Raw genomic sequence first — 57,671 nt, forward strand, 5'->3', positions numbered from 1 at the left:
CCCGCCCCCCAGCCCGCGGCAGATGCCGCCCGTCCGCCCTTGATCGAGCTGAACCGCGCCAGCGTGATCCGCGGCCAGGTCCGGGTGCTGCACGAACTGGACCTGCGGATCGAGCAGGGCGGCCACACCGCCATCCTCGGCCCCAACGGCTGCGGCAAGTCGACCCTGATCAAGCTGATCACCCGCGAGCTGTACCCGCTGGCCCGCGGCGGCGACCCGACCCCGCCGGTGCGCGTGCTCGGCCAGGCCCGCTGGCAGGTGGACCGGCTGCGCTCGCAGCTGGGGATCGTCACCGGCGACTTCGGCGCCAACCTGGCCGGCATGCACGAGCTGACGGTGGAGGACGCCGTGCTCTCCGGCCTGTTCGCCAGCTTCGTGGTGCCGCCGTTCCTGGAGATCACCGCCGACATGCGCCAGCGCGCGCTCGATGCGCTGGAACTGGCCCACGCCCTGCCGCTGCGCCACCGCCTCTACGCCGAGCTCTCCACCGGCGAGGCGCGCCGGGTGCTGATCGCCCGCGCCCTGGTCAACCGCCCGCAGGCGCTGTTGCTGGACGAACCCAGCACCGGCCTGGACCTGGTCGCCCGCGGCCACCTGCTGGAGATGATGCGCGGCCTGGCCCGGCAGGACATCACCCTGGTGCTGGTGACCCACCACATCGAGGAGATCGTCCCGGAGATCGGCCGCGTGGTCCTGCTCCAGGGCGGCCGGGTACTGATCGACGGTCCCCGCGAAGCGGTGCTGGACGGCGCCCACCTGTCGCAGGCCTTCGGCGGCCCGGTCCGGGTCTGGCAGGAGCGCGACGGCGAAGGCCACGCCCACTACCTGGCCGCGGCCGGCTGACGCCATGCCCGAACTGCCCGAGGTCGAGACCACCCGCCGCGGCCTGGCCCCGCACGTCGAGGGCCGCCGCGTCGCCGGCGTGGTCCTGCGCCGGCCCGACCTGCGCTGGCCGATCCCGGTCGAGGTCGCCCGCGACCTTCCCGGTCGCCGCATCGCCGCGGTCCGCCGCCGCGCCAAGTACCTGCTGCTGGACACCGACGAGGGCGACAGCGCCCTGCTGCACCTGGGCATGTCCGGGATGCTGCGGGTGCTGCCGGCCGACACCGCGCTGGCTGCCCACGACCACGTCGACATCGCCCTGGATTCGGGCCGGGTGCTGCGCTTCACCGACCCGCGCCGCTTCGGCAGCCTGCTGTGGCAGCCGGCCGGGACCGAGCACGAACTGCTGCGCGGCCTCGGCCCCGAACCGCTGTCGGACGCCTTCGACGGCGACTGGCTGTTCGCCCGCAGCCGCGGCCGCCAGGCGCCGGTGAAGGCCTTCCTGATGGACCAGAAGATCGTGGTCGGGGTAGGCAACATCTATGCCGCCGAGAGCCTGTTCCGCGCCGGCATCTCGCCCCTGCGCCCGGCCGGCAAGGTCTCGCGCCAGCGCTACGCCGCCCTCGCCGAGGCCGCGCGCGACATCCTCGCCTACGCCATCACCCGCGGCGGCACCACCCTGCGCGACTTCCTCAGCCCCGACGGCGCGCCCGGCTACTTCGAGCAGGAACTGTCGGTATACGGCCGCGGCGGCCAGCCCTGCCCCGCCTGCGGCGCAACCCTGCGCGAAGCCAGCATCGGCCAGCGCACCAGCGTGTGGTGCCCGCGCTGCCAGCGGTGAGAGCGCCGCGGCGCGCCCTGTAGGAGCCGGTCTTGCCGGCGACCGCCATGGCGGAAGCGTCTGCGCGAAACCGGGTGCCAGTGATCCGTCCGCCTCCACGGTCGCCGGCAAGACCGGCTCCTACAAAGGGGGCACGGTGCCGTTGCACGCCTGGCCGTCCCTGCCTCCGGATTGCGTAGTCCTTCCGACAGGCGGCGCTCTGCTAGCCGCCTCCATTCGCATGCATGGATCGGCCAGGGGCTATATTCCGACCCTTGGCGCAGTCGCGGAGACGACGATGGCCAGTACCCCGGACAGTTCCCCCGAGATCACCGTGTGGCTGGATGCCGCGCGCGGCGGAGACCGCGACGCGCTCGACCGCGTCCTCGGCGCCCTCTACCACGAACTGCACAGCCTCGCCCGGCGCCAGCTGTCCGGGCAGCACAACCACACCCTCGACCCCACCTCGCTGGTCCACGAGTCCTACCTCAAACTGGTCGGCGCCAGCGGCGGCGCCCGCTTCGAGGACCGCGCCCACTTCTTCGCCTACGCCGCCTCGGCCATGCGCAGCGTGGTCGTCGACTACGCCCGCAACCGCATGGCCCGCAAGCGCGGCGGCGACCTCAAGCGGGTGGCCGAGATCCCCGAGGAAGCCGAGAGCAGCCTGCGCCTGGACGAAAACCTGCTGGCCCTGGACGCCGCGCTCGAGCGCCTGGTCGCGGTCGACTCGAAGCTGGCCAAGGTGGTGGAACTGCGCTACTTCGCCGGTCTGTCCGAACAGGAGATCGCCGAACTGCTGCAGCGATCCGAGCGCAGCGTACGCCGCGACTGGCAGAAGGCCCGCCTGTTCCTGCTGGCGGCCATGCGCGAGGACTAGGGCGGGTCATTCCATGGACGTCGAACGCTGGCAACGCCTGTCGCCGCTGCTCGACGGCCTGCTCGACCTGGCGGGCGACGCACGCGCCGTCCACCTGCACCGCCTGCGCAGCGACGACCCCGCGCTGGCCGCCGAGCTGGAAGCCCTGCTGGCGATGGAGGAGGAAGACGCCGGCTTCCTCGCCGAACCTTTGCCCGACCTGCGCCCCGCCACCCACGCCGGCAGCCGCCTCGGCCCGTACCGCCTGGAGCGCCTGCTCGGCGAGGGCGGCATGGGCCAGGTCTGGCTGGCCGAGCGCGCCGACGGCCTGTACCAGCGCCAGCTGGCGCTGAAGCTGCTGCGCCCCGGCTACGCCGATCCCAACCTGCGCCTGCGCTTCTCCCGCGAGCGCGAGATCCTCGCCCGCCTGCAGCACCCCAACATCGCCCGCCTGCTCGATGCCGGCATCGGCGACGGCGACCGCCCCTACCTGGTGCTGGAGTATGTCGAGGGCGTACCGATCACCGAGTACTGCCAGGTCCACGCCCTGCCGGTGGAGGCGCGGCTGCGGCTGTTCCTGCAGGTCTGCGCCGCGGTCAGCCACGCCCACGCCAACCTGATCGTGCATCGCGACCTCAAGCCCTCGAACATGCTCGTCGCCGAGGGCCACGACGTGCGCCTGCTCGACTTCGGCATCGCCAAGCTGCTCGACCACGATGGCGGCCAGACCGCGCACCCTCGCACCGAAGTGCGCGCCTTCACCCTGCACTACGCCGCGCCCGAGCAGATCCGCGGCGAACCGGTCAGTACCCTGACCGACGTCTACTCGCTGGGCGTGGTCCTGTACGAACTGCTCACCGGCGAGAAGCCCTACCGCCTGCGCCGGCAGAGCGACGGCGAATGGGAGCGCGCGATCCTGGAGGTGGTGCCGCCGCGGCCCTCGCTGGCGGTGCAGCGCCGGGCCGAGACCGGGCAGCTGGACCCGGCCCAGGCGCGGCGGCTGGGCCGGCGCCTGCGCGGCGACCTGGACAACATCCTGCTCAAGGCCCTGGCCAAGGATCCGGCCCGGCGCTATCCCTCGGTCGAGGCGCTGGCCCTGGACCTGGCGCGGCACCTGGACGGGCGCCCGGTGCAGGCGCGGCCGCCGCGGATCGGCTACCAGCTGCAGAAGTACGTCCAGCGCCACCGCTGGACCGTGGCCTTCGGCTCGCTCGCCGCCGTCCTGCTGCTGGGCACCCTGGGCACGGCCTTGTGGCAGGCGCGCGAGGCCCGGCACGAGGCGGCGCGCGCGCTGGCCCTGCAGCGCTTCGTGGTCGGCCTGTTCGACCACGCCGGCGGCGCCCGCCAGAGCGAGGGCCTGGCCCTGCGCGAACTGCTCACCGCCGGCGCCCGCCGCGGCGAGCGCGAGCTGGAACAGCAGCCGCGCGCGCGTGCCGAACTGCTCGGCGTGCTCGCCCGCCTGTACGTGGGCATCGGCGACTACCGCCAGGCGCTGGAACAGGCGCAACGCCAGCAGGCCCTGCTCGACGCCGATCCGGACGCACCGGCACAACTGCGGCTGGACGCGGCCGCCCAGCACGGGCGGATCCTGCGCCTGCTCAGCCGCTCGCAGGACTGCATGGCGCGGATGCAGCCGCTGGCCGCCGAGGCGGTGCGATTGCGCGATGCTTCGCCGCAGCCAGCGGCCGACTTCTACGTGCAGTACGGCCGCTGCCAGCGCATGCTCGGCCAGCCGCATGCGGCCCGGCAGTGGTACGAACGCGCCCTGGCCCTGCGCGGCGGCGTGCTGCACGACGATGCCGGCATGGTCGAGAACCTGATCGACCTGGCCGCGCTGGACAGCGACGCGGCCCGCACCGACGCAGCCATCGAGCACTTCCTCGACGCGCGCCGGCACCTGCACGCGCGCCTGGGCGACCGCCATCCGCTGGCGGTGCAGGTCCAGCGCAGCCTGGGCGTGCTGTACCTGGACCGCGGCCAGGCCGAAGAGGCCGCCGCGGTGCTCGGACCGGCGCTGGCGCTGTCCACCGAACTGCACGGCGCCGGCCATCCCTCGACCTTGGCAGTGCGCCGGCAGCTGGGACTGGCCTGGCTGCAGCTGGGGCGGCTGAACGAGGCGGCGCAGACTCTGGAGGCGCAGCACGTGCTGACCCGGGCCGTGCTCGGCGACCGCCACCGCGAGACCGGCATGAGCCTGGACGCGCTGGGCCGGCTGGCGCTGGAACGCGGCGACAGCGCCGCCGCGATCGCGGACTTCACCGCCGCGGTGGCGATCTGGCGCCAGCCCGACGGCCACCACCTGCTCGACTACGGCCTGCACGACCTGGGCCTGGCCCTGCAGGCCGCCGGCCAGGCCGCGCGCGCCGAACAAGCCCTGCAGGAAGCCCGCCGCCTGCGGGTGCAAAGGCTGGGCGCCAGCCACCCGGCGGTGGGCGACCTCGACCGCGCCATCGGCGAACTGCTGCTGGCCGGCGGCGACTCGGCCCAGGCGCGCGCCTGGCTGGACCGCGCGGTGCGCCTGACCGCCGTCGGCTACGGGCCGGACGATCCGCGCAGCGTCGCCGCGCGGCTGGCGCTGGCGCGGCTGCAGGCCGATCCGGCGTCCGCCCTCGACCGGCTGGTCCACGACCTGCCCGGGCAGGCGCGCCTGCAGCCCCTGCGCTGGCGGGCCCGGGCCTATGCCGCGCAGGCCCGCTGCACGGGCGGCGACCCGGCCGCGGCCGGACGCAGCCTGTCATCGCTCGAACGCGAACTGGCGCACGACCGTCCGGAAGGCGGCAGCCTGCCGCGCGAGGTCGCCGCCCTGGCCGGTGCCTGCGGCGCGCGCGGCTGAACCGCGCGGATGCCGGCCCATCGCCGCGCGGTCGGGCCGCGCCCGGGAATGCTTAAGATGGCGCGCCCCCAATCGCCGTCCTGACGCCCGCGCCATGCACCGACGCCAGTTCCTGACCCGCGCCGCCGCCGCCCTCGCCGCCGCCGGCCTGCCCCTGCCCCTGCTGACCGCCGGCGCCACCCCGCTGCCGCTGGGCCAGCGCCACGCCTTCGACTACGCCTGGCTCAAGGGCCATGCCCGGGCGCTCGCGGCCCGCGCCTTCAGCCCGCGCAGCGATGCCCTGCCGGCGCCGGTCGCGTCGCTGGACTGGGACCAGTACCAGTCGATCGGTTTCCGCCAGGACCACGCGCTGTGGGCCGACGTGGCCGGGGCGAAGTTCCAGGCCAAGTTCTTCCACCTGGGGCTGTACTTCAAGCGCCCGGTGCGGATGTTCGAGGTCGCCGCCGGCCAGGCCCAGGAACTGGCCTACGACCCGGGCATGTTCGACTATGGCCGCAGCGGACTGAAGGGTGCGCGCCTGCCCAGGGACCTGGGCTTCGCCGGCTTCCGCCTGAACTCGCCCGACGACCTGCAGCGCGACTGGGCCGCGTTCCTGGGCGCCAGCTATTTCCGCGCGGTCGGCGCGAGCATGCAGTACGGCCTGTCCGCGCGCGGCCTGGCGATCGACACCGGGATGCCGCGGCCGGAGGAGTTCCCCGACTTCACCGCGTTCTGGCTGGAACGTCCCGCGCCCGGCTCGGACACCTTGGTGGTGTACGCCCTGCTGGATTCGCCCAGCGTCGCCGGCGCCTACCGCTTCGCCATCACCCGGGGCGAGCCGCTGGTGATGGACGTGGACGCGGCGTTGTACCCGCGCAGGGAGATCGAACGCCTGGGTATCGCGCCTGCAACGAGCATGTACCAGGTCGGCGAGAACGACCGGCGCATGGACTGGGACTGGCGCGCGGAGATCCACGACAGCGACGGCCTGGCGATCCACACCGGCGCCGGCGAGTGGATCTGGCGGCCGCTGGGCAACCCGGCGCATCTGCGCTTCAACGCCTTCGCCGATGACAACCCGCGCGGCTTCGGCCTGCTGCAGAGGGACCGCGACTTCGACCATTACCAGGACGACGGCGTGTTCTACGAGAAGCGCCCGAGCCTGTGGGTCGAGCCCAAGCACGGCTGGGGCAGGGGCAGCGTGCAGCTGGTCGAGATCCCGACCGTGGACGAGACCTTCGACAACATCGTCGCGTTCTGGAACCCGGAAGCCAAGCCGCAGGCCGGGCAGGAGCTGCTGTTCGGCTACCGCCTGTTCTGGGGCGAACAGGCGCCCTCGCAGCCGCCGCTGGCGCAGACCGTGGCCACCCGCACCGGCCTGGGCGGGGTGGTCGGCAAGAAGCGCGAGCGCTTCTCCTGGCGCTTCGCGGTGGATTTCGCCGGCGGCGAACTGGCCGCGCTGGCCAAAGCCGGCGCCGCGGTCGAAGCGGTGGTCGAGACCGGCCGCGGCAAGGTCGAGACCGTCTCGGCGCGGCCCCTGCACGCTATCGACGGCTACCGGGCGATGTTCGACGTGGTCCCGCCTGACGACTCCACCGCCCAGATCGACCTGCGCCTGTTTCTGCGCCAGGACGGCCGCGCGCTCACCGAGACCTGGCTGTACCAGTGGAACCCGCCGCCGCCGGGCGAGCGGGTCCTGTACTGAGCTGGCGGGCCGGACTTCCGCGTCAGACCGGGGTCGCCGCCTGCTCGCGCACCAGTTCCATGAACTGGTTGAGCCGGAACGGCTTCTGCAGGAAGTGCGCGCCGGCCGGCAAGGGCGGCAGCTGGAACCGCGGATGCCCCGACGCCAGGATCACCCGCGCCGAGGGCCGCGTGGCCAGCACGTGCGCCGCCAGGTCGATGCCGCTGGTCGGCCCGGGCATGTGGATATCGCTGAAGAGCACGTCGCAGGGATGGTTCTCCAGGATCCGCAGCGCGGATCGGCCATCGTCCGCGGTACGCACGTCCATCCCCAGGTCCTGCAGCACGTCGGCCAGCAGGTCCCGCAATTCGAGCTGGTCCTCGACCAGCAGCACGCGCAGCGGTGCGCTCATGCCGGTTCCCCGTGCCAGGTGATCGGATACTGCATGTGACATCCCCCCTTGCTTGTCGAACCGGCAAAAGATTGTCGGCCCCGCGTGAAGAACCTGTAAACATCCGGGTCGTTACCATGCCCCGCTAGCTTGGATGATCAGGGGCTCACCGGGGGATGGAGAATCAGGGGATCGGGGCCGGACGTGATTCCGGCGTTCTCGTCGTCGCAGTCGTCCTGGCGGCGGCCACGATGGGCCTGGAACTGGTGGTGCCGCTGGGATACGCGGTCTGGCTGCTGTACTTCCTGGCCATCGGGGTGACCGTCTTCCAGAGCCGCGCCTGGCTGCCGCTGGCCGCCGCCGCGCTGGCCTGCACCCTGCTCGTGGTCGGCTTCAACGTCGCTCCGCCGAGCAACAATTCCGCCTTCTCGGTCGTCAACCGCACCGTCGGCGGCATCTGCTTCATCACCACCGCGCTGATCGTGATGCAGGCGATCCGGGCGCGGCGGCAGGCCGAACGCGCCTTGTGGCTGCAGGAGGCCGAGAACGCCGTGACCTTGGTCCTGCAGGGCGAGCAGACGCCGCAGGTGGTGGCCGAATCGGCCTTGCGCGCGCTCTGCCGGCGCACCGGTGCGCAGACCGGCGCCCTCTATCGCCTGGCTGGGCAGGAGCTGGTCCTGGTGGGCGGCGTGGCGCTGGCGCGCGACGTACCCCCTCGCCTCGGGGCGGGCGAAGGCCAGCTCTGGGAGGCGGTGGCCCAGCCCGAGCCGCGCAGGGTGCGGGGCCTGGCCGCCGCCCACGTGACGGTCGAATCCGCGCTGGGACGAAGCCCGGCCAGCGAACTCCTGCTGGCGCCGATCACCGTCGACGGCGCCGCCAGCGGCGCGCTGGAACTGGGCCGCACCGCATCCACCGTCGAGGGCGGCCTGGCCCTGGAACTTCTGCGGCGCTGCTCGGAGAAGATCGGCGTAGCCCTGCGCACTGCCCAGCTGCGCGCCCACCTGATCGAGCTGCTCGAGGAAACCCAGCGCCAGAGCGAGGAGCTGCAGGCGCAGCAGGAGGAACTGCGGGTCGCCAACGAGGAGCTGGAGGAGCAGAGCCGCACGCTGCAGCAGTCGCAGGTCAACCTCGAGCAGCAGCAGGCCGAGCTGGAGGCGACCAACGTCCAGCTGGAGGAGCGCACCCACGAGCTGGAGGCGCAGCGCCAGCACCTGCTCTCGGCGCAGGACGATCTTTTGCGCAGCCGCGCGGAGCTGACCGCCGCCTCGCGCTACAAGTCCGAGTTCCTGGCCAACATGTCGCACGAGCTGCGCACGCCGCTCAACAGCTCGCTGATCCTGGCCAAGCTGCTGGCGGACAACCGCGAAAGCACGCTCACCGCCGAGCAGGTCAAGTACGCCCAGGCCATCCACTCCTCCAACAACGACCTGCTGGCCCTGATCAACGACATCCTGGACCTGTCCAAGATCGAGGCCGGGCACGTGGAGCTGGTCGACGAGACCCTGTTCGCCGAGACGGTGGTGGCGCGCCTGCGCGAGACCTTCGACCCGCTGGTGCGCCAGAAGGGGCTGGAGCTGGGCATGGCGGTCGAGCCGGACGCCCCGGCGCAATTCCTGGCCGACGGCCAGCGCCTGCAGCAGATCCTGAAGAACCTGCTCGCCAACGCGGTCAAGTTCACCGAGCACGGCTCGGTCTCGCTGAAGATCCAGGCCGCCGGCCCGCGACGCGTGCGCTTCGTGGTGTGCGACACCGGCATCGGCATCCCCCGGGAACAGACCGAGGTGATCTTCGAGGCCTTCCGCCAGGCCGATGGCAGCACCAGCCGCCGCTTCGGCGGCACCGGCCTGGGCCTGGCCATCTCCCGCGACCTGGCCGTGCGCATGGGCGGCACCCTGAGCGTGGAGAGCGAGCCCGGCCGCGGCAGCTGCTTCACCCTGGAGCTGCCGACCGACGGTGCACCGCCCGCCGCCGGGCCGGCGTCCATGCCCGCACCCGCGGTGGCGGCGAAGGCGTCGGTTCCCGCACCGGCCGCCGCGCCGGCCGCACCGGCATCCCCGGCGAAGGCCGCGAACGCGCCGCTCGCGCGCGTGGCCGACGACCGCGACCAGCGCCGGCATCCGGACCGGATGATCCTGGCGATCGAGGACGACGCCGAGTTCGCGCAGGCCCTGGTCGCGCTCGCCCACGAGCTGGATTTCGACTGCGTGGTCGCGACCACCGCCGAGGAAGGCCTGGCGCTGGCCTCGGAGCTGCGGCCCAGCGGCGTCCTGCTCGACATCGGGCTGCCCGACGTGTCCGGCCTGAGCGTGCTGGAACGGCTCAAGCGCGACCCGGCCACCCGGCACGTCCCGGTGCACGTGGTGTCGGCGCTGGAGCGCAGCCAGGTCGCGCTCGAGCTGGGTGCGGTGGGCTACCTGATCAAGCCGGCCACGCGCGAGCGGCTGGCCGGCGCCATCCGCCAGCTCGAGCAGACCCACGCCCGCGACGTGCGCCGGCTGCTGATCGTCGAGGACGACCGCGAGCTGCGCGCGAACCTGCAGCTGCTGCTGGCCCGCGAGCAGCTGGAGATCGTCGCGGTCGGCACGATCGCCGAGGCGATCGAGCAGCTCGACCGCAGCACCTTCGACTGCATGGTCACCGACCTGACGCTGCCCGACGGCAGCGGCTACGACCTGCTGGAAAGGATGTCCAACAGCACCACCGGCGCCTTCCCCCCCGTGATCGTCTACACCGGCCGGGCGCTGACCCGCGACGAGGAGCAGCGGCTGCGCCGCTATTCCAAGAGCATCATCATCAAGGGCGCGCGCTCGCCGGAGCGGCTGCTGGACGAGGTGACCCTGTTCCTGCACAGCGTGGAAGCCTCCCTGCCCGGCGACCAGCAGAGGCTGCTGCGCGAGGCGCGGCGGCGCGATGCGGTGCTGGACGGACGCGCGGTCCTGCTGGTGGAAGACGACGTGCGCAACATCTTCGCCCTGTCCAGCGTGTTCGAGCCGCTGGGCGTGCGCCTGGAGATCGCGCGCAACGGCCGCGAGGCGCTGGAGACCCTGGGCCGGCAGGACTTCGACCTGGTCCTGATGGACATCATGATGCCGGAGATGGACGGCCTGACCGCGATGCGCGAGATCCGCCGCAACCGGCGCTGGCAGGACCTGCCGATCATCGCCCTGACCGCCAAGGCCATGGCCGACGACCGCGAGCGCTGCCTGGAGGCCGGCGCCAACGACTACATCGCCAAGCCGGTGGACGTGGACAAGCTGGTCTCGCTGTGCCGGGTGTGGTGCGCGCGGCAATGAACCCGGCGGAACTGTTCGACCTGGAGCTGGGCCTGCTGCTCGAGGCGATCTACCGGCGCTACCACTACGACTTCCGCGACTACGCGGTGTCGTCGCTGCGCCGGCGGGTGCGCCAGGCGATGGACCGGTTCCACTGCAGCTCCGTGGCCGCGCTCCAGCACCGGCTGCTGCACGAGCCGGCGACATTCGCCCAGGCGATGCAGTACTTCACCGTGCAGGTCTCGGAGATGTTCCGCGACCCCGGCTATTTCCGGACCCTGCGCGAGCAGGTCCTGCCGGTCCTGCAGACCTACCCGTCGTGCAAGGTGTGGGTGGCCGGGTGCAGCACCGGCGAGGAGGTCTGGTCCCTGGCCATCCTGCTGCACGAGGAAGGGCTGCTGGAACGCACGATCCTCTACGCCACCGACATCAACCCGGACGCTCTGGCCAGCGCGGAGAACGGGGCGTTCGCGCTCGACCGCATGGCCCAGTTCAGCGCCAGCTACCTGGCCGCCGGCGGCCGCGCCTCGCTGTCGGACTACTACACCACCGCCTACAACGGCGCGCTGTTCGACCGCCGGCTCAAGCGCAACGTCGTGTTCGCCGACCACAGCCTGGCCACCGACGCGGTGTTCTCCGAGGTGCACCTGGTGTCGTGCCGCAACGTCCTGATCTATTTCAGGCGCGCCCTGCAGGACCGGGCGATCGGCCTGTTCCACGATGCGCTGGTGCATCGCGGCTTCCTCGGCCTGGGCAGCAAGGAGTCGCTGCAGTTCGGCGCCCACGCGGACCGCTTCGAGGTCTGCTCGCGCGAGCACCGGCTGTACCGGAAGGTCGCATGAGCCGGGCGCCCGCATCCCGCCTGTCCGACCGTTTCGACGCCATCGTCGTGGGTGCGTCCGCCGGCGGCGTGAGCGCATTGCGGACCTTGCTGGACGCGCTCCCGGCCGGCCTGCCGGTGCCGGTGCTGGTCGTACTGCATCTTCCGCGCGACCGTCCCAGCCAGCTCGCCGAGCTGTTCGGCCATGGCTGCGCCCTGCCCGTCGCCGAGGCCGAGGACAAGGCCGGGCTGCGACCGGGCACGGTCTGGATCGCGCCGCCTGACTACCACCTGCTGGTCGAGGACCGCACCACGCTGGCGCTCTCCCTCGACGAGCCGGTGATGTTCTCGCGCCCGGCGATCGATCCGCTGTTCGAGAGCGCCGCCCGGGTCTTCGGTGAGCGCCTGCTCGCCTTGCTGCTCACCGGCGCCTCCAGCGACGGCAGCGAGGGGATCGCGGCGGTGCGCGCCGCCGGGGGCGAGGCCTGGATCCAGAGCCCGGACGACGCGGTTTCCTCGACCATGCCGGCCGCGGCCCTCGCCCACGCCGGGGCCGACGCGGTCCTCACCCTCGACCAGATCCGTGAACGCCTGCGGGGTTTCCAGCCATGAACGTCAGCCTTTCCGCCCCCGCCCCCCTGCGCGACGGCAAGGCCAAGGTGCTGGTCGTCGACGACGTCGCCGAGAACCTGGTGGCCATGCGCGCGCTGCTGCAGAGCGACGGCGTGGAGGTGCTGTGCGCCGCGTCCGGCGCCGAGGCGCTGGAACTGCTGCTGGCCCACGAGGTCGCGGTCGCCCTGCTCGACGTGCACATGCCGGAGATGGACGGCTTCTCGCTCGCCGAGCTCATGCGCGGCGCCTCGCGCAGCCGCGAGGTGCCGATCATCTTCCTCACCGCCTCGCCGAGCGATCCCCGCCGCGCCTTCAAGGGCTACGAGGCCGGCGCGGTGGACTTCCTGCACAAGCCGATCGAGCCGCAGGTGATCCTGGGCAAGGTCACGGTGTTCGTGGAGCTGTTCCAGCAGCGCCGGCTGCTGAAGGAACGCGCCGATTCGCTGGAGCGCGCCCTGCACCTCAACGAGACCATGATGGCCGTGCTGACCCACGACCTGCGCACGCCCCTGTCGGCGATGCTGCTGTGCGCGGAGAAGCTGGCGCTGCAACTGCCGGACGACGAGCGGGTCCAGCGCACCCTCTCCCACCTGGAGACCAGCGGCTGGCGCATGGCCAGGATGGTCGAGCAGCTGCTGGACTTCTCTCGCATCCGCAGCGGCGGGCTGCGGCTGGAGCCGCGGGCACTGGAACTTGGCGAACTGCTGGCCGGTGCCGTCGGCGAGGTCAGGCGCGCCCACCCTGACGCGCAGATCGCGCTGGAGGTCGCCGGACCGCTCCCGCTCACCGCCGACACCGACCGCCTGGTACAGGTGGTGGGCAATCTCGTGGGCAATGCCGTCATCCACGGCCAGGGCGGCCCCGTCGCGGTGGCGGCAGGGCCCGCGGACGCGGGCGGCGTCTTCCTGCGGGTATCGAACCGCGGACGGATCGACGAATCCTTGCTGCCGCGCCTGTTCGAGCCCTTCAAGGGCTCGTTCCAGTCCAGCCATGGCCTGGGCCTGGGCCTGTTCATCGCCGACCAGTTCGTGCAGGCCCACGGCGGGCGGCTGCAAGCCTTCAACCGCGACGACCAGGTGCACTTCGAGGCCTGGCTGCCTGCGGTGGCGGGCCGCCCGCACCGCGGTTGAGCGATCGCCGCCGGCGCGGTGGCGTCAGCGGCTCACAGCAAGGGCACCTGTAGGGGCTCGATCAAGCCCTCGCCGCGCATCACCCGCTTGAACTCCGGGCGGCTGACCGAGACGTAGCGCTCGTTGCCGCCGATCTCCACCTGCGGGCCGTCCTGCACGGCCCGGCCCTGGGCGTCCACGCGCACGTTCATGGTCGCCTTCTTGCCGCTGTGGCAGATGGTCTTGATCTCCTCCAGCTCGTCGGCCCAGGCCAGCAGGTACTGGCTGCCCTCGAACAGCTCGCCGCGGAAATCGGTGCGCAGGCCATAGCACAGCACCGGGATGCGCAGCCGGTCGACCACCTCGCTCAGCTGCCAGACCTGGGCGCGACTGAGGAACTGGGCCTCGTCGACCAGCACGCAGTGCAGCGGCCCGTGGGCGAGCAGGTCGGCCTCCACCAGGCGCTCCAGGTCGCTGTCGTGCCCGAAGGCCGTGCCCTCGGCGCGCAGGCCGATCCGCGAGGCGACCACCCCGCCGCGGCCGCCGCGGTCGTCCAGGCGCGGGGTCAGGATCAGGGTGCGCATGCCGCGCTCGCGGTAGTTGTGCGCGGACTGCAGCAGGGTGGTGGTCTTCCCGGCGTTCATCGCCGAGTAGTAGAAGTAGAGCTTGGCCACTAGAGTCTATCTTTAGTCATTGTTTTTTAAAGGAAATTAAACTTCACCAGCTCCGAAACTTATGAGCCAGGTATCCCCAGAAATGCCCCCCGCCCGTAGCAATCCTAGAACCCTGCCGGGCGCTCCACCTAGTTCCAATTGGGGGGAACTCCCTCATTGTTGGCTTGTCAAGTCAAGTGTAAACTCTGTCAACCGGGACTAGGAGGCCTCTATGGGCGCGAAGCTAGCTAACGCCCCCGTATTTCTGACCGCAGCTCAAGTGCGTCATAACCCAATTCTTGCGGTTGATAGCTATGCTGCTGCATTACAAGAACAGTTCCGAAAAATAGGCTTCACTGATTACAAAGTTAGGGTTCAAGCAGGGTTTGAGATTGACGTCTCCAATCCTTTGGTGCCAGTGGTCAAGCAACAGGAGTCGAGACAACACTCGTACATAAACCGAACTGGGAGCGCTTGTTTTGTCCTAGAGAACTCTCGGCTCTTCTTTCAGGTAAGCGATTACGATATCTTTGACACCTTTCGCGACGACTTCCTGAAGGGACTAGATCTACTGCACTCTACAGTCACGTTGGACTACGTTGATTCTGTAAGCATGCGCTTGCTCGATGCGATAGTTCCGGACAAGGGGGAAGAGCTAGCGAACTACTTGGCTAAAGAGCTCCTAGGCATAGGTCAGGTTCTTGAGCAGCCCAATTGGGGTGTATCTCACTCTGCCTCTGAGTCAGTGCTTCAGACACCAGAACATAAGATATTTGTCCGAACCTTAGCCCGTCACGGCAAGCTATCTGTTCCGCCAGACCTAAACATCGCAGGCATGAACATGATGCCTCGATTCTCTGCAATCGAGGGAGTTCACTTAATTTTGGATACCGATTGCGCCTTTGAGAGTCGCACGGACTTTGATCTGCCAGAGATATCTTCTCGTCTCAGGCTTCTTAAAGATGACCTTCGCACCACTTTTCAAGCTGCCGTAACCACGCATGCGCTTGATCGCTGGAGCTAAAGCATGTTCATAGATAACGCCGCCATCCCACCGGTGCCGCGACTTCACTATGCCGATGTCTGCGTAGCTGAAGAGAATCCGTGGCGCAAGGTATTCCATGCGGGAACCGCTGGCACTCCTACGGAAAATTTCTGCGCACAACGTCTTATCAATGGCGCCACCTATCAGCTCGTAAGACTTGCTAGCCAAACGCACGTCATCGTCGCACTTCCGCAGAGCGATATCGAGACACTTATTACGCTCATGAAGCCGTCCATGTCGCAACTCGCAGCGGCATTTGGCGTTTCTCGCCAAAGGATCTATGACTGGCGGAATGGCGAAGGCATGTCCGTTGCAAATACCGAGCAAATGGCCGCACTACTGGTCGCAGCAAGAATGCTCAGCGAACGAAGCTCCGCCATCGGGAAACTAGCGAACCGCAGGCTCGTCGGCGGGAATACCTTCTGGGACGTCATCGCGACTGGCGTTTCGCCAGTCGAAGCTGCCAATGCCGCACTTAGGACTATTGAGCGGGATGAAGACGAGCGCGCCGCTCTAAAGCGCAGCTTGGCGAGTCGAAATGTCGCGCCAAACAAAGATACGCCGCTATTCTCCGCCCATCTGTCGGAGTGATGCCTGCGAATGGGCGAGTGGACTCGAAAAACCAAATGGAGACAAGGATCAATTCTCTCCGCCAAAGCAGCGGTTGCTCTCGGTCTCGCCCCAGAAGACGAGGCGAAAAGGCTTGTCTTCGTCGCCATTTCTCATGATTGTGATATCGCCACTGACAATTTGCGCACAGAGCCCAAGGTCGAATTTTTAGTCGGAAATCACATCGACAAGATCGATGGCTCTTACACCCGCGCAAAGAATGCACGCACTCTGCATCTGGAATTCTCTAACGGCGAAGGCAAGTTAGCCGCCTCTTTCTCAATACGTGAGCGCGTTGAGATAGATAAGACCGCATTGGCGGATCATGAGCCCGACGAAGATTGGTCGCACGCGTCTCCGAAGGCAGTCACTACTCTCCGGTGGTGGCTTGCAGCGAGGTACTTTCGGTCTTCCTTTCCGGATACGTTCGAAGAACACCTCAAGAAAAGCAAACTTGACGAGAAAATTGACAAGCAACTGTCCCCGCACGGAGAGGCGCTCTACGGAATATTTTTCTTGGTGGACGATGGTGCAGGCGATAACAAAGACGAGGAGCCACACGAGTTGCGAGCGTTTGTCGTCTATGACGATGCCGAATCGGACGAGGATCAGGTGGCCGCCATAAAAAGGGCCGTTACCGTCATCGCGAGTGCATTCAAGACCAAGTTTTACGACGAATCGACCGCAACCTGGAAGGGCATAGAGCTTGTGAATTGTGACGCCGTTTCCGACGAAATATTCTCGTTTGCCGACTCTAAGATCTTCAAGCACTGGAGATTAGATCACCGAAGCTTAGAGGATGATGAGCAGAAGCTCCCAGTGCAGGGCGCGTAGAGCGAGAGACTTTCAAAGTACCAGCTCCGTGCCGGCCAAGGCTAGCGACAGCGTATCTGACGCAAGCATCTACTTCAGCATCAGAGCGCTACCGAGCCTGACCGACTCCACAAAAGATCAAGACCTCCTCGGAGAGCGCATCTTGCACCGCATGCATCTTTAGGATTGCGAAAAGAGAAGGCATGCCGGAATTCTCAGTTCCGACGCCGATAGCAGAGCCCGCGATCTCTAAGAAACCCTCTCCAACGGGCAGAGCCGGACTGGTAAATTGCGTGCCCCACCGCAACTACGAAGCGCTCCCCAGCGGACAGAAGCGGCAGCGGCAAATCCAATAATTTTACCTCTCCGCAACGGATGCGCTACGGAATACCCCCACAATTGATCTCGCTCGGGCCGGCCCACCCTTTACGGCGTTAAATCAATAGTCCTTTTTTAAGAAGTATTCTTACGCCACCTTCTTACATTAGTAATAGCTATAGAGCTTGGCCATGGGCGGATTCTAAGCGCGCGGGCCCGCCGCCCGCGCTCCCGGCCCTGATTGCGGCAGGTCCGGCGGCCCTGGGCCGGCGTTGTAGAATTCCCGGCCGTCCTCCCGCACTGCCATGCACGGTCTCAATCCCCCCCAGCGCGCCGCCGTCCTCCATGCCGAAGGCCCCTTGCTGGTCCTGGCCGGCGCCGGCAGCGGCAAGACCCGGGTGATCGTCGAGAAGATCGCCCACCTGATCGGCACCCGCCGCTACCCGGCCCGGCGCATCGCCGCGATCACCTTCACCAACAAGTCGGCCAAGGAGATGCGCGAGCGCGTGGGCAAGCGGATCAAGGCCGACGATGCCGACGGCCTGACCATCTGCACCTTCCACGCCCTGGGGCTGAAGTTCCTGCAGATCGAGCACGAGGCCGCCGGGCTGCGCCGCGGCTTTTCGATCTTCGACGCCGACGACAGCGCCGCCCAGGTCAAGGACCTGATGCCGGGTGCCAAGCCCGACGCGGTGGACGACGCGAAGAACCTGATCTCACGGGCCAAGAACGCCGGTCTCTGCCCCGAGCAGGCGCTGGCCGCCGCCCGCTCCACCCGCGAGATGGAGGCGGCGAAACTTTACGCGCGCTATCAGGCGCGGCTGGCCTCGTTCAACGCGGTGGACTTCGACGACCTGATCCGGCTGCCGGTGCAGATCCTGGAGGAAAGCGCTGAGGTGGTGGCCGCCTGGCGCGAGCGGATCGGCTACCTGCTGGTGGACGAGTGCCAGGACACCAACGACGCCCAGTACCGGCTGCTCAAGGCGATCGCCGGACCGAAGGGCAACTTCACCTGCGTGGGCGACGACGACCAGAGCATCTACGCCTGGCGCGGCGCCAACCCCGAGAACCTGCAGCAGATGGAGCGCGACTACCCGGCGCTGCAGGTGGTCAAGCTGGAACAGAACTACCGCTGCTCCAACCGGGTCCTGCGCGCGGCCAACGCCCTGATCGCGCGCAACCCGCACCAGCACCTGAAGACCCTGTGGAGCGAGCAGGCCGACGGCGAGCGGATCCGGGTGTGGGAGTGCCGCGACAACGAGCACGAGGCCGAGAAGGTCGCCGCCGAGATCGCCTTCCTCAACGAGTCCAGACAGGTGCCCTGGAACGAGGTCTGCATCCTGTTCCGCGGCAATCATCAATCGCGGCCGCTGGAGAAGGCCCTGCAGCTGCTGCGCGTGCCCTACCACCTCACCGGCGGCACCGCGTTCCTGGAGCGCCAGGAGGTGAAGGACGCGCTGTCCTGGCTGCGGGTGATCGCCAACCCGGAGGACGACGCCGCGTTCCTGCGCGCGGTGCAGTCGCCCAAGCGCGAGGTCGGCGCGACCTCGCTGGCGCGGCTGGCCGAGCTGGCCGCGAGCAAGCACATGCCGCTGTCGCGCGCGGCGCAGTCGATGGGCGCTTTGCAGCAGCTGACGCCGCGGGCGGCGAATGGACTTGGCGCGTTCAACGATGCCATCGCCGACCTGCGCGAACACGCCGCGCGGCTGAGCGCGGCCGACCTGGTCCGGCGCCTGGCCGAGAAGTCCGGGCTGCTGGCCGAGCTGCGCGCGCAGTGCAAGGACGAGGCTTCGTTCCAGCGGCGCAAGGCCAACCTGGACGAGTTGGCCGAATGGTTCGAGGGCGGCCCGCGCGGCGCCAGCGCCGGCGACCTGGCCGCGCAGCTGGCCCTGCTCTCGCGCAACGACAAGGACGACGGCGGCAACCAGGTACGGCTGATGAGCCTGCATGCGGCCAAGGGCCTGGAGTTCGGCTACGTGTTCATCGTCGGCTGCGAGGACGGTACCCTGCCGCACGAGGCGGCGCTGGAGGAAGGCTCGCTGGAGGAGGAGCGGCGGCTGATGTACGTCGGCATCACCCGGGCCAAGACCCGGCTGTGGCTGAGCTACAGCCGCCAGACCCAGCGCTTCCGCGAGAAGGTGCGGCTCAAGCCCAGCCGCTTCCTCGACGAGCTGCCGGCGGCGGAACTGCAGCGCGACGGCGCCGACCCGGTGGCCGACGCGGAGCAGAAGAAGGAGCGGGCGAACGCCGGGTTCGCGGCGATCCACGCCTTGCTGGGGGATTGAGCGTCGGCAACGGGTAAGCCGCTCCTACAGGTCCCACTCCATCGTGTACATGACCGTACGTGTCTGCCCCGGTTCCAGCCGGCAGTCCGGCGACAGGTTGAAGCCGTCCGGCGGCGCGGTCTGCGGTTCGACGCAGGTGGCGAAGGCCGGTTCGTCGTAGACCACCCAGTCGCTGCAGGCCGAGTCCAGGACGATGCGCTGGCCGCCACGATGGATCTCCACCGGCACGCGGTTGACGAAGCAGTCGTCCCATGGGCCCGGACGCAAGCCGCCCGGCGGCGAAAGGGTGATGTTGCCGGCATCGCGCGGATACATCGCCTCGGGCCGGAACTCCAGCCGTTCGGGCTTGCGGAACCACGGATGCCAGCCCAGGGTGACCGGCATCGCCCGCGCACCGGCGGTGACCGATAGTTCCAGGGTCAGCCGGCGACCCTCGATCGCGATCTTCTGCCGGGCTTCGCCGCCGAACGGCCAGCGCGCATCGGCCGGCAACGCCAGCTCCAGCACCGCATGCCGCGCCGAATGCTCCGACACCCGCCACGGCAATAGATAGCCGACGCCGTGGATCGCGTGCCCGCCCAGGTTGCGCGGCAGTTCGTACGCCTGGCCGTCGAAGACGAAGCGGCCATCGCGGATGCGCCCGCACCACGGCACCATCGGATAGGAACCCCAGGAGATCGCCGCGACCGAGTCGTGGTCGCCATGGCCGACCAGCTGCTCGATCCCGTCGCAGCGGATCCGGGCGATGCGCCCGCCTGCTTCCGGCGCGATCTCCACTTCCAGCCCGTCCCCGGCCAGGGTCAGCAACGGCCCCGGCGCCAGCGGATCGGTCGGGCTGATGCCCGCGAAGCCGTCACTCGCCATACGGGTGCAGGGTGCGGATGCGGCCGTCGGCCTCGTAGTGCAGTTCGGTCACCTTGACCGAGCGCAGGTGGGTCACGCCGCCGGACAGCAGGGAGTCGTGGTAGTACAGCCACCAGCGGCCGTCGACCTCGACGATGGAATGGTGGGTGGTCCAGCCGACCACCGGGGTCAGCAGGATGCCCTGGTGCACGAACGGCCCGTAGGGGCTGTCGCCGATGGCGTAGCACAGCAGGTGGGTGTTGCCGGTGGAATAGGTGAGGTAGTACCTGCCCTGATAGGCATGCACCCACGGCCCCTCGAAGTAGCGGCGGCCGTGGTCCCCGGCCAGCAGCGGCTGGCCGGCCTCGTCGGTGATCACCACCTGGCGCGGCGCCTCGGCGAACTGCTTCATGTCCGCGGTGAGGCGGGCGACGATCGGGCCCAGGGCCGGCGCATCGTCGGCCGGTTCCTCGTGGGCGGGGTCGTAGCGGTTATCGCGGTACTTCTGCAGCTGTCCGCCCCAGATGCCGCCGAAATAGAGGTAGTGCTCGCCGTCGGCGTCGCGGAACACGGCCGGATCGATCGAGTAGCTGCCCGCGATCGGTTCGGGCTCGGGCACGAACGGCCCTTCCGGCCGGTCGCCCACGGCCACGCCGATCTGGAAGATCCCGTCGGCGCGCTTGGCCGGAAAGTACAGGTAGTAGCGGCCGTCCTTCTCGGCCGCATCCGGGGCCCACATCTGGCGGTCGGCCCAGGGCACGTCGTCCACGCTCAGCGCCACGCCGCAGTCGACGGCTTCGCCTTCCGGCGAATCCTGGCGCAGGACGTGGTAGTCGCGCATCTGGAAGTGGCCGCCGTCGTCGTCGAAGGCCACGCCGCCCTCGACGTCGTGCGAGGGATAGATGTAGACCTTGCCCTCGAACACGTGCGCGGACGGGTCGGCGGTGTAGATGTGGGTGACCAGCGGCGTGGAGATGGCCGCGGCGGCCAGCGCGTCCAGTTCGGCGCGGGTGTATTCCTGGTCGGCCATGGGCGGACTCCGTGTGCGTTCGTGATTTCTGGGGTCAGGCCGACTGGCCGGCGCGGCGCGCGGCCAGTTCGCGCTCGATCCGCGATTCCTGGCCCTTGTCGATGCGGTAGAAGAACAGCAGCGCCACGCACAGCAGGAACGGCAGCGAGCAGTACAGGCTGATCGCCAGGCGGATGCCGGCCACGGTGTCAGGGGTCTGCAGCGCCTGCCCGGCGACGTAGCCGTAGTGGGCGAGGATGCCGGCGACCAGGGCGCCGCCCACGCTCAGGCCGACCTTCAGCCCGCACAGGATCGCCGAGAAGATGATCGCGGTGGCGCGGCGGTTGTTCTTCCACTCCGAGTAGTCGGCCACGTCGGCCACCATCGCCCACAGCAGCGGGATGGTGATGCCGTAGAAGAAGCCGTGCAGGATCTGCGACAGGAACACGATCCCGATCGCGTCCGGCGGGAACAGGTAAAAGGCCAGCATGAACAGGGTGGACACGAACAGCGCCGCGCCGAACACATCGCGCTTGCCGAAGCGGTCGGCCAGGCGCTTGGAGAAGCCGATGCCGACGATCATGAAGATGATGCCGCCGGCGTTGAACAGGCCGAAGGCCGAGGTCGGCGCATCGTCCGGCCAGCGGAACTCGGTCAGGCCCATGCCGGTGAGCGCGGCGTTCAGCCCGGCGATGAAGCCGTTGAAGCCGATCCGCTCCAGGAACGCGGCCAGCGCCGGCTCGCTGAGGTAGTACTGGAAGTAGTAGACGTACATGCCACCCTTCAGCGCCAGGGTGGTAAACACCAGGATGGTCAGGGCCAGCATCACCAGCCATGGCCGGTTGCCGGCCAGGTCGGCCAGGTCCTGGCGGATCGACGACTTCTGTTCCGGCGCCGGCACCACCCGCTCGCGGGTGGTGAAGAATGTGATCAGGAAGAACACGGTGCCGACGATGGCGAACAGCATCATCGTGTTGTGGAAGCCGCGCACCTTGTCGCCGTCGCCGAGGATCAGCACCAGCGGCAGCAGCAGGCCCTGGATGATGAACTGGGCCACCATCACCGCCACGAAGCGGTAGGACGACAGGCTGTTGCGCTGGGCCATGCTGCCGGTGAGCACGCCGCTGAGGGCCGAGTACGGCAGGTTGTTGGCCGCGTACACCAGCACCAGCAGGGTGTAGGTGGTGGCCGCATAGAAGACCTTGCCGCGCTCGCCCAGATCGGGCGTGCTGAACGCCAGCAGGGCCAGCACCCCGAACGGCACCGCCGTCCACAGGATCCAGGGCCGGAACTTGCCCCAGCGGGTGCGGGTACGGTCGGCGAGCAGGGCGATCGTCGGGGTGAACACGAACGCGCCGAGCAGGCCGACCACGAAGATGATCTTGGCCGCCGTCGCCGCCGGCAGGCGGTAGACGTCGGTGTAGAAGAACGCCAGGAAGGTGACCAGGGTCTGGAAGATCAGGTTGGCGGCCAGGTCGCCCAGGCTGTAGCCGACCTTTTCGCGGACGCTGAGGATTTCGCTGCTGCTGCTCGTGCTGCTCGTGCTGCTCATGGGACCCCGCCTGGATGTGCTTGGCGCGCGGCCCCGGCGGGGCCGTACACGGACCGCGGCCCGCCCGGCGATGGATGCCGGACGGGCCGCGGGTTTTCCACTATCGGATCGACACGCCTCGGCGATCAGAACGTGCCGCGGATACCGACCGTGAAGGTGGTGCCCGGATCGTACATGTCGTTGACCGCGTTCGGGTAGGCGAAGTAGGAACGACGCTCCTCGCCGGTGATGTTGAGCACGTTGAAGGTCAGCTGCGGCTGCGACCTGATGTTCTTCAGGGTGTAGCTGGCCGACAGGTCGAGCTGGCCGCGGTCCTCGCCGTAGATCTGCGCGAACGGGATGCCCTGCTGGTTCGGGCCGGTGCCGGTGGCGCCCTCGGTCCAGGTGTAGGACAGGCGCACCGAGGCGACCTCGTTCTCCCAGTAGGTGGTGGCGTTCCACAGCGACGGGGCCACGCCGTACACGTTGCCCGACAGCGCCTGCGCGTCCTTGCCCAGGGTCTTGATGTCCAGGTCGGTGTAGTTGGCCATGAAGCCCAGGCCTTCCAGCACGAAGCTCAGCGGCTGCACCCAGATCGCTTCCCAGCCGCGGATCTCGAGCTCGGCGTCGGCGTTGACCTGCTGGTTCACGTTCACGGTGGCCACGTTCGGGCCGCCGCGGTTGTTGAGCGCCACCTGCTGGGTGTCGGTCAGGTCCTCGAACGGGATGCCCAGGCTCAGGAACGGACGGGTGGTCACGCCCTGGAAGGTGTAGCCCTCCACGCGCTTGTTGAACAGGGTCAGGCCGACGAAGCCCTCGCCCCCGGTATACCACTCGCCGCCCAGGTCGAAGTTGGTCGAGATGTACGGGGTCAGGTCCGGGTTGCCCTGGTTGGCCACCTGCGCCGACTGGTCGGTGAAGGTGGTGGCCGGGAGCATCGAGCTCGGGTTCGGGCGGGTCATGGTGCGCGAACCGGACATGCGCAGGACGACGTTGTCGGCCACGTCCCACGCCGCGCTGAACGACGGCAGCCACTCGCTGTAGTCGCCCTTCAGGGACTGCCACTGGCGGACGCCGCCGATGGTGACCGGGCCGGCGACGTTCTGGTCGGTCTCCACGTAGCGCACGCCGAAGTTGAAGCGCAGGTTGCGGTTCCAGATCTCCGACTCGCCGTTGACCTCCATGTACGCGGCGAAGGTCTCCTCGTCGAAGCCGCCGGTCGAACCGCCGGTGTTGGGACCGCCGGATTCCGGGGCGTTGTCGCGGTAGAAGGCGTAGTTGGTGTCGTTCTTGAAGCGGTCGGCGTCGACGACGATGAAGCCGTACGGACCGGGGCGCAGGTAGCCTGCCAGGGCCGAGTTCGGCACCGCCGCCAGCGGGCCGCCGGCGCAGGCCGGGCGCGGGTCGGGCACGCTGCCGTCCGGGTTCAGGCCGCGGCAGACCAGGTTTTCCCAGGCGCCGCTGTTGTCGAAGCCCTGGATGCGGCGCTCGTTCTTGTCCCAGGCCACGCCGAACTTGAGGTTGCGGCGGTCCTCGCCCAGCTGCAGGTCGGCGCGGAAGCCGCTGGTCTCGGTCACGCGCTTCTCGTTCTGGACGTTGACGCGGCCGCCGGCCCAGGTCCAGCCCAGGTTCGGATCGTTCAGGTCGAGGGCGGTGTTCCAGGTCGGGATGTCGCCACCGTTGGTGTAGTCCAGGGTGGTGAACGGCGAGTTGACCAGGATCGTCGGCGACTCGCGGAACATCCAGCTGCGGCTGGTGTTGGCCTGCACGTCCAGCTTGACGTTCTGGTCGGCGCCGAACCAGAAGGTCGCGCCCGGGGTCACCTGCCAGTACTGCACGTCCTCGATGTACTCGCGGTGCTCGAGGAAGAACTGCGCGTTGCTGAAGGTGGCGCTGGTGACGACGTTGTTCTCGTCCAGCTGCATGTCGAGCGGGATCATGCCGCCGTTGCGGCCGACCAGGTTCATGTCGACGCGGCTGTTAGTGCGGCGGGCCTTGGTGTACAGGGTGTCGACCCAGAAGTGCATGCTGTCGCTGGGCCGCCACTCGAACGAACCGAGGAAGCCGTCGCGGTCGCGGTCGCCGGACATGTGCACCGGGCGGCCCAGGCGCGGCATCAGCGCCTCGCCGATCTGCTCGGTGCTCAGGCCCGGGTTGTGGGCCTCCAGCCACGCGGCGTCGATCGCCTGGCCCGGGGTCAGGCCGGCGGCGATCGTGGAGGCGTTGTTCGGGACCACGTCGGGGATGCGCCAGCCGTTGCCGCCGGTCACGTTGCAGGGCTGGCCCAGGGCCGGGAAACCGCCGGCCGCGCCGCCGTTGCCGCACTGGGCGTTGGTCAGGTTGGGGTTGGTCCAGCCGATGGTCTCGTAGCCTTCCACGCCGATCTTGCCGCGGCTGGAGGTGAGGCCGACCAGCGCGCCGAAGGTGCCCTCGTCGTTGGTCCAGTTGGCGATCACCGAGCCGCGCGGGCTGGTCTTGTCGCTGACGTCGTTGTAGTCGGCCTGCAGCGAGTAGGTGACGTGGTTGCCGGCGATGTCGAACGGACGCATGTTGCGCATGTTGACCACGCCCGAGGCGCCGCCTTCGGGCAGGCTGGCGGTCGGCGACTTGTACACCGTCACCTGGTTGAAGAACTCGGTCGGGAACAGGTTCAGGTCGACTTCGCGGTTCTGGTTGGTCGCATCCAGGCCGATCGAGGCCGTGGCGACCGAGCCGCCGTTGATCAGGGTCTTGGTGAAGCTGTTGGGCAGGCCGCGGATGGCGATGTTCAGGCCTTCGCCGTTGACGTCGCGGTTGAGCTGGATGCCGGGGATGCGGGCCAGCGACTCGGCGATGTTGGTGTCCGGGAACTTGCCGATGTCCTCGGCGAAGATCGAATCGGTGAAGCCGGTGGAATCGCGCTTGGCCTCGGTGGAGTACTGCAGGCTCTGGCGGAAACCGCGGACGGTCACCGTGTCGAGCTCGGTGGCCTGGTCGCCGGCCGGCGCCGCCGGAGCGGTGGTCTGTTCCTGCGCGATCGCGCCCCCGGCGGCCAGCGCCAGGCAGAGCGCACCGAGTGCGCGCGACAGTTCGGTCTTGCAAAGCTTCTTGTTCACCGTACTCCCCTCCCGTTTCAGGCGATGGGTCCGCGGCATTCGGAATGGCGCCGCGGACGTGTTGTGGATGTGGTTGACGACCGTTCGAGGGTCTATGCGTTTTCTGAGTACCCGGCATTACCTGGCGGGCGCCGGGATGGTAGCGCTCTCAAGAATGGGCATGCAAGACGTGAGTGATGGGCCATTGGTCATGCTGCACTGCATCGTAAAAAATGCTTTTTTTCAGGACTATTGGCCCAATCGGCAGTGACAGCGCTGCCATCGGGGCCATCCGCATCTTGGCCGGCTGGCCGCATGATTTCAGCTGTGATAATGATAGCGATATCAGAAAACGGCCCGCCGGCGCTGGGAGGAGCACCGACATGCTGCATTGCATCAACCCCGAATCCGCGCTGCGGCGCAGCACGTCCGTGGCCCGAGGAGGACGCCGGTGAGCGCGGTTCCGGCGACCGCGCCAGCCGGCCGCTACCGCTGGCGGGTCTGCGCCCTGCTGCTGGCCGCGACCACGATCAACTACGTCGACCGCCAGGTGCTGGGCGTGCTGGCGCCGTTCCTGCAGGACGAGATCGGCTGGACCGAGATCGATTACGGCTACATCGTCATGGCCTTCCAGGCCGCGTACGCGATCGGCCTGCTCTGCGCCGGCGCGGTGATCGACCGCTTCGGCACCCGCATCGGCTACGCCCTGGCGATCAGCATCTGGTCGCTGGCGGCGATGGGCCATGCGCTGGCGGCCAGCGTGATCGGCTTCATCGTCGCCCGCTTCGCCCTGGGCCTGGGCGAGGCCGGCAACTTCCCGGCCGCGATCAAGACCGTGGCCGAATGGTTCCCGCGGCGCGAGCGCGCGCTGGCGGTGGGTATCTTCAACGCCGGCTCCAACATCGGCGCGATCCTGGCACCGCTGATGGTGCCGATCGTGGCCGCGGCCTGGGGCTGGCAGGCGGCGTTCCTGTGCACCGGCGTGCTCAGCGCGGCCTGGCTGGTGGTGTGGCTGGCCCGCTACCGCCCGCCGGAACAGCAGCCGGCGCTGTCGCCGGCCGAGCTGGCCCACATCCGCAGCGATCCGCCCGAGCCGGCGGTGAAGGTGCCGTGGCTGCAGCTGCTGCGCCATCGCCAGGCCTGGTCGTTCGTGGCCGCCAAGTTCATCACCGACCCGGTGTGGTGGCTGTTCCTGTTCTGGCTGGGCAAGTTCCTGGCTTCCGAGTACGACCTGTCGCTGGCCAGGATCGGCCTGCCGATGATCGTGGTCTACCTGATGGCCGACGTCGGCAGCATCGCCGGCGGCTGGCTGGCCGGGCGCTTCGTGCGCATGGGCTGGAGCATGAACCGCGCGCGCAAGGGCGCGATGCTGGTGTGCGCGCTGTGCGTGGCGCCGGTGGTGCTGGTGACCCAGGTCGACAACCTGTGGCTGGCGGTGGGCCTGATCGGCCTGGCCATGGCCGGCCACCAGGGCTGGTCGGCGAACGTGCTGACCCTGCCCTCGGACATGTTCCCGCGGCAGACGGTGGCCTCGGTGGTGGGTATCGGCGGCTTCGCCGGCGCGGTGGGCGGCATGGCGATGTCGTACTTCACCGGCTCGCAGCTGCAGTCCACCGGCAGCTACAGCACGATCTTCCTGATCGCCGGCACGGCCTACGTGGTCGCGCTGGTGGTCGTGCATCTGCTGGCGCCGCGCCTGGAGCCGGCGCGCTTCCCGCTTCCACCCGACGCCGGCGTCTGAGCCGGAGCCGTCCCGACGCCATCCCGGCTCCGTCCGCCAGCATGGCCGCCATTGCGAGAGTGAGATGACCACCCGACCCCGCTATGCCCTGTTGCTGGGCGCCCTGCTGATGCTGCCCGGAACGCTGCTGGCCAGCCCGGCCTGCCGCAGCCCGGCCGCCGTCTGCGAAACGCGCAGCAGTGGCAGCCTGCCCCTGATCGAACGCGGCACGCCGCTGCCGGTGCTGGTGGAGGAGGCCGACTTCGAGGCGGTCAGGCTTGCCGCCGAGGCGCTGCGTGGCGACCTGGCCGCGGTGGCCGGTCGCCCGGCGCCGGCCGACGCATCGCCGAAGCTGGCGATCATCGCCGGCACCCTGGGCCACAGCGCGCGCATCGACCGCATCGTGCGCGAGAAGAACCTCGACACCAGCGGCGTGGCCGGCACCTGGGAGGCCTACCTGATCCAGGTGGTCGAGCGCCCCGAGCCGGGCATCGAGCGGGCGCTGGTGGTGGCCGGTGCCGACCGCCGCGGCACCGCTTACGGCCTGTACGAACTGTCGCGCCGCATCGGCGTGTCGCCATGGACCTGGTGGGCGGACGTGCCGCCTGCCCGTCACAGCCGCCTGCACATCGCGCCCGGCCGCTTCATCGACGCGCCGAAGGTGCGTTACCGCGGCATCTTCATCAACGACGAGGACCCGGCCCTGGGCGGCTGGAGCAAGGCCACTTTCGGTGGTACCAACCATCGCTTCTACGAGCGCGTGTTCCAGCTGCTCATGCGCCACAAGGCCAACTACCTGTGGCCGGCGATGTGGCTGCCGCGCGCCTTCTACGACGATGACCCGAAGAACGCCGAGGTCGCCGACGCCTGGGGCGTGGTGATCGGCACCAGCCACCACGAGCCGATGATGCGCGCGCACGACGAATGGTCGCGCTACGGCACCGGCCCGTGGGACTACGCGCGCAATGCCGACGTGCTGAAGGAGTTCTGGCGTGGCGGCATGCAGCGGCTGGACGGACGCGAGGCGGTGGTCACCCTGGGCATGCGCGGCGACGGCGACGAGCCGATGAGCGAGGAGACCGCCACCGCGCTGCTGGAGCAGATCGTCGCCGACCAGCGGCGGATCATCGGCGAGGTCACCGGCAAGCCGGTCGAGCAGACTCCGCAGGTGTGGGCGCTGTACAAGGAAGTGCAGGACTACTATGACAAGGGCATGCGCGTGCCCGACGACGTGACCCTGCTGTTCGCCGATGACAACTGGGGCAACATCCGCCGCCTGCCCGACCCGGCCGACAGGCGCCCCGGCGGCTACGGCGTGTACTACCACTTCGACTACGTCGGCGGCCCGCGCAACTACAAGTGGATCAACACCACCCAGGTCGAGCGCGCCTGGGAGCAGATGCGCCTGGCCTGGGCGCACGGGGTGGAGCGGCTGTGGATCGTCAACGTCGGCGACATCAAGCCGCAGGAGCTGCCGATCAGCGCCTTCCTCGACCAGGCCTGGGATCCGGACGCGGCCGACCTGGAATGGATCAAGGCCTATCCGGCGGCCTGGGCGGCCGAACAGTTCGGTCCTGACCATGCCGAAGCCATCGGCCAGATCCTCACCGGCTACACCCGGCTCAACGCGCGCCGCAAGCCGGAGCTGATCTCAGCCGAAACCTGGAGCCTGGTCCACGAACGCGAGGCCGAACGCGTGCTCGGCGAGTGGGATGCGCTGGTGGCGCGCACCCAGGCCCTGGCGGCGAAGATCCCCGCCGGCCAGCGCGATGCGTGGTACCAGCTGGTCGAGTACCCGGTGCTGGCCAGCGCCAACCTCAACCACCTGCACGTGGCGGTGGCCCGCAACCGGCTGTATGCGGCGCAGGGCCGGGCCTCGGCCAACGCCTGGGCCGACAAGGCGCGCGCGCTGTTCGCCCGCGACGCCGAGCTGCAGCGCGTGTACGAGCAGGACATCGCCGGCGGCAAGTGGGCCAGCATGATGGCCCAGCCGCGCATCGGCTATACCCACTGGCAGTCGCCGCAGCGCAACGTGCTGCCGGCGCTGGCCAGCGTCGACGCACCGGAGAAGGGTGTGACCGGAGTGGCGGTGGAAGGCGATCCGACCGGCTACCCGGCCCTGCTGCGCGCGCCGCGCCTGCCCGAGCTCGATCCGGTCGCCGCGCCGACCCGCGAGGTGGTGGTGTTCAACCGCGGCCGCGCGCCGATCGCCTTCACCGCCAGCAGCCGGACCCCGTGGCTGAAGGTGTCGCCGGCCTCCGGCGAAGTCGCCGACGCGCAGCCGCTGCGGCTGGAAATCGACTGGAACGCGCTGCCCGAGGGCCGGCACGAGGGCCAGGTCTACATCCGCGGCAAGGACTGGACCGAGGTCAGCGTCACCGTGCCGGTGCACAAGCCGCCGGCGCACCGTGGCGCGCGCGGCTTCGTCGAGGGCAACGGCGTGGTCGCGATCGAGGCCGAGCACCATGCCCTCGCGGTCGCGCCGGCCGGCGGCCAGTGGCAGGTGATCCCGAACCTGGGCCGCACCCTGTCGGCCGTGACCGCCTGGCCGGCCACCGGCGGGCCGCAGGTACCGGGCGGCGACGGCGCACGGCTGGAATACCCGCTGGTGATGGACGAGGACGGCGAGGTCGAGGTGCGGGTGGTGGTGTCGCCGACCCTGGACATCGGCCACCGTGGCGGCCTGCGCTACGGCCTGTCGATCGGCGACGAGGCGCCACAGCAGGTGAACGTGCGCCTGGATCCCACCCCCGGCGACCGCGACTTCCGCGCCTGGGAAGCAGCCGTGATCGACAACGTCCATGTCGCCAGTTCGCGCCACCGCGTGCGCGCCGGCGCCAATACCCTCAAGCTGTGGCTGGTCGACCCGGGCCTGGTGTTCCAGCGCATCGAAGTCGTGCGCCGGCCGCTGCCCGCCACCACCCTCGGCCCGGAGGAAAGCGTGCGCCGCTGAGCGCGCGCCCTTCCCGTCCGCCAAGCAACCCGAAACCGGAAACTCCCCCCATGAGCCCTCCCGGCCGCCCGCTGCACCTGCACGAAGACCGCCTGTTCTCCTCCGATCCGACCCAGCGCGCGATCGCCCGCCGCCTGTACGCCGAGGTCGCCGCGCTGCCGATCGTCAGCCCGCACGGGCATACCGATCCGGCCTGGTTCGCCGGCAACGCGCCGTTCGCCAACGCCACCGAGCTGTTGCTGGTGCCGGTCCACTACGTGTTCCGGATGCTCTACAGCCAGGGCATCGACCTGGACGCGCTGGGCATCCCCCACGCCGACGGCAGCCGCGCGGACGTGGATCCGCGCGCGGCCTGGCGGGTGTTCGCGCGAAACTTCCACCTGTTCCGCGGCACGCCCTCGTCGCTGTGGCTCAACCACGTCTTCCACGAGGTGTTCGGCCTGCGCCTGCGCCTGGACGCGACCACCGCCGACCTCTACTACGACACCATCACCGAAGCGCTGGCCACCGACGCCTTCCGCCCGCGCGCGCTGTTCGAGCGCTTCAACATCGAGCTGATCGCCACCACCGAAGGCCCGCTCGACCCGCTGGCCCACCACCAGGCCATCCGTGACAGCGGCTGGCAGGGCCGGGTGGTCACCGCCTACCGCCCGGACGAGGTGGTCGATCCGGAGCACGAGGCGTTCGCCGGCGCGCTGGAGCGCTTCGGCGCGATCACCGGCGAGGACGTGCACAGCTGGGACGGCTACCTGCGCGCGCACCGCAACCGCCGCGCGTTCTTCGCCTCGATGGGCGCCACCTCCACCGACCACGGCCACGAGTCGGCGCTGACGGCAGACCTGTCCGATGCGCGGAAGCGGGAGCTGTTCGCGAAGATCCTGCGCGGCGGCTTCAGCGCGCAGGAGGCGGCGCTGTTCCGCGGCCAGGTCCTGACCGAGATGGCGGCGATGAGCCTGGACGACGGCCTGGTGATGCAGCTGCATCCGGGCTGCTTCCGCAACCACAACCCGCGGCTGTTCGCCCGCCACGGCCGCAACGTCGGCGCCGACCTGCCGCTGGCCACCGAGTACGTGCACGCGCTCAAGCCCCTGCTGGATCGCTTCGGCAACGAACCGGGCTTCCGCTTCATCCTGTTCACCCTGGACGAGAGCACCTACTCGCGCGAGCTGGGGCCGATGGCCGGGCACTATCCCTGCCTGTTCCTGGGCCCGGCCTGGTGGTTCCACGACGCGCCCGAGGGCATGTGGCGCTTCCGCGAGCAGACCCTGAGCACCGCCGGCTTCTACAACACGGTCGGTTTCAACGACGACACCCGCGCCTTCCTCTCCATCCCCGCGCGCCACGACGTGGCCCGCCGGATCGACTGCGCGGTGCTGGCCAAACTGGTGGCCGAGCACCGGCTGGAGGAGGACGAGGCGGCCGAGGTCGCGGTGGACCTGGCCTACCGGCTGCCGAAGGAGGCCTACCGGCTGTGATCGCCAGGGCGCTGCTGTTCGGCCTGCTGCTGGCGCCGTTGCTGGCTCTGGCCTCGCCGCGCGAGCGGATCCTCCTGGACAGCGGCTGGCGCTTCCACCGCGGCGATCCGCCGGGCGTGGACGGCCGTCTCGATTACGACGTGCGCCCGCAGATCGAACAGAGTGCCGACGGCAAGGTCGCCGACGCCCGCCCGGACGCGGCGGAGAAGGTCGAAGCCGACCGGCCGGTGCTCAAGCCCTGGATCCTGCCCAGCGCCAATCCGCTGCTGCCGGCGGAGCGGCGCCACCGCCGGCCCGCTGGCGAGCCGCCGGGCGGCGACGTGGCCTTCCTGCAGCCGGGGTTCGACGACAGCGGCTGGGACGCGGTGACCCTGCCCCACGACTGGGCCATCGCCGGCCCGTTCCTGGTCGAAGGCCCCTACGGCGGCATGGGCCGCCTGCCCAGCTGGGGCGTGGGCTGGTACCGGCGCACGCTGGAACTGCCGGCCGACGTCGCCGGACGCTCGCTGTTCCTCGACGTCGGCGGGGCGATGTCCTACGCCACGGTCTGGCTCAACGGCCGCCTGGTCGGCGGCTGGCCCTACGGCTACAACTCCTGGCGGCTGGACCTGACGCCCTACGCACGCCCGGGCGAAGCCAACACCCTGGCGATCCGCCTGGACAACCCGCCCGAATCGGCGCGCTGGTATCCCGGCGGCGGCCTCTACCGCGACGTGTGGCTGACCGTGGCCGATCCGGTGCACGTGGCCCAGTGGGGCAGTTTCGTCACCACGCCGGAGGTGTCGGCCGAGGCGGCGACGGTGCAGCTGCGGATCGAGGTGGACAACGACGGCCGCGGCGCGGCCCGGGTCGAAGTGGCCAGCGAACTGTTCGCGCTGGACGCCGACGGCCGCCGCGAGGGCGCGGCCGTGGCCCGGATCGCGCCGGCGACCCTGCACGTGCCCGCCGGATCCAGCGCCCGCGCCGAAGGCCGCGCGAGGATCGCCCAGCCGCGGCTGTGGGGACCGCCGCCGGAACAGCGGCCGCACCGCTACCTCGCCGTCACCACCGTCTCCCGCGACGGCCGGGTGCTGGACCGCTACGAGGCCCGCTTCGGTATCCGCGAGGTGCGCTGGGACCCGGACCGAGGCGTGGTCGTCAACGGCCGCCACGTGCCGCTGCGCGGGGTCAACCAGCACCACGACCTCGGCGCGCTGGGCGCGGCCTTCAACGTCCGTGCCGCCGAGCGCCAGCTGGAGATCCTGCGCGGCATGGGCGTCAATGCGATCCGCCTGGCGCACAACCCGCCCGACCCGCAGCTGCTGGAACTGACCGACCGCATGGGCCTGCTGGTCATCGACGAGGTGTTCGATTCCTGGGAGAAGAAGAAGACCCCGCTCGACTTCCACCTGGTCTTCCCCGACTGGCACGAGGCCGACCTGCGGGCGATGCTGCGCCGCGACCGCAACCACCCGTCCGTGATCCTGTGGAGCGTGGGCAACGAGGTCGGTGAGCAGTACGACGGGCAGGCCGGCGCGGAGATCGGCCGCAGGCTGGTGGCGATCGTGCGCGAGGAGGACCCGACCCGCCCGGCCACCGCGTCGATGAACTGGGCCAAGGCGGACATGCCCTTCCCGGCCGCGTTCGACGTCATCAACCTCAACTACCAGGGCGAGGGCATCCGCCAGGCGCCTGAGTTCGAGGGCACCGAGCGGATCCGCACCCCGCCCTCTTACCCGGCCTTCCGCGCCGCGTTTCCGGACAAGGTGATCTTCGGCAGTGAGACCGCCTCGGCCTTCAGCAGCCGCGGCGTCTACCTGTTCCCGGTGTCGCCGGAGGCGAGCGCGCCGGTGCGCGACGGCCGCGGCGGCGATTCGGCGATCCGCCAGGTCAGCGCCTACGAACTGCACGCGGTGGACTTCGGCTCCAGCGCCGACAAGGTGTTCGCCACCCTGGACCGGCATCCCTACGTGGCCGGCGAGTTCGTCTGGAACGGCTTCGACTACCTGGGCGAGCCGACCCCGTACTACGACGCGCGCAGCTCCTACAGCGGCATGATCGACCTGGCCGGTTTCCCCAAGGACCGCTACTGGCTGTACCAGTCGCGCTGGCGCCCCGACCTGCCGATGGCGCACCTGCTGCCACACTGGACCTGGCCCGGGCGCGAAGGCCAAGTGACCCCGGTGCACGTGTTCACCTCCGGCGACGAGGCCGAGCTGTTCGTCAACGGCGTCTCCCAGGGCCGGAGGAAGAAGGGACCGTACCAGTACCGGCTGCGCTGGGACGAGGTGGTCTACCGCCCCGGCGAGCTGCGGGTGCAGGCCTATCGCGACGGCAAGCCATGGGCGAGCGACACGGTGCACACCGCCGGCGCGGCGGCGGCGCTGGAAGCGACGGTGGACCGCGCGCGCATCGCCGGCGACGGCCGCGACCTGGCCTTCGTCAGCGTGGGCGTGCTCGACGCGGCCGGCCGCCCGGTGCCGACCGCGACCGACCTGCTGCGCTTCCGGGTCGAAGGCCCGGCGGTGCTGGTGGCCACCGACAACGGCGACGCCACCGACATGACCGCCTTCCCCTCGCCCGAGCGCAAGGCCTTCAGCGGCAAGGCCCTGGCCATCGTCCGCGGGGTGCCGGGCCAGTCCGGCACCGCGACGCTGACGGTGGAGTCGGAAACGCTGCAGGCGGCGAAGGTCGGCATCCGGATCGAAGCGGTCCAGACAAAGGGAGCAGAACCATGACCCACCCACGCACCGCACTCGGCCCGATCCACGGCCTGGCATCCGCCCTCGCCCTGGGCCTAGCGCTCGCCGCCGGCGCGATGCCGGCCCGCGCCGCCGATGCGCCGGCCGCCACCCTCAAACAGGTCTATGCCGGCGATTTCCTGCTCGGCACTGCGGTCAACGACGCGATCGTCAGCGGCGAGGACGCCAGCTCGCAGGCGCTGGCGGTGCGGCACTTCAACGCCATCACCCTGGAAAACGCCATGAAGGCCGAGGTGCTGCACCCGCGGCCCGGCGAATGGGACTTCGCCGCGGCCGACGCCTTCGTCGAATTCGGGCGCAGGCACGGCATGTTCGTCGTCGGCCACACCCTGGTCTGGCACAACCAGACCCCGGACTGGTTCTTCCGGGACGAGGCCGGCGAGGCCCTGTCCAGCGAGCGGCTGGCCGAACGCATGCGCCAATACATCGAGACCGTGGCCGGCCGCTATGCCGGCAAGGTCCAGGCCTGGGACGTGGTCAACGAGCAGATCGGCGAGGACGGCCGCTACCGCGATACCACCTGGGTGCGCGGCATCGGCGACGGCGACGAACTGATGCGGCTTGCGTTCACGTACGCGGCGAAGTACGCACCGGATACCGAGCTCTACTACAACGACTTCAACGCCTGGCGCCCGGAGAAGGTCGCCGGCATCGTGCGCATGGTGAAGATGCTGCAGGCCCACGGCATCCGCATCGACGGCATCGGCATCCAGGGCCACTGGGGCCTGAACTACCCGGCCCTGGCCGACATCGAGGCGGCGATCGACGCCTACGCCGCGCTCGGGGTCAAGGTGATGATCACCGAGCTGGACGTGGACGTGCTGCCGCTGACCCGGGAGGGCCAGATCATCGGCCAGGGGATGGCCCACCCGCAGTTCCAGCTGCCGGAGTTCAAGCGCTTCCTCGACCCGTACCGCGACGGCCTGCCGGCGGACGTGCAGCGGCAGCTGGCCGACCGCTACGCCGAGCTGTTCGCGCTGTTCCACCGCAAGGCCGACAAGCTGGCGCGGGTGGCGGTGTGGGGCGTGGCCGACGACATGTCCTGGAAGAACGGCTACCCGATCCCGGACCGCACCAACTATCCGCTGCTGTTCGACCGCGAGCGCCAGCCCAAGCCGGCGCTGGATGCCGTGCTCAAGGTGCCGCGGGGGCGTTGACCGGTTCCGTCCTCGTCAGCGCAGGATGGTGCCGCCCCGGTGTGCCCGCGGCCAGCCTGAAGCAGACAGGCAGGCCGCGGACGCGTCGCACCGGCTGAGACGTGCCGCGGATACAACCCCGTGGCCCCGACGGAGCCATCATGTCCGCACTCGCCCCGCTTTCCGCCTTCGACTCCCCTGCCCTGCCCGTCCCCGCCGGTGACGGCGCCAGCTTTGCCGTGCGCCTGGCCGGCAAGTACCAGGGGCGGGTGACCGGGCACTTCGTCCAGCCCGGACGCGAGGGTCGCTACGTACCGCTGCCGGAAGGCCTGCCCGAACGCCTGGCCGCCGCCCTGCGCGCGCGGGGCGTGGAGCAGCTGTACGCACACCAGGCGCAGGCCTGGGACGCGGTGGCCGCCGGGGGCAATGTGGTGCTGGCCACGCCCACCGCCTCGGGCAAGTCGCTGTGCTACGCCCTGCCGGTGGTCAGCGGGGTCATGACCCGCAAGGCCAAGGCTTTGTACCTGTTCCCGACCAAGGCCCTGTCGCAGGACCAGGTGGCCGAGCTGCTGGAGCTCAACCGGGCCGGCGACCTGGGCCTCAAGCCCGCCACCTTCGACGGCGACACCCCCGGCGACCAGCGCCAGGCGATCCGCCTCAACGGCGACATCGTGGTTTCCAACCCGGACATGCTCCACCAGGGGATCCTGCCGCACCACACCAAGTGGGCGCAGTTCTTCGAAGGCCTGCAGTACGTGGTGATCGACGAGATCCACAGCTACCGCGGCGTGTTCGGTTCGCACCTGGCCAACGTGCTGCGCCGGCTCAGGCGCGTGTGCGCGTTCTATGGCTCCAGCCCGCAGTTCATCCTGTGCTCGGCGACCATCGGCAACCCGAAGGAGCATGCCGAGGCGCTGCTGGAGGACGAGGTACGGGCGATCACCGAGTCCGGCGCCCCCACCGGCGACCGCCACGTGCTGCTGTGGAACCCGCCGGTGGTCAATCCGGACCTGGGCCTGCGCGCCTCGGCGCGCTCGCAGTCCAACCGTATTGCCAGGGCCGCGCTCAAGGCCGGGCTCAAGACCCTGGTGTTCGCCCAGTCGCGGACCATGGTCGAGGTGCTGACCAAGTACCTCAAGGACGTGTTCGACAGCGACCCGCGCAAGTCGGCGCGGGTGCGCGCCTACCGCGGCGGCTACCTGCCGACCGAGCGGCGCGAGGCCGAGCAGGCCATGCGCGCCGGCCGCATCGACTGCATCGTCTCCACCTCGGCGCTGGAGCTGGGCGTGGACATCGGCAGCCTGGACCTGGTGGTGCTCAACGGCTATCCCGGCTCGGTGGCCGCGACCTGGCAGCGCTTCGGCCGTGCCGGACGCCGCCAGCAGGCCTCGCTGGGGGTGATGGTCGCCAGCTCCGATCCGCTGGACCAGTACATGGTCCGCCACCCGGAGTTCTTCTCCGCGGCCCCGCCGGAACATGCGCGCATCGCCCCGGACCAGCCGGTGATCCTGCTCGACCACATCCGCTGCGCCGCGTTCGAGCTGCCGTTCCTGCAGGGCGAGCGTTTCGGCAGCGTGGTGCCGGAGGTGTACCTGCAGCTGCTGGCCGAGGATGGGGTGGTCCACCCGGAAGGCGGACGCTGGGAGTGGATCGCCGACAGCTACCCGGCCAACGCGGTGAGCCTGCGCTCGGTGGCCGATGGCAACTTCGTGGTCGTCGACCGCACCGACGGCCGCCAGGTGATCATCGCCGAGGTCGACTTCAGCTCCGCGCCGCTGATGCTCTACGAAGGCGCGATCCACATGGTGCAGTCGGTGCCCTACCAGGTCGAGCGCCTGGACTGGGAGGGCCGCAAGGCCTACGTCACCCGCACCCACGTCGACTACTACACCGACGCGATCGACTACACGAAGTTGAAGGTGCTCGAACGCTTCGACGGGGTGATCGCCGGCGCCGGCACCTGCCACCATGGCGAGGTGCACGTGGTCCGGCGCGTGTCCGGCTACAAGAAGATCCGCTACTACACCCACGAGAACATCGGCTACGGGCCGGTGACCCTGCCCGACCAGGAGCTGCACACCTCGGCGCTGTGGTGGCAGCTGCCGCAGGCGGAGCTGGAAGCGCGCTTCGCCTGCCGCCAGGACGCGCTGGACGGCTTCCTCGGCGCCGGCTATGCGCTGCACGTGGTGGCCAAGGTCGCGGTGATGGCCGAGTCGGCCGACCTGCAGAAGGCGGTGGGCAGCGGCGACGGCGCCTGGTTCGCCAGCGGCGACGGGCGCGGCCGCGGCCAGCTGCGCGCACTGGACGGCAGCATGGTCGACCCGGAGCGCCACGACAGCTTCGTGCCTACGGTGTACCTGTACGACAACTACCCCGGCGGCATGGGCCAGAGCGAGCCGCTGTGGAAGCGGCAGCGCGAGGTGGTCACCCGGGCACGCGAGCTGGTCTCCGGCTGCGACTGCAAGGCCGGCTGCCCCGCCTGCGTCGGGCCAGTGCTGGCGGCGCAGGAGGACGTGGACGCCACGCCGAAGTCCCTGGCCCTGCGCGTGCTTGGCGCCCTGGAGGCGGCATGAGCCTGTCCCTGGCCAAGCTGCAGCAGCTCAAGCGCCAGGCCGGCGGCACCTCGCCGGCGCGACCTGCGCAGGCACCCGCACCTGCGCCCGCCTCGCCCGCATCCCGCGCGCCCGACCTGGACCAGCTGCGCCGGCTGCTGCGCGTTCGGGCGCGCCCGTTCGCCGCACCCCTCGGCGGCGATCGCGGCCTGCCCGGCACAGAGATCGCCAAGGGGCTGTTCCTGGTGGAGGAGTTCCTGCCGGCGCCCGGCGTGCCGGAGCTTCTGGACGGCGCCTTCGACCGCGGCGAGCCGATCGTCTGCGAGGACGTGCTGTTCTTCGATACCGAGACCACCGGCCTGGCCGGCGGCACCGGCACCCGCGCCTTCATGATCGGCGCGGCGGACTGGCACGGTCAGCAACTGCGCATCCGCCAGCTGACCCTGGCCAGCATGGGCGCCGAGGCCGCCATGCTCGACGTGTTCGCCAGCTGGCTGCAGCCACGCAGCATCCTGTGCAGCTACAACGGCAAGTGCTACGACGCCCCGCTGCTCAATACCCGGTACCGCCTCGCCCGGCGCAGCAGCCCCCTGCCGGGCCTGCGCCACGTCGACCTGCTGTTCCCCACCCGGCGCAGCTACCGCGGCGTGTACGAGAACTGCCGCCTGGCCACGATCGAACGCCACGTGCTGCAGATCGTGCGCGAGGACGACCTGCCGGGATCGGAGGCGCCGCCGCGTGGCTGGGCTATATCCGCGGCGGCGGCAGCGGCCTGCTGCGGCGGGTGCTGGCCCACAACCGCCAGGACGTGATCACCCTGTCGCGGCTGCTGGCGCGGCTGGCACGCCCGCCGCAGCGGCTGGAGCTATGCGCCAGCGGCCGGTCCGCGCCGGCCTGAACCCGGCTTCATGCGCGGCCGCGGCGGGCGATTGCCGCCCTGCCGGGCGGCCGGCATAGTGCAGGCCTCCCACCAGCGACGCAGGGCTGCACGATGCAGGGTGAAGGCCAGGGTTCCGCAGCGGAACCGTTGCAGCACAGTGACGTGGTGATCCTGGGGGGAGGGCTTGCCGGCCTGACCCTGGCCTTGCAACTGCGCCAGCGCAACCCGGACCTGGCCGTGACCGTGCTCGAGCGGCGCGCGCACCCGGTGCGCGAGGCCGCGCACAAGGTCGGCGAGTCCACGGTAGAGATCGGCGCGCATTACTTCGCCGACGTGCTGGGCCTGCGCGAGCACCTGGAGACCGACCAGGTGCGCAAGTACGGGCTGCGCTATTTCTTCACCGACGGCCAGCACCGGGTGCAGGACTGCAGCGAGATGGGCGTCAGCCACCTGCTGCCCACGCCGTCCTGGCAGCTGGACCGCGGCCGCTTCGAGAACTTCCTCGGCGACCGGGTGCGCGAGGCCGGCGTGGAGTTCCTCGACCAGGCGGTGGTGCGTACGCTGGACCTGTCCGAATCCGATGCGTCGCACCGGGTGGAGTTCGAGCACGATGGCACGCGCCGCGCGCTCACCGCGCGCTTCGTGGTCGATGCCTCCGGCCGTGCCGGACTGATCAAGCGCAAGCTCGACCTGGCCCAGCCCAACGACCACGACGCCAACGCGGTGTGGTGGCGGATCGACGCCCAGACCGATCTGGACCAGTGGTCGGACGATGCGTGGTGGCGGGAGCGCTTCGCGCCGGCGCGGCGGGTCGACTCCACCAACCACATGTGCGGCCCGGGCTACTGGTTCTGGCTGATCCCGCTGGCCTCCGGCTCGCATTCGCTGGGCATCGTCTGCGACGCGAAGATGCACCCGCTGGAGACCATGAACACCCACGCCAAGGCCATGGAGTGGCTGCGCCAGCACCAGCCACGGGTGCACGAGGCGCTGGAACGGCCGGAGTACACGCTGCAGGACTTCCTGTTCCTGCGCCACTTCTCCTACGGCTGCAAGCAGGTCTATTCCGAACATCGCTGGGCGTTGACCGGCGAGGCCGGGCTGTTCCTGGACCCGTTCTATTCGCCGGGCAGCGACTTCATCGCCATCAGCAACACCTACGTGTGCGAGCTGGTGGAGCTGGACCGCGCCGGCAAGCGGATCGGCCCCTACGCCGAGTTCTACCAGCAGCTGTACTTCTCTTTCTACGAGAACACGCTGACCCTCTACCAGGACCAGTACCCGATCTTCGGCCACCCGCAGGTAATGCCGGTCAAGGTGCTGTGGGACTACGTCTTCTACTGGGCGCTGCTGGCGCCGCTGTTCTTCAGCGGCCGGCAGGCCGACCTGGCGATCCTGTCGCGGCTCAAGCCCTACTTCGCCGAGGGACGGGCGCTCAACCTGGCCATGCAGCGGCTGATGCGCGAATGGGGCACCCGCGACCACGCCCCGGACCTGCACCAGGCGCGCGCCTTCGACCAGTACCAGGTGGACTGGTGCCGTGAAATGAACGGCGCGCTGACCGACAAACTGGATGACGATGCCTACGTCGCCCGCACCGACCGCTGGGTGGCCGGCATGCGCCAGCTGGCGGCCGAGGTGTCGGCCTTGGCACGCGCAGCCTTCCCGGACATCGACGACCACGGCCTGGATGCGCTGCTGGCCGGCCACGACATGGACGCACACGCGCAGATGCTGCCGGCGCACTGGTTCAGCCCGGCGCAGCGCGCGCTGGAAGCCGCCGGCGCCTGACGCGCCAGGTTGCAGCGCACCTGGCGGCAGGCCACACGCCAGAGCGCCGCCACGCCGCGTCCGCGCTGTTCGCTCAGAGCATCAGGTCCAGCAGCAGCACCCCCGCCAGCCCGACCACCGAGATGGTGGTTTCCATCACCGTCCACGAGGCGAAGGTCTGCTTCATGGACAGGTTGAAGAACTCCTTGAACATCCAGAAGGCCGAGTCGTTGACGTGCGAGCCGAACACGCTGCCTGCGCCGACCGCCAGCACCATCAACTCCGGCGACACGCCCGTGCTCTCGACCAGCGGGCCGACCACGCCGGCGGCGGTGATCACAGCCACGGTGGAGGAGCCGATCATCACCCGCAGCAGCGCGGTGGCCAGCCACGCGAACAGCAGCGGCGGCATGTGCCAGGCGCTGGCCAGCGCGGCGATGGTCGCGCCCACACCGCTGTCCACGAGCACCTGCTTGAACACGCCACCGGCGGTGATGATCAGCAGGATCACCGCGATGCCGCTGATCGCGGCATTGAGCCAGCGGGTCTGCGTCTCCAGGCCGACGCCGCGGCGGTAGCCGAGGAACCAGAACGCGATCAGCGTGGACAGCAGCAGCGCCACGGTCGGGTTGCCCAGGAACAGCAACGCGGTGCGTGCCAGGCCTTCTGGAAGCAGGCCTTCGGCCACTACCGAGACGCTGATCAGCAGCACCGGCGACAGTGCGATCAGGAACGAGCGGGTAGCCCCCGGCAGCCCGCCCTTCAGTCCGTCCGCGGTGCCGTTGAACAGGTCCGGCAGCGGCGGATTGATCGCCTTCAGCCGTCGTGACAGCCACGGCCCGGCGATCACCACCGCGGGAATCGCCATGACGATGCCGTACAGCAGGGTGCGGCCCATGTCCGCGCTGAACGCGTTGACCAGCACCACCGGCCCCGGATGCGGCGGCAGGAAGCAGTGGGTGGTGCTGAGCGAGGCCACCGTTGGGATGGCCAGCTGCAGGATCGGCAGGCCGGTGCGGCGGGCCAGCGAGAAGATCAGCGGGACCAGGATGATGAAGCCGGCATTGAAGTACAGCGGGATGCCGACCAGGAAGCCGGTCAGCAGCAGCGCCCACTGGATGTTGCGCTCGCCGAACGCGCCGACCAGGGTGGTGGCGATCTTCTCCGCCGCCCCGCTCTCCTCCAGCACCTTGCCCAGGATCGCGCCGAGCACGATCACCAGGGCCAGGCCCGCCAGGGTGCTGCCGACGCCGGCGTCGATGGTCTTCACCAGGGCCTGCGGCTCGATCCCCAGGGCCAGGCCCATCGGGATCGCGACCACCAGCAGCGACAGGAACGGGCTCAGCTTGCGCGCGGTGAGGAAGATCTGCAGCGCGATCCCCGCGGCGATGATGAGGAAGGTGACCATCGGAGCTCCCCGGTAATGCGAAGGAATCCCGCGGCCGGCCGTGGCCGGCGCGGGCATGGCGGTGTGGTGTCAGTCCCCAGCCGCGGCGCGGCGCTGCGCCAGTACCTCGCGGCCGGCGCGCAGGGTCTCGACGATGGCGTCCACGTCATAGACGCAGCCCCCCCAGGTGCCGCCGCAGGCTTCCTGCAACGCGGCCCACAGGCGCGTATCGGCCGGCAGCTTCGGATGCGGGGCGATCGCCGGGTGCACCGGGCGCGAGGCCAGCAGCGCCGCGCCTTGCTCCGGCCACAGCGGCTGCGCCGGGTCGGTACCGACGAAATCGATGCGGCCCTGCAGGGTGTTGCGGTCGATCTCGATGCGCACCTGGTCGCCGTCACGCAGGCGCCCGATCGGGCCGCCGGCCAGCGCCTCCGGGCCGACGTGGCCGATGCAGGCGCCGGTGGACACGCCGGAGAAGCGCGCGTCGGTCAGCACCGGGACGTGTTTTCCCCAGGGCAGGTACTTGAGCGCGGAGGTGAGCTGGTAGGTTTCCTCCATGCCGGTGCCGGCCGGGCCGCAGCCGGCCAGCACCACCACGTCGCCGGCCACCACCGCGCCGGGGCCCTTGCGCTTGATCGCGGCGATCGCCTCGTGCTCGGAGGCGAACACCCGCGCCGGGCCGGTGTGGCGGTAGACGTTGTCGGCGTCGACCACGGTCGGATCGATCGAGGTGGCCTTGATCACCGAGCCTTCCGGCGCGAGGTTGCCCACCGGGAACACCAGCGCCGAGGTCAGGCCCGCCGCGCGCGCGGCATCGGGCCCCATGATCACCTGGCCTGGGTCCACGCCGTCCAGCTCGCGCAATCGCTGCCGCGCGATGCGGCGCGCCTCGCTGCGCTCCCACCATTCCAGATTCTCGCCGACGGTGGCGCCGCTGACGGTGGGCGCGTCGAGGTGCAGCAGCCCCATCTCCCGTAGGTGCAGCATCACCTCCGGCACGCCGCCGGCCATGAACACCTGCACCGTGGGATGGTGGCGCGGCCCGTTGGGCAGGGCGTCGACCAGGCGCGGGGTGGCGCGGTTGGCGGCGGTCCAGTCGGCCACCGTCGGCGGCGCCAGCCCGGCGGCATGCGCGATTGCCGGCACGTGCAGCAGCAGGTTGGTCGAGCCGCCGAACGCGGCGTGCACCACCAGCGCGTTCTCCAGGGCCTGGCGGGTGAGGATCGCCGCCAGCGGCGTGCCGGCCTGGGCCAGGCGCACCAGCGCCAGCGCCGAGCGCCGCGCCATGTCCAGCCACACCGGCTCGCCGGACGGCGCCAGCGCGCTGTGCGGCAATGCGATCCCCAGCGCCTCGGCGATCACCTGCGAGGTCGCCGCGGTGCCGAGGAACTGGCAGCCGCCGCCCGGCGAGCCGCAGGCGCGGCAACCCATCGCCGCCGCGTGTTCCAGGTCGATCAGGCCGTGCGCGTAGCGCGCGCCGATGGTCTGCACCTTGGCGGTGTCCTCGGCCCCGCGCGCCGGCAGGGTTACCCCGCCGGGCACGATCACTCCGGGCAGCTCGCCGCAGCCGGCCAGGGCCAGCATCATCGCCGGCAGGCCCTTGTCGCAGGTGGCGATGCCGAGCACGCCGCGGCGGGTGGGCAGCGAGCGCACCAGCCGGCGCATCGTCATCGCCGCGTCGTTGCGGTACGGCAGGCTGTCGAACATGCCGGTGGTGCCCTGGGTACGACCGTCGCAGGGATCGGAGCACATCACCGAGAACGGCAGCCCTCCCTCGCCGGCCAGGGTCTCGGCCGCGGCGCGCACCAGCCGGTCGATCTCCCAGTGGCCGGTGTGCAGGCCCAGCGCGACCGGCCGGCCGTCCTCGGCGCGCAGGCCGCCCTGGGTGCTGAGGATCAGGTAGGGATCGCGCGCGATCTCGCTGGCGCGCCAGCCCATGCCGGCGTTCTGGGTCATGCCGAACAGGTGGCCGCTGGGCGCCTGGCGCAGGGTGGCGTCGTCGATCGGCAGGCGCCCGGACGGGCCCTCGCCGGAGGTGCGGGTGGCGGCCAGCGCGGCGCCGTCACCGAGGATCGCGTCGAGGACGCCGTCTGCTGGACCGTCGCCGTGCATGCCGTGCCTCACGCGTCGGCGGTGGTCCACTGCCCGTCGACCAGGCGCAGCAGGCTACCGGTGGGATTGGCGTCGCGCAGCGCCGGCGGCAGCCGGTGCGGGCGCACGTTGTCGTAGCTGTGCAGCGCCGAGAAGCGCAGCAGCGAGGCCGGGATGCCGACCGCGGTGAACGCCGGATGGCCGGTGGCCGGGTACGGGCCGCCGTGGTTCTGCGCCGGCGATACCGCCACGCCGGTGGGCATGCGGTCGTTGATCAGGCGGCCGACGCGGGTGCGCAGCACCGGCGCCAATGCGTCGTACAGCGCGTCGTCCGCACCGGCGGTGTCGCTGTAGAGCGTGCCGGTGAGGTTGCCTTCCAGCGCCTGCGCGATCCGCAGCAGCTGTTCCTGCGACTCGGCCAGTACCAGCAGGCAGACCTGGCCGAAGGCTTCGTTCTGCAGCTGCCGCGGGCTCTCCAGGAAGCGGCTGCCGGACACCTTGAGCAGGGTCGGCTGGAAGCCATAGCCGGCCGCGTCCGCGGCGATGCCGCCACCGGCCAGCAGCTCGGCACCGGCCGCGCGCAGGGCCGCCACCGCCTCGCCCACCGATTCCGGCGCGCGCGCGGTCAGCAGCACGCCGGCGGCGGTGGCCTCGGTCAGGCGCTGCATTTCCCGAACGAAGGCATCGGTGTGCCCGCCCGGCGCCAGCACGGCCACGCCCGGGCGGGTGCAGAACTGGCCCGCGCCCATCGCGCACGAGCCGGCCAGCTCGGCGGCGATCGCCGCGCCGCGCTCGGCCAGCGCGCCGGGCAGCACGAACACCGGGTTGACGCTGGACATCTCCAGGTACGCCGGCTTGCCGGCCGCGTCGGCGGCGGCCTTGATCGCCATGCCGGCCGGACGGCTGCCGGTGAAGGCCACCGCGGCGGTGCGCGGATCGGCCACCGCGCGCAGGCCCAGCGCATTGCCGGTGTGGAAGAACATCTGCACCGCGCCGGATGGCAGGCCTCTGGCCTGCACCGCCTCGGCCGCGGCCTGGGCCAGCAGCAAAGAGGTGTACGGATGCGCCGGGTGCGCCTTGGCGATCACTGGATTGCCCGCGGCGATCGCCGCAGCGAAGTCCCCGCCGGCGATGCCGTTGAACGCGAACGGGAAGTTGTTGGGGCCGAACACCAGCACCGGGCCGCCCAGCGGGCCGTGCATGGAGCGCAGGTTGTTGGCGGTGTCGAGGGTCGGGCGTGCCCAGCCGCCGTCGCGCGCGGCCCGCGCGGCCTGGCGCAGCTGGCCGGTGCTGCGCGGCAGCTCGGCGGTGCGCAGGCGCGGCTCCACCGGCAGGCCGGTCTCGCGGTGCGCGGATTCGATCAAGGCCTCGGCGCGCGCTTCGATGCCCGCGGCATACGCCTCCAGGAACGCGGAGATGCGCTCGCCTGGCAGCCGCGCCATTTCGGTGGCGGCGCGCTGGCCGGCGTCGAGCATCGCGTCCAGGTCGTCCCAGCCTGAGATCGGGAAATCGTGCGCATCCAGTTCCAGCTTCCGCGAGGGATCGAACGCGCGGAAGCTGCCGGCCGGAGCGCGGGCGGCCACCCAGCGGCCGTCGAGGAGGATGGATTGCAGGTTGGACGCCGTCATAGCACCGGGTTCTCCAGGACCAGGCCGCCGATGTCGATGCGCACGACGTCGCCGGCCTGCAGGGTGAAGCTCTCGTCCGGCACGATCCCGGTGCCGGTGAACAGGAACGCGCCGTGCGGGAACGACAGCTCGCGGAACAGGTAGCCGGCCAGTTCCTCCAGGCCGCGCTTGATCTGCGAGCTGCGGGTCTGCCCGGCGAACGCCAGCTCCCCGCCGCGGTGGATCTGCAGGTCGATGGCCAGGTCGCGCAGGGCGTCGGCGGCGCACAGGACGATGCCCGGGCCGAGCGCGCAGGCACCGTCGTAGACCTTGGCCTGCGGCAGGTAGAGCGGGTTCTCGCCCTCGATGCTGCGCGAGGACACGTCGTTGCCGACGGTGTAGCCGCGGATGCCGCCGGCGCTGTCCAGCAGCAGCACCAGCTCGGGCTCGGGCACGTTCCAGGCGCTGTCGGCGCGCACCCGGATGCCTTCGCGGTGGCCGCGGGTGCGCCAGCCGCAGGCCTTGAAGAACAGCTCCGGGCGCGCCGCCGAATAGACCTTCTGGTAGACGTCGGCGCTCTGCGATTCGGCCTCGCGCGCCATCCGGCTGCTGAGGTAGGTGACGCCGCTGGCCCAGGCTTCCTGCGCGTCCTCGATCGGCGCCAGCAGGGGACCGTCGGCCGGCGCGCCGCGTTCGGGCGCGGCCAGCTGCGCCTGCGCGGCATCGGCCGGCAAGGCCAGCCAGGCGGCGAGGCTGAAGCCGGCGGGAAGATAGCGGCCGTCCAGGGCCCAGCGCGGGCCCTCGGAGGTGGCGTGGCGGGTCAGGCGGGCGGTCATCGGGCACTCCACGGGGACGGACGGTTTGCAGGGAACGGCTACGGCTTCGCCGCCGCGGCCAGTGCGTGGCGCACCGCGTCCGGCGTCGCCGGCGCCAGCGCGGCGTAGGCCTCACCCAGCGCGGCGGCGAAGCGCGGGTCGCCGGCCAGCGCACCGAACACGCCGTCCAGGGCCAGGAATCCGGCGACGTCTTCGGCCTCGCCGGTGCAGGCCGCGCCGGTGCGCGCCAGCGCCTCGGCCAGCGGGTCGTCGATCGCCACTCCGTTTCGCGCCTGTCGCGCCACGAACCGCAGCCAGCCGGCCACCGGCAGGCACAGGCGCGCGACCGGGCGGCCGGCGGCCAGCGCCTCGGCGATCGTGCCGAGCAGGCGCACCGGGATCTTCTGCGAGCCGTCCCAGGCGATCTGCGCCAGCAGGTGGCGGATGGCCGGGTTGCGGAAGCGGGCCAGGATCGCGTCGACGTAGGCCTGCGGGTCGAAGCCCGGCAGGGCCTGCAAGGAGGGCACGATGTCCTGCCGCATCAGCCGCTCGACGAAGCCGGCCAGCACCGGCTCGGCCATCGCCGCGGCCACCGTCTCCAGTTCCAGCAGCGAGCCGAGGTAGGCCAGCGCCGAATGCGGGGCGTTGAGCAGGCGCAGCTTGGCCCGGTCGTAGCCGGCGATGTCGGCGCCTACCACCACCCCGACCCGCTCCAGCGGCGGCCGGCCGTGGCGGAAGTCGTCCTCCACCACCCATTGGGCGTACGGCTCGCGCTGCACCGGCCAGGCGTCGGCCACGCCCAGGGCCGCGGCGACCCGCGCGCGCACCGCGTCGTCGGTGGCCGGGGTGATGCTGTCGACCATCGAACGCGGGAACCCGGTTTCGGCTTCGATCCACGCCGCCAGCGCCGGATCCAGCCGGCGCGCGTAGTCCAGCACCGCGCGGCGCAGGCGGCCGCCGTTGTCGGCGAGGTTGTCGCAGCTGAGCACGGTGTACGCCGCCAGGCCGCGCTCGCGGCGCAGGCGCAGGCCCTCGACCAGCCAGCCGACCGCGCTGACCGGCGTCCGCGGCGCGGCCAGGTCGTGGACGATGTCCGGGTGGCCGGCATCGATCCCGTCGGCGGACAGGCAGTAGCCCTTCTCGGTGATGGTCAGGGTCACCAGCCGCACCTGCGGATCGGCCAGCCGCGCCAGCACGGCCTCGCGTTCCTGCGGCGCGCACAGCACCTCGCGGATCGAACCGATCACCCGCAACGCGGATCGCCCGCCGTCGCGCGCGCCCAGCAGCTCCAGCGCGTACAGGCCGTCCTGCGGACGCAGGGCGTCGCGCACCCCGGCGCTGTGCAGCGACACCGCGCTGATCGCCCAGTCCGGATCGTGCGCCAGCAGGTCGTCGAGGTAGACCGCCTGGTGGGCGCGGTGGAACGCACCCGGGCCGAAGTGGACGATGCCGATGCGGGTCGCGGCGCGGTCGTACGCGGGCACGGCGACGTACGCGGGCAGCGCATGCAGGTTGGCATCGGACAGTCGGGGAACGGGTGGAACCTGGTTCATCGGACTCGTGGATCGAGGCTGGAAGGGAAGGCCCGCATCGCGGCGCGGGCCGCGGCGGACCGCTGGAGGATGGGGATCGGCGAAACCGGCGGCCTGGGAGTGTCCGCCGGCTCCGCCTCACCCCGGCCGCCCGTACCCCGGAGAGAGGGGACGGGCGGCGACAACGCTCATCGGGCCGGATCCACCTGCAGCGTGGCGCGCTGGCGCACGTCCGCGCTGGAGGCGCCGACCTGGACCTCGTAGCGGCCCGGATCGACCACGTAGGCGCCGGCCTGCGCGTCGTAGCGGCGCAGGTCGCGTTCGGGGACGAGGGTGAATTCCAGCGCACGGCTCTCGCCCGGCTGCAGGTGCACGCGCTGGAAGCCGCGCAGCTCCTTCAGCGCGCGCGGCTGCGCCGGCTGCAGCGGCTGCGCCAGATCCAAAGACGCCAGGTACAGCTGCACCACCTCGTCGCCGGCGCGCGCGCCTTCGTTCTTCACCGTCACCGCGATCTTGACCGGATCGCCCGCGGCGGCCCGGCCGCGGTCCAGGCGCAGGCCCGAGTAGCCGAAGCGGGTGTACGACAGGCCGTGGCCGAACGGGTACAGCGGCTCGCCGCCGAAATAGCGGTAGGTGCGGCCGGCCATGGCGTAGTCGTCGAACGCGGGCAGCTTCTCGTCGGCCTTGTAGAAGGTCACCGGCAGGCGGCCGGAGGGATTGGCGTCGCCAAACAGCACGTCGGCCACCGCGCTGCCGCCGCGCTGGCCCGGATACCACGCGACCAGGATGCCCGGCACGTGCTGCTCGGCCCAGTCCACCGCCAGCGCCGAGCCGGTGGTCAGCACCAGCACCACCGGCGTGCCGGTCGCCTGCACGGCCTCCAGCAGCTTGCGCTGGGTGGCCGGCAGGCGGATGTCGGTGCGGTCGCCGCCGGCGAAGCCGGGATAGTTGACCGTCATCTCCTCGCCTTCGACGTCGCCGGTCAGGCCGCCGACGAACACCACCACCTCGGCGCCGCGCGCGGCCTCGACCGCTTCTTCGAACGGCGGCCGGGCACCCGGCATGCGCCAGGCCAGGCGCACGCCGGCGTCGCGTTCCAGCTCCTGGTATTCCAGGCGGATGTCGTAGGCGCGGCCGCCCTCCAGCTGCACCGTGGCCTGGTCGGCGGTGAGGCGGTCGGCCTTGCGCCAGCGGTCGATCACCGGCTTGCCGTCCAGGTACACGCGCACGCCGTCGTTGGCGGCCGCCTCCAGCACGTACTCGCCCGACACCGGCGGCAGCAGCTGGCCGCTCCAGCGGATGGAGAAGTCGTCGGCCGGCACCGCCTCGTCGGGGCCGGCCTCGCCGCGCGCCAGCAGGTTGTCGGTCGGCGAGCCGCGGTCCCAGCTGAAGCCGATCACCGGATCCACCCGCACCAGCGCCGGCGTGCCGGACAGGCCGGGGTTGCGGAAGTACTCGCCGCGCAGGCCGCGCTCGCTCGCGCCCGCGGCCGGGCGCAGGTACTGCGCCTCCACCAGCGGCGTAGCGGCCGGGTCGCTGCGCCCTTCCACCAGGTCGGCACCGCGGGCGTAGACGACCTGCGCCTGCGGCGCCGCCTCGCGGATGCCGCGCAGGATCGTCACCGGGTCGGCAGGAGTACCGAAGTAGTTGCCCAGCAGGGCCATGGTGTCGTCGGCCGTGGGGCCGATCACCGCGATCCGCTTGGTCTGCCGCGACAAGGGCAGGACGCCGTCGTTCTTCAGCAGGACGATCGATTCCTGGGCCATCTTCCGCGCCAGCGCGTCATGCTGCGGCGACTGCACCACCGAGTACGGGATCTGCGCCCACTTCACCCGCTCCGGCGGGTCGAACATGCCCAGGCGCATGCGCGCGGCGAACAGCCGCCCGAGCGAATCGTCCAGTTCGGCCTCGTCGATCAGGCCCTGCCTGACCGCGACCGGCAGGTGCTTGGCGTAGGTTTCGCCGCAGTTGAGCTCGGTACCCTTCTTCACCGCCAGCGCCGCGGCTTCCTCTGGGGTGGCGACGATCCTGTGGTTCTTCCAGATGTCCACGATCGCCCAGCAGTCGGACATCACGTAGCCCTTGAAGCCCCAGTCGCGGCGCAGGGTGTCGAGCAGCAGGAACTGGCTGGCGCTGGCCGATTCGCCGTAGACCCGGTTGTAGGCGCCCATCACCGCGTACACGCCGCCTTCCTTGACCAGGGCCTCGAACGCCGGCAGGTAGGTGTCGTACAGGTCCTGCTTGGAGGGGTGCACGTCGAAGGTGTGGCGGTCGGCCTCCGGGCCGCTGTGCACGGCGAAGTGCTTGGCGGTGGCGTCGAGCTTGCGGTAGTCCGGGTCCAGCGGCGCGCCGGTCGCCGGGTCCATGCCCTGCAGGCCGCGCACGAACGACACGCCCATCCGCGCGGTCAGGTACGGGTCCTCGCCGTAGGTCTCCTGGCCGCGGCCCCAGCGCGGATCGCGGAAGATGTTGATGTTCGGCGACCAGAAGGTTAGGCCCTGGTAGCGCCCGTGCTTGCCCTCGGCGAAGAAACGGTGGTGCTTGGCCCGGGCCTCGTCGCTGATCGCCGCGGCGACCTGGTCCATCAGCGGGACGTCGAAGCTGGCGGCCATGCCGATCGCCTGCGGGAACACGGTCGCGCCGCCGGCGCGGGCCACCCCGTGCAGGGCCTCGTTCCACCAGTCGTAGGCCGGCACGCCCAGGCGCTCGATCGCCGGGGCGTCGTTCTGCATCTGCGCGGCCTTCTCCTCCAGGGTCATCCGCGCCACCAGCAGGGCGGCGCGCTCCTCGGGACTGCGCGAGGCATCCAGCCACGGACGTTCCTCGGCCGCCTGGGCCGACAGCCAGGCCAGGGCCGCCAGCAGGGCCGACCCGCAGGCGAGCGCCGAACGGCGGCGACGGCGGACGTCGTGCGTGTCGGCCGGCATGGGGCTGCGATGGTGTGCGTGCATGTCCTCTCCTCCCTCAAGGTTCGATTGCCGCCGCTCAGGGCGCGCGTTCGTCGCGTGCGTACGGGCCCAGGGTGGCGCCGACGAAGCCGCCGGCCACATCGGTGCTCAGCACCGTACCGTCCGCGTCCTCGACCAGCCACTTGACGCCCTGGCCGGCGTCGAAGCCGAAGCCGTACCTGCCCTCGTTGCCCTTGATGTGCAGGGTCAGCAGTTCGACCTCGCTTGCAGGCTGGCTGGCCACCACCTCGACCTCGCCACCGGCCTTCTTCTCCAGGAACACTTCCGCGCCGTTGTCGCCGGTGCGGCGCACGCCGAGGAAATACCAGTGGGTGTCGCCCTGGAAGGCGGCCAGGCCCGCGGCCACGCCGGCGGCCGGCAGTTCCATCGCGCTGCTGGCCTCGAACACCAGGTGCTGCTGGCGGCGGGCGTAGAACGCCGGGTTGACCTTGGTGTCCAGGCGCTCGGCCAGCGGCTTGATCGCCAGCCAGCCCGGGCGCGCGGTGCCGTCGAACCACTGGGTCTTGGGCACGCGCGGGGTCATCCAGCCCTTGCCCAGCTCCACGGTGTCGAACTCGTCGCGCCAGGTGAAGTTGCCGGTCATCGGTGCCTGGTCGGCGGGCTTCTTCATGAACGAGGGGCCCGGCAGCACGTACGGGATCGCCTCGTTGCGCGGCAGGATCACCGGCCAGCCGTCCTTCCAGGTCACTGGCAGCAGGAAGGTCTCGCGGCCGGTGTTGTAGTGGCGCACGTCGTAGTTGCGGCTGGCCAGGAAGGTCGCCCACCAGGTGCCGTCCGGACCCTGCACCATGTCGGCGTGGCCGGCGTTGGTGATCGGCAGCGGCCGATTCGGGTCCAGGTCGCGCTGGGTCAGGATCGGGTTCTGGTCGTAGACCTCGTACGGGCCCCAGATGTCGCGGCTGCGCAGGATCACCTGCGAGTGCTGCGGCCCGGTGCCGCCTTCGGCGTCGCTGAGGTAGTACCAGCCATCCACCTTGTAGATGTGCGGGCCCTCGATCCAGATCGGGTTCTCCTCCGGCTTGATGCCGCCGTCGATCAGCACCTTGCGCGGCCCGAACGGCTTGCCGGCGGCGATGTCGATCTCCTGCAGCCAGATGGCGCGGTGGCCGTCGTAGCGCACCGGCACTTCCGGCTCGTCGTTGTTGAGGATGTAGGCCTTGCCGTCGTCATCGAAGAACAGCGACGGATCGATGCCGCCGATGGTCGGCAGCCAGATCGGGTCGGACCACGGGCCGGCCGGGTCGGTGGCGGTGACGATGAAGTTGCCGCCGGCGTCGACTGAGGTGTTGACCACGTAGAAGGTGCCGTCGTGGAACTCGATGGCCGGGGCGAACACGCCGCGCGAGACGCCCAGGCCGTCGAAGTCCAGCTGCCCGGGCCGGTGGATCGCGTTGCCCACCTGCTTCCAGTGCACCAGGTCCTCGCTCTCCATCACCGGGATCCCGGGGAAGAAGGTGAAGGTGGAGGACACCAGGTAGAACTTGCCGTTGGCGGCGGTCACGCTGGGATCGGAGTAGAAGCCCGACAGCACCGGGTTGCGGAAGCTGCCCTCCGGCACCTCGGCCTCGAACGCGGCGTCGCGCCCGGTGTACTCGAACCAGTCGAAGTACACGGTGGGCGCGTCGGCGCCCGGGTTGGCCTGGCTGGTGGCGGCGGACGCGTCGCCGGCCTTGTCGCCGCAGGCGGCAAGCAGCAGCGCGGCGATGCCGGCGGCCAGGACGCGGCGGGCGCGGTTGGTGCGGTTGCTCATCGGTACTCCCCTCTCCAGATTGCGTTGCGTTACCAGTCCCACATCGCGCCGTCTTCCAGGCGCGCGATCGGCAGCTGCTTGGGCGCGTACGGGTACTTCGCCGCCAGCTTCTCGTCGATGTCCACGCCGATGCCCGGCGTGTCGCCGACGTACAGGCGGCCGGCGCGCAGCGCGTAGTCGTGCGGGAACACCGCGTCGGTCTCCTCGGTGTGGAACATGTATTCCTGGATGCCGAAGTTCGGCACCCAGGTGTCGAAGTGCAGGGCCGCGCCCATGGTCACCGGCGACAGGTCGGTGGCGCCGTGGAAGCCGGTGCGCACCTGGTGCAGGGCGGCGAAGTCGGCCAGCCGGCGCAGGTGGGTGATGCCGCCGCCGTGCACGATCGTGGTGCGGATGTAGTCAATCAGCTGGTTCTCGATCAGGTGCTTGCAGTCCCAGATCGAGTTGAACACCTCGCCCACCGCCAGCGCGGTGACCGAATGCTGGCGGATCAGCTCGAACGACTTCTGGTTCTCGGCCGGGGTGGCGTCCTCCAGCCAGAACAGGCGGTAGGGCTCCAGCGACTTGGCCAGGCGCGCGGCCTCGATCGGGCTCAGGCGGTGGTGCACGTCATGCAGCAGCTCCACGTCCGGGCCATGGTCGGCGCGCAGTTGCTCGAACAGCTTCGGCACCGTGTCCAGGTAGCGCGGCGTGTTCCAGGTGGTCTCAAGCGGCAGCTCGCTCTCGGCCGGCTCGTAGCCCTTGGCATTGGAGATGCCGTAGGCCTTCTTGATGCCCGGCACGCCGCACTGCGCGCGCACCGCCAGGAAGCCCTGCTCGATGAAGCCGCCAACCGCGTCGGAGGCCTCGGCGATGTCGCGGCCGTTGGCGTGGCCGTAGACCAGGGCACCCTCGCGCGAGCGTCCGCCCAGCAGCTGGTACACAGGCAGCCCGGCCATCTTGCCGAGGATGTCCCACAGGGCGACGTCGACCGCGGCGATCGCGCTCATGGTCACCGGCCCGCGCCGCCAGTAGGCGCCGCGGTACAGGAACTGCCACAGGTCCTCGATCCGGCCGGCGTCGCGGCCGATCAGGTTGGGCACCACGTGGTCCTGCAGGTAGGAGGCCACGGCCAGCTCGCGGCCGTTGAGGGTGGCGTCGCCCAGGCCGTACACGCCCGAGCGGGTGGTGATCTTCAGGGTGACGAAGTTGCGGCCCGGGCAGGTGACGATGACCTTGGCGTCGACGATCTCGCGATCGTTGCTGGAGCCGTGGTGGGTGGTTTCGGTGGCGGTGGAGGCGTTCATCGGGCGTGGTCGTCGTAAGGCATGGGGGAGATGGGCAGTTCGAACGGGCCGACCGGCAGGCCGGTGCCCTGGCCGTCGCTGTCGTACAGGGTGCAGACCGGGCTGTCGGCCCAGCAGTAGCGGACCCGGGTGGCCTCATGCGCGCCGGGGGCGTGCAGGGTCACCCGGTTGTTCCAGGTTTCGGCGCGGGCGTAGCGGCAGGAGCCGGGCGCATCGCCGCAGACTTCGAAGCCGATCGGGCCGTCGGCGCCGTAGGCGACCAGGCCGTCGGAGACCTGGTCGAAGGCCACCACCAGGGCGTCGCCGTTGCGACTCACCGCCGCCGGCACCGGACCGGCGCCGGCGATCTTCTCGCCGTACACCAGGGCCCGCGCCGTGCGCGCCAGGCGCCGGCCCAGCTCCTGCTTGTTCGACGGATGGATGTCGTAGCGGTCGCCGATGTCCAGGGTGACCACTAGGCCGGTGTCGCGGTCCTCGGCCGCGACTTGGCGCTGGGCCTCGCGCATCGCCGCCCAGTCGCTCTCGCCGGGCTTCTGCGGCGGGCGGCCGTAGTTGGGCAGCTGCACCAGCAGCAGCGGCAGGCCGGCGCCGAACTGGCCGCGCCAGTCGCGGCGCAGGGCGCGCAGCAGGTCGGCGTAGCGGGCGTGCTCGAAGGTGTTGGACTCGCCCTGGTACCACAGGGCGCCGCGCAGGCCGAACCCGCCGAGCGGGGCGATCATGCCGTTGTGCAGCGTCGACAGCCCGGCCGCGCTCTGCCACGGCGCGCGCGGCGGCGAACCGACCGCGGCCGGCACCACCCGGTACCTCCAGCCGCCATCCAGCGGCACCCGGGTACCGTCGGCCAGATGCAGCGTGTGCGCCGAGGCCGGCCCGGACAGACCGCCGTCGCGGTAGGTGTCGAGCACGTTCACCGCGACGGTGTTGTCGCCTGCGTGCAGCAGCCCCGGCGGCAGCTGGTACTCGCGGCCGCCGCCGGCGCCGTAGGTGCTGCCGACGCCGCGGCCGTTGACCCAGGTGGTGTCGATCTCGTCGGCCGGGCCCAGGGCCAGCACCGCCTCCTGCGCGGCCTGGGCCGCGGTCAGGTGCACCGTGGCCCGGTACCAGACCATGCCATCGAACGCGGCCAGTTCGGGTACGCCCCAGCGCTCCCATGCGCCCAGCTGCGCCGGCGCGTCGCGCCACTCGCCCTGCGGCGCGTCCTCGCTCCACGGGGTGTCGCCGGCGGCGATGCCCGGGCGTGCCGACCACCAGCGCTGCCACAAAGCGCCCCAGTCGCCGACCGCCGCCAGCGGGTCCTCGGCATAGCGCTCCAGCACGTCCAGCTCGGCGTCGTAGCCACCCAGTGCGCGCAAGGCCGGTGCACTGGTCCAGGCCTGGATGCGGGAGCCGCCCCAGGCGGCGTTGACCAGGCCCATGGGCACGTCCACGGTCTTCTGCAGCTCGCGGGCGAAGTAGTAGCAGGCGGCGGAGAAATCGCGCACCGAGTCCGGCGTGACCGGCTGCCAGCGCACCGGCTGGGAGAAGCCTTCCTGCGGGCGAACGTCGGCCACCTGCGGCACGGTGAACAGGCGGATGCGCTCGTTGCCGGCGCCGGCGATCTCGGCGCGCGCGTCCAGGGTGCGCCAGACCTGCAGCTCCATGTTCGACTGGCCCGAGCACAGCCAGACGTCGCCGACCATCACGTCGGCCACGCGTTGCGACTGCGCGCCGGCAGTGGCGGTCAGCGCGTAGGGACCGCCGGCCGGCAGGGCCGGCAGCTGCGCCTGCCAGCGGCCGGCGGCGTCGGCCTTGGCGCTGGCGCGCCTGCCGGCCAGCTCGACCTGCACCCGCGCGCCCGGCTGCGCCTGGCCCCAGACGCGCAAAGGCTGCCCGCGCTGGAGCACGGCATGGTCCTGGAACATCGCGTGCAGCAAAGGCGTGGCCGGCGCCTGCGCGGGCTCCTGCGCGGTGGCGGCCAGGGGCGCCAGCGCAGCGAGCAGGGCGGCGGCGGCGGCGCGGCGCACGCCACGGAAGCGGAACGGCATCGATGCGCTCATTTGCCGTCTCCGGGCGCGAACGGGAACTGTAGCGACTGGTAGTACGCCAGCGGATGCGGCGGCAGCTTCTCGCCCTTGGGCAGCGGCCGCTTCGAGAAGGTCTGGAAGTAGGCGATGCTGGCATCGCGCCACCACTGCGCCTCCTGTTCCTGGATGGCGAGGAAGGCGGCGACCTCGGCGTGGCGCTCGGCGTCGATGCGCCCGGCCAGCCCGGCCCAGGTGCGGCGCATCGAGGCGACGTAGTCCACGCCGCGGCCGTAGCGGTGCACCAGCTCGTCCCACAGGATGCGGCCCGAGGCCATGCGATGGTCCCAGGGCACGTGGTGGAACCACAGAAGGAACGGCTCCGGCACCGTGGCGATGTCGCCGAACTGCGCCGCCACCGCCGGTGCGTACTGCGCCACCGCGTTGCTTCCGCTGGCGCTGCGGTCGAAGCCGATCCCGCGCGCATCGGCGCGGTGGTAGTAGACCGAGGTCCAGTCCGCGCGCGGACCACCCTCGACCCATGGCGCCGGGCCGTAGTGATGGCCGCGGCCCATCAGGTGGTGCAGGCCAAGCGGGGTCATGTAGTCCACCACCGCCTCGCGCGAGCCCATCATCATGTCCACGATCGGCGTCACCACCGCCGGATCGGTGGAGAAGGTCATCCGGGTCCAGTCGCGGGCGATCTGCGCCGCGTCGGCGTGCGGATCCCAGGCCAGGCGGCCGAAGGCGTACCAGTTGGCCTGGTCGAACTGCGAGCCGCTCCAGTTGCGGTCGCTGCCGATGTTGGCCACCCCGGCCATGCCGGTGAGCGCATGTCCTTCCAGCGAACCGTCGACCACCCGGGCCACGGTCGAGCCCGGGCCGCGCGCATGGGTATCGGCCTGCAGGGCCTCCTGGTACATCGGCGCCAGGTAGGCCAGGTGGGTGGCGAAGCCCAGGTATTCCTTGGTGATCTGGAACTCCATCATCAGCGGGGTCTTCGGCATCGCCCCGAACAGCGGATGGAAGGGCTCGCGCGGCTGGAAGTCGATCGCACCGTTCTTGACCTGGACCAGGACGTTGGCCGCGAACCGGCCGTCGTAGGGCACGAATTCGCTGTACGCCTGCTTGGCCCGGTCGTCCGGTTCCTCGTGCGAATAGACGAAGGCGCGCCACATCACGATCCCGCCGTGCGGGGCCAATGCCTCGGCCAACATGTTGGCGCCGTCGGCGTGCGAGCGGCCGTAGTCCTGCGGCCCCGGCTGGCCCTCGGAATTGGCCTTGACCAGGAAGCCGCCGAAGTCCGGGATCGCGCGGTAGATCTCGTCGGCCTTGGCCTGCCACCAGCGCCGCACCGCCGGGTCCAGCGGGTCGGCGGTCTGCAGCCCGCCGATCTCGATCGGGGCGCTGAAGCGCGCGCTCAGGTAGACCTTGAGCCCGTAGGGACGCAGCACCCCGGCCAGCGCCCGCGCCTTCTCCAGGTACTGCGGGGTCAGCATCTGCGCGCTGGTGTTGACGTTGTTGAGCACCGTGCCGTTGATGCCGATCGAGGCGTTGGCGCGGGCGTAGTCGGTGTAGCGCGGGTCCAGCCAGCCCGGCAGCTTGTGCCAGTCCCAGATCGACTGGCCG

Annotated in this window: 36 protein-coding genes and 1 pseudogene (1 of these 37 running past the window's edge); 21 read left to right on the top strand and 16 right to left on the bottom strand. The window is 70.5% G+C overall.

What is annotated here, in order from left to right:
• The 5 genes from CSC62_RS12155 to CSC62_RS12175 all read left to right on the top strand — a co-directional run.
• Positions 1-843: ABC transporter ATP-binding protein (locus tag CSC62_RS12155; RefSeq protein ID WP_425502024.1), on the top strand; the 843-nt coding region annotated here is incomplete at its 5' end.
• Positions 844-847: 4 nt separating this feature from the next.
• Complete coding sequence (gene mutM, locus CSC62_RS12160; RefSeq protein WP_162406739.1) at positions 848-1,663, top strand: bifunctional DNA-formamidopyrimidine glycosylase/DNA-(apurinic or apyrimidinic site) lyase; 816 nt, start codon at positions 848-850, stop codon at positions 1,661-1,663.
• A gap of 277 nt (positions 1,664-1,940) precedes the next feature.
• The gene (locus CSC62_RS12165; RefSeq protein ID WP_162406741.1) at positions 1,941-2,519 is read left to right on the top strand and encodes an ECF-type sigma factor; all 579 of its coding nucleotides are present in this window, start codon (positions 1,941-1,943) and stop codon (positions 2,517-2,519) included.
• A 13-nt stretch (positions 2,520-2,532) separates the two neighbouring features.
• Positions 2,533-5,331 carry a serine/threonine-protein kinase gene (locus CSC62_RS12170; protein ID WP_162406743.1) on the top strand — a complete coding sequence of 933 codons (2,799 nt, stop codon included), beginning with the start codon at positions 2,533-2,535 and terminating at the stop codon, positions 5,329-5,331.
• A 94-nt stretch (positions 5,332-5,425) separates the two neighbouring features.
• A complete protein-coding gene (locus tag CSC62_RS12175) occupies positions 5,426-7,015 on the top strand; it encodes an OpgD/OpgG family glucan biosynthesis protein (protein WP_162406745.1) in 1,590 nt (529 codons plus the stop codon).
• A 22-nt stretch (positions 7,016-7,037) separates the two neighbouring features.
• Here the strand turns inward: CSC62_RS12175 and CSC62_RS12180 are convergent, their stop codons facing one another.
• Positions 7,038-7,406: a response regulator gene (locus CSC62_RS12180; RefSeq protein WP_162406747.1), complete on the bottom strand. Its 369-nt coding sequence runs from the start codon at positions 7,404-7,406 to the stop codon at positions 7,038-7,040.
• Positions 7,407-7,561: 155 nt separating this feature from the next.
• On the opposite strand from CSC62_RS12180, the gene CSC62_RS12185 reads away from it, so the two are divergent.
• Genes CSC62_RS12185 through CSC62_RS12200 form a run of 4 tightly spaced genes read left to right on the top strand, consistent with a single transcriptional unit; the run spans position 7,562 to position 13,219 of the window.
• A complete protein-coding gene (locus CSC62_RS12185; protein ID WP_162406749.1) occupies positions 7,562-10,678 on the top strand; it encodes a response regulator in 3,117 nt (1,038 codons plus the stop codon).
• Entirely contained in the window at positions 10,651-11,499 is an 849-nt protein-coding gene (locus CSC62_RS12190) for a CheR family methyltransferase (protein ID WP_211368997.1), read from the top strand. Before CSC62_RS12185 ends, CSC62_RS12190 begins: the two co-directional genes overlap by 28 nt.
• Positions 11,496-12,089, top strand: coding sequence for a chemotaxis protein CheB (locus CSC62_RS12195; protein WP_162406753.1), 594 nt, complete (start codon positions 11,496-11,498; stop codon positions 12,087-12,089). Before CSC62_RS12190 ends, CSC62_RS12195 begins: the two co-directional genes overlap by 4 nt.
• Positions 12,086-13,219, top strand: coding sequence for a hybrid sensor histidine kinase/response regulator (locus tag CSC62_RS12200; RefSeq protein ID WP_162406755.1), 1,134 nt, complete (start codon positions 12,086-12,088; stop codon positions 13,217-13,219). Before CSC62_RS12195 ends, CSC62_RS12200 begins: the two co-directional genes overlap by 4 nt.
• Positions 13,220-13,251: 32 nt before the next feature.
• Here the strand turns inward: CSC62_RS12200 and CSC62_RS12205 are convergent, their stop codons facing one another.
• Complete coding sequence (locus CSC62_RS12205; protein WP_162406757.1) at positions 13,252-13,872, bottom strand: thymidine kinase; 621 nt, start codon at positions 13,870-13,872, stop codon at positions 13,252-13,254.
• Positions 13,873-14,083: 211 nt separating this feature from the next.
• Here CSC62_RS12205 and CSC62_RS12210 point away from each other — a divergent pair, with 211 nt between their 5' ends.
• From CSC62_RS12210 to CSC62_RS12225, 4 genes are all read left to right on the top strand, one after another.
• On the top strand, positions 14,084-14,875 hold the full coding sequence (locus CSC62_RS12210; RefSeq protein WP_162406759.1) for a TIGR04255 family protein: 792 nt from the start codon (positions 14,084-14,086) through the stop codon (positions 14,873-14,875).
• A gap of 3 nt (positions 14,876-14,878) precedes the next feature.
• Positions 14,879-15,487 (top strand): hypothetical protein, encoded by a 609-nt coding sequence (locus tag CSC62_RS12215; protein WP_162406761.1) that lies wholly within the window; start codon positions 14,879-14,881, stop codon positions 15,485-15,487.
• Between the two features lie 9 nt (positions 15,488-15,496).
• Positions 15,497-16,339, top strand: a complete 843-nt coding sequence (locus CSC62_RS12220; RefSeq protein WP_162406763.1) for a hypothetical protein — start codon at positions 15,497-15,499, stop codon at positions 16,337-16,339.
• A 602-nt stretch (positions 16,340-16,941) separates the two neighbouring features.
• Positions 16,942-18,921 (top strand): UvrD-helicase domain-containing protein, encoded by a 1,980-nt coding sequence (locus tag CSC62_RS12225; RefSeq protein ID WP_162406765.1) that lies wholly within the window; start codon positions 16,942-16,944, stop codon positions 18,919-18,921.
• A 24-nt stretch (positions 18,922-18,945) separates the two neighbouring features.
• Here the strand turns inward: CSC62_RS12225 and CSC62_RS12230 are convergent, their stop codons facing one another.
• The 4 genes from CSC62_RS12230 to CSC62_RS12245 form a co-directional block, all read right to left on the bottom strand.
• On the bottom strand, positions 18,946-19,785 hold the full coding sequence (locus CSC62_RS12230; RefSeq protein ID WP_162406767.1) for an aldose 1-epimerase: 840 nt from the start codon (positions 19,783-19,785) through the stop codon (positions 18,946-18,948).
• Complete coding sequence (locus CSC62_RS12235) at positions 19,775-20,794, bottom strand: glycoside hydrolase family 43 protein (protein WP_162406769.1); 1,020 nt, start codon at positions 20,792-20,794, stop codon at positions 19,775-19,777. The genes CSC62_RS12230 and CSC62_RS12235 overlap by 11 nt, the downstream gene beginning before the upstream one ends.
• Positions 20,795-20,828: 34 nt before the next feature.
• Positions 20,829-22,325: an MFS transporter gene (locus CSC62_RS12240; protein ID WP_162406771.1), complete on the bottom strand. Its 1,497-nt coding sequence runs from the start codon at positions 22,323-22,325 to the stop codon at positions 20,829-20,831.
• A gap of 125 nt (positions 22,326-22,450) precedes the next feature.
• Positions 22,451-25,399 (bottom strand): TonB-dependent receptor, encoded by a 2,949-nt coding sequence (locus tag CSC62_RS12245; protein ID WP_246194401.1) that lies wholly within the window; start codon positions 25,397-25,399, stop codon positions 22,451-22,453.
• A gap of 430 nt (positions 25,400-25,829) precedes the next feature.
• Here CSC62_RS12245 and CSC62_RS12250 point away from each other — a divergent pair, with 430 nt between their 5' ends.
• The 8 genes and pseudogenes from CSC62_RS12250 (at position 25,830) to CSC62_RS12285 (ending at position 40,626) form a co-directional block, all read left to right on the top strand.
• Positions 25,830-27,119 (top strand): MFS transporter, encoded by a 1,290-nt coding sequence (locus CSC62_RS12250; RefSeq protein ID WP_162406775.1) that lies wholly within the window; start codon positions 25,830-25,832, stop codon positions 27,117-27,119.
• A gap of 64 nt (positions 27,120-27,183) precedes the next feature.
• Positions 27,184-30,051, top strand: coding sequence for a glycosyl hydrolase 115 family protein (locus CSC62_RS12255; RefSeq protein ID WP_162406777.1), 2,868 nt, complete (start codon positions 27,184-27,186; stop codon positions 30,049-30,051).
• Positions 30,052-30,101: 50 nt separating this feature from the next.
• A complete protein-coding gene (gene uxaC, locus CSC62_RS12260) occupies positions 30,102-31,526 on the top strand; it encodes a glucuronate isomerase (RefSeq protein ID WP_162406779.1) in 1,425 nt (474 codons plus the stop codon).
• Positions 31,523-34,243, top strand: coding sequence for a beta-galactosidase GalB (gene galB / locus CSC62_RS12265; RefSeq protein ID WP_162406790.1), 2,721 nt, complete (start codon positions 31,523-31,525; stop codon positions 34,241-34,243). Before uxaC ends, galB begins: the two co-directional genes overlap by 4 nt.
• Positions 34,244-34,323: 80 nt before the next feature.
• Positions 34,324-35,424 (top strand): endo-1,4-beta-xylanase, encoded by a 1,101-nt coding sequence (locus tag CSC62_RS12270; protein ID WP_425502026.1) that lies wholly within the window; start codon positions 34,324-34,326, stop codon positions 35,422-35,424.
• A gap of 140 nt (positions 35,425-35,564) precedes the next feature.
• On the top strand, positions 35,565-37,976 hold the full coding sequence (locus tag CSC62_RS12275) for a DEAD/DEAH box helicase (RefSeq protein WP_162406794.1): 2,412 nt from the start codon (positions 35,565-35,567) through the stop codon (positions 37,974-37,976).
• Positions 37,977-38,041: 65 nt separating this feature from the next.
• Positions 38,042-38,853 (top strand): annotated as a pseudogene (locus tag CSC62_RS12280) (ribonuclease H-like domain-containing protein); the annotation flags it as partial.
• A gap of 93 nt (positions 38,854-38,946) precedes the next feature.
• Positions 38,947-40,626: an NAD(P)/FAD-dependent oxidoreductase gene (locus CSC62_RS12285; protein WP_162406796.1), complete on the top strand. Its 1,680-nt coding sequence runs from the start codon at positions 38,947-38,949 to the stop codon at positions 40,624-40,626.
• 73 nt (positions 40,627-40,699) lie between these two features.
• Here the strand turns inward: CSC62_RS12285 and CSC62_RS12290 are convergent, their stop codons facing one another.
• The 10 genes from CSC62_RS12290 to CSC62_RS18075 all read right to left on the bottom strand — a co-directional run.
• Positions 40,700-42,013, bottom strand: a complete 1,314-nt coding sequence (locus CSC62_RS12290; RefSeq protein WP_162406798.1) for a gluconate:H+ symporter — start codon at positions 42,011-42,013, stop codon at positions 40,700-40,702.
• Positions 42,014-42,082: 69 nt separating this feature from the next.
• Positions 42,083-44,104 (bottom strand): YjhG/YagF family D-xylonate dehydratase, encoded by a 2,022-nt coding sequence (locus tag CSC62_RS12295; protein WP_162406800.1) that lies wholly within the window; start codon positions 44,102-44,104, stop codon positions 42,083-42,085.
• Positions 44,105-44,112: 8 nt separating this feature from the next.
• On the bottom strand, positions 44,113-45,711 hold the full coding sequence (locus CSC62_RS12300) for an aldehyde dehydrogenase family protein (RefSeq protein WP_162406802.1): 1,599 nt from the start codon (positions 45,709-45,711) through the stop codon (positions 44,113-44,115).
• Positions 45,708-46,526, bottom strand: a complete 819-nt coding sequence (locus CSC62_RS12305; protein ID WP_162406804.1) for a fumarylacetoacetate hydrolase family protein — start codon at positions 46,524-46,526, stop codon at positions 45,708-45,710. The genes CSC62_RS12300 and CSC62_RS12305 overlap by 4 nt, the downstream gene beginning before the upstream one ends.
• A 38-nt stretch (positions 46,527-46,564) precedes the next feature.
• Entirely contained in the window at positions 46,565-48,058 is a 1,494-nt protein-coding gene (locus CSC62_RS12310; RefSeq protein WP_162406806.1) for a mannitol dehydrogenase family protein, read from the bottom strand.
• 167 nt (positions 48,059-48,225) lie between these two features.
• The gene (locus CSC62_RS12315) at positions 48,226-50,988 is read right to left on the bottom strand and encodes a glycoside hydrolase family 3 protein (protein WP_162406808.1); all 2,763 of its coding nucleotides are present in this window, start codon (positions 50,986-50,988) and stop codon (positions 48,226-48,228) included.
• A 34-nt stretch (positions 50,989-51,022) separates the two neighbouring features.
• Complete coding sequence (locus CSC62_RS12320) at positions 51,023-52,756, bottom strand: glycoside hydrolase family 43 protein (protein WP_162406810.1); 1,734 nt, start codon at positions 52,754-52,756, stop codon at positions 51,023-51,025.
• Positions 52,757-52,785: 29 nt separating this feature from the next.
• Complete coding sequence (gene manD / locus CSC62_RS12325) at positions 52,786-54,042, bottom strand: D-mannonate dehydratase ManD (RefSeq protein WP_162406812.1); 1,257 nt, start codon at positions 54,040-54,042, stop codon at positions 52,786-52,788.
• Complete coding sequence (locus CSC62_RS12330; protein WP_246194405.1) at positions 54,039-56,078, bottom strand: sialate O-acetylesterase; 2,040 nt, start codon at positions 56,076-56,078, stop codon at positions 54,039-54,041. The genes manD and CSC62_RS12330 overlap by 4 nt, the downstream gene beginning before the upstream one ends.
• Positions 56,075-57,671, bottom strand: partial view of an alpha-glucuronidase family glycosyl hydrolase gene (locus CSC62_RS18075; protein WP_162406814.1) — the 3' portion only. The gene runs 620 nt beyond the window's last position; only the last 1,597 of its 2,217 coding nucleotides appear in the window; the start codon falls outside the window, past its right edge; it ends in the stop codon at positions 56,075-56,077. The genes CSC62_RS12330 and CSC62_RS18075 overlap by 4 nt, the downstream gene beginning before the upstream one ends.

This window comes from Pseudoxanthomonas jiangsuensis (assembly GCF_010093185.1).
GTDB classification, from domain to species: Bacteria; Pseudomonadota; Gammaproteobacteria; order Xanthomonadales; family Xanthomonadaceae; genus Pseudoxanthomonas; species Pseudoxanthomonas jiangsuensis.

Excerpts from the sequence above, each read along its gene's own strand:
- mutM (WP_162406739.1), top strand. The coding sequence starts at position 848 with ATGCCCGAACTGCCCGAGGTCGAGACCACCCGCCGCGGCCTGGCCCCG.
- CSC62_RS12165 (WP_162406741.1), top strand. The coding sequence starts at position 1,941 with ATGGCCAGTACCCCGGACAGTTCCCCCGAGATCACCGTGTGGCTGGAT.
- CSC62_RS12170 (WP_162406743.1), top strand. The coding sequence starts at position 2,533 with ATGGACGTCGAACGCTGGCAACGCCTGTCGCCGCTGCTCGACGGCCTG.
- CSC62_RS12175 (WP_162406745.1), top strand. The coding sequence starts at position 5,426 with ATGCACCGACGCCAGTTCCTGACCCGCGCCGCCGCCGCCCTCGCCGCC.
- CSC62_RS12180 (WP_162406747.1), bottom strand. The coding sequence starts at position 7,406 with ATGAGCGCACCGCTGCGCGTGCTGCTGGTCGAGGACCAGCTCGAATTG.
- CSC62_RS12185 (WP_162406749.1), top strand. The coding sequence starts at position 7,562 with ATGGAGAATCAGGGGATCGGGGCCGGACGTGATTCCGGCGTTCTCGTC.
- CSC62_RS12195 (WP_162406753.1), top strand. The coding sequence starts at position 11,496 with ATGAGCCGGGCGCCCGCATCCCGCCTGTCCGACCGTTTCGACGCCATC.
- CSC62_RS12200 (WP_162406755.1), top strand. The coding sequence starts at position 12,086 with ATGAACGTCAGCCTTTCCGCCCCCGCCCCCCTGCGCGACGGCAAGGCC.
- CSC62_RS12210 (WP_162406759.1), top strand. The coding sequence starts at position 14,084 with ATGGGCGCGAAGCTAGCTAACGCCCCCGTATTTCTGACCGCAGCTCAA.
- CSC62_RS12215 (WP_162406761.1), top strand. The coding sequence starts at position 14,879 with ATGTTCATAGATAACGCCGCCATCCCACCGGTGCCGCGACTTCACTAT.
- CSC62_RS12220 (WP_162406763.1), top strand. The coding sequence starts at position 15,497 with ATGGGCGAGTGGACTCGAAAAACCAAATGGAGACAAGGATCAATTCTC.
- CSC62_RS12225 (WP_162406765.1), top strand. The coding sequence starts at position 16,942 with ATGCACGGTCTCAATCCCCCCCAGCGCGCCGCCGTCCTCCATGCCGAA.
- CSC62_RS12230 (WP_162406767.1), bottom strand. The coding sequence starts at position 19,785 with ATGGCGAGTGACGGCTTCGCGGGCATCAGCCCGACCGATCCGCTGGCG.
- CSC62_RS12235 (WP_162406769.1), bottom strand. The coding sequence starts at position 20,794 with ATGGCCGACCAGGAATACACCCGCGCCGAACTGGACGCGCTGGCCGCC.
- CSC62_RS12240 (WP_162406771.1), bottom strand. The coding sequence starts at position 22,325 with ATGAGCAGCACGAGCAGCACGAGCAGCAGCAGCGAAATCCTCAGCGTC.
- CSC62_RS12255 (WP_162406777.1), top strand. The coding sequence starts at position 27,184 with ATGACCACCCGACCCCGCTATGCCCTGTTGCTGGGCGCCCTGCTGATG.
- uxaC (WP_162406779.1), top strand. The coding sequence starts at position 30,102 with ATGAGCCCTCCCGGCCGCCCGCTGCACCTGCACGAAGACCGCCTGTTC.
- CSC62_RS12270 (WP_425502026.1), top strand. The coding sequence starts at position 34,324 with ATGCCGGCCCGCGCCGCCGATGCGCCGGCCGCCACCCTCAAACAGGTC.
- CSC62_RS12275 (WP_162406794.1), top strand. The coding sequence starts at position 35,565 with ATGTCCGCACTCGCCCCGCTTTCCGCCTTCGACTCCCCTGCCCTGCCC.
- CSC62_RS12285 (WP_162406796.1), top strand. The coding sequence starts at position 38,947 with ATGCAGGGTGAAGGCCAGGGTTCCGCAGCGGAACCGTTGCAGCACAGT.
- CSC62_RS12290 (WP_162406798.1), bottom strand. The coding sequence starts at position 42,013 with ATGGTCACCTTCCTCATCATCGCCGCGGGGATCGCGCTGCAGATCTTC.
- CSC62_RS12295 (WP_162406800.1), bottom strand. The coding sequence starts at position 44,104 with ATGCACGGCGACGGTCCAGCAGACGGCGTCCTCGACGCGATCCTCGGT.
- CSC62_RS12300 (WP_162406802.1), bottom strand. The coding sequence starts at position 45,711 with ATGACGGCGTCCAACCTGCAATCCATCCTCCTCGACGGCCGCTGGGTG.
- CSC62_RS12305 (WP_162406804.1), bottom strand. The coding sequence starts at position 46,526 with ATGACCGCCCGCCTGACCCGCCACGCCACCTCCGAGGGCCCGCGCTGG.
- CSC62_RS12310 (WP_162406806.1), bottom strand. The coding sequence starts at position 48,058 with ATGAACCAGGTTCCACCCGTTCCCCGACTGTCCGATGCCAACCTGCAT.
- CSC62_RS12315 (WP_162406808.1), bottom strand. The coding sequence starts at position 50,988 with ATGCACGCACACCATCGCAGCCCCATGCCGGCCGACACGCACGACGTC.
- CSC62_RS12320 (WP_162406810.1), bottom strand. The coding sequence starts at position 52,756 with ATGAGCAACCGCACCAACCGCGCCCGCCGCGTCCTGGCCGCCGGCATC.
- manD (WP_162406812.1), bottom strand. The coding sequence starts at position 54,042 with ATGAACGCCTCCACCGCCACCGAAACCACCCACCACGGCTCCAGCAAC.
- CSC62_RS12330 (WP_246194405.1), bottom strand. The coding sequence starts at position 56,078 with ATGAGCGCATCGATGCCGTTCCGCTTCCGTGGCGTGCGCCGCGCCGCC.